Source organism: Bradyrhizobium sp. USDA 3397, from assembly GCF_054060965.1.
Window position 1 is genome coordinate 563,205 of the sequence record NZ_JBSSDS010000001.1, and the last position, 52,867, is coordinate 616,071.

61 protein-coding genes and 1 pseudogene (2 of these 62 only partly in view) are annotated in these 52,867 nt (G+C 63.3%); 29 read left to right on the forward strand and 33 right to left on the reverse strand.

All coding sequences use genetic code 11. The features are described from left to right. A protein-coding gene (locus tag ACVWYQ_RS02660; RefSeq protein WP_271546902.1) for a tyrosine-protein phosphatase crosses the window boundary here: on the reverse strand, positions 1-451 show its 5' portion. 308 nt of this gene lie to the left of the window's left edge; the window shows 451 of its 759 coding nt (coding positions 1-451); the start codon lies at positions 449-451; its stop codon lies beyond the left edge, outside the window. 71 nt (positions 452-522) lie between these two features. On the opposite strand from ACVWYQ_RS02660, the pseudogene ACVWYQ_RS02665 reads away from it, so the two are divergent. Next, positions 523-848, forward strand: a pseudogene (locus ACVWYQ_RS02665) (MliC family protein). 111 nt (positions 849-959) lie between these two features. On the opposite strand, the gene ACVWYQ_RS02670 reads toward ACVWYQ_RS02665, so the two are convergent. Beyond that, complete coding sequence (locus ACVWYQ_RS02670) at positions 960-1,163, reverse strand: DUF2735 domain-containing protein (RefSeq protein ID WP_036022780.1); 204 nt, start codon at positions 1,161-1,163, stop codon at positions 960-962. A gap of 540 nt (positions 1,164-1,703) precedes the next feature. Here ACVWYQ_RS02670 and ACVWYQ_RS02675 point away from each other — a divergent pair. From ACVWYQ_RS02675 to ACVWYQ_RS02685, 3 genes are all read left to right on the forward strand, one after another. Continuing rightward, entirely contained in the window at positions 1,704-2,738 is a 1,035-nt protein-coding gene (locus tag ACVWYQ_RS02675) for a glutamine synthetase beta-grasp domain-containing protein (RefSeq protein WP_157284640.1), read from the forward strand. 194 nt (positions 2,739-2,932) lie between these two features. Then, on the forward strand, positions 2,933-3,634 hold the full coding sequence (locus tag ACVWYQ_RS02680; RefSeq protein WP_271546897.1) for a GrlR family regulatory protein: 702 nt from the start codon (positions 2,933-2,935) through the stop codon (positions 3,632-3,634). Positions 3,635-3,703: 69 nt separating this feature from the next. Continuing rightward, positions 3,704-4,525, forward strand: a complete 822-nt coding sequence (locus tag ACVWYQ_RS02685) for a tetratricopeptide repeat protein (protein WP_036033915.1) — start codon at positions 3,704-3,706, stop codon at positions 4,523-4,525. A gap of 1 nt (position 4,526) precedes the next feature. Here ACVWYQ_RS02685 and ACVWYQ_RS02690 read toward each other — a convergent pair whose 3' ends face one another. Next, on the reverse strand, positions 4,527-4,979 hold the full coding sequence (locus tag ACVWYQ_RS02690; RefSeq protein ID WP_456725393.1) for a hypothetical protein: 453 nt from the start codon (positions 4,977-4,979) through the stop codon (positions 4,527-4,529). 301 nt (positions 4,980-5,280) lie between these two features. On the opposite strand from ACVWYQ_RS02690, the gene ACVWYQ_RS02695 reads away from it, so the two are divergent. Next, positions 5,281-5,985: a hypothetical protein gene (locus tag ACVWYQ_RS02695; protein WP_157284643.1), complete on the forward strand. Its 705-nt coding sequence runs from the start codon at positions 5,281-5,283 to the stop codon at positions 5,983-5,985. A gap of 60 nt (positions 5,986-6,045) precedes the next feature. On the opposite strand, the gene ACVWYQ_RS02700 is transcribed toward ACVWYQ_RS02695, so the two are convergent. Then, a complete protein-coding gene (locus tag ACVWYQ_RS02700) occupies positions 6,046-7,011 on the reverse strand; it encodes a dienelactone hydrolase family protein (RefSeq protein ID WP_456725394.1) in 966 nt (321 codons plus the stop codon). 336 nt (positions 7,012-7,347) lie between these two features. Here ACVWYQ_RS02700 and ACVWYQ_RS02705 point away from each other — a divergent pair, with 336 nt between their 5' ends. Further along, on the forward strand, positions 7,348-7,665 hold the full coding sequence (locus ACVWYQ_RS02705; RefSeq protein ID WP_404541484.1) for a DUF1648 domain-containing protein: 318 nt from the start codon (positions 7,348-7,350) through the stop codon (positions 7,663-7,665). A 66-nt stretch (positions 7,666-7,731) separates the two neighbouring features. Continuing rightward, the gene (locus ACVWYQ_RS02710; RefSeq protein ID WP_404541482.1) at positions 7,732-8,322 is read left to right on the forward strand and encodes a hypothetical protein; all 591 of its coding nucleotides are present in this window, start codon (positions 7,732-7,734) and stop codon (positions 8,320-8,322) included. Positions 8,323-8,616: 294 nt separating this feature from the next. On the opposite strand, the gene ACVWYQ_RS02715 is transcribed toward ACVWYQ_RS02710, so the two are convergent. The 7 genes from ACVWYQ_RS02715 to ACVWYQ_RS02745 all read right to left on the reverse strand — a co-directional run bounded on the left by ACVWYQ_RS02715 (position 8,617) and on the right by ACVWYQ_RS02745 (position 15,964). After that, the gene (locus tag ACVWYQ_RS02715; RefSeq protein ID WP_456725395.1) at positions 8,617-9,969 is read right to left on the reverse strand and encodes a transposase; all 1,353 of its coding nucleotides are present in this window, start codon (positions 9,967-9,969) and stop codon (positions 8,617-8,619) included. Positions 9,970-10,097: 128 nt separating this feature from the next. After that, positions 10,098-10,883, reverse strand: coding sequence for a methyltransferase domain-containing protein (locus ACVWYQ_RS02720; RefSeq protein ID WP_404541472.1), 786 nt, complete (start codon positions 10,881-10,883; stop codon positions 10,098-10,100). A gap of 768 nt (positions 10,884-11,651) precedes the next feature. Next, positions 11,652-12,131, reverse strand: a complete 480-nt coding sequence (locus tag ACVWYQ_RS02725) for a hypothetical protein (RefSeq protein ID WP_456725396.1) — start codon at positions 12,129-12,131, stop codon at positions 11,652-11,654. Positions 12,132-12,195: 64 nt separating this feature from the next. After that, positions 12,196-12,480: a hypothetical protein gene (locus ACVWYQ_RS02730; RefSeq protein WP_456725397.1), complete on the reverse strand. Its 285-nt coding sequence runs from the start codon at positions 12,478-12,480 to the stop codon at positions 12,196-12,198. 565 nt (positions 12,481-13,045) lie between these two features. Further along, complete coding sequence (locus tag ACVWYQ_RS02735; protein ID WP_404541468.1) at positions 13,046-13,918, reverse strand: tetratricopeptide repeat protein; 873 nt, start codon at positions 13,916-13,918, stop codon at positions 13,046-13,048. Positions 13,919-15,054: 1,136 nt separating this feature from the next. Continuing rightward, on the reverse strand, positions 15,055-15,723 hold the full coding sequence (locus ACVWYQ_RS02740) for a DUF3750 domain-containing protein (protein ID WP_456727121.1): 669 nt from the start codon (positions 15,721-15,723) through the stop codon (positions 15,055-15,057). After that, complete coding sequence (locus ACVWYQ_RS02745) at positions 15,647-15,964, reverse strand: hypothetical protein (RefSeq protein WP_456727238.1); 318 nt, start codon at positions 15,962-15,964, stop codon at positions 15,647-15,649. Before ACVWYQ_RS02745 ends, ACVWYQ_RS02740 begins: the two co-directional genes overlap by 77 nt. On the opposite strand from ACVWYQ_RS02745, the gene ACVWYQ_RS02750 reads away from it, so the two are divergent. Continuing rightward, positions 15,957-16,211: a hypothetical protein gene (locus tag ACVWYQ_RS02750; RefSeq protein WP_157284648.1), complete on the forward strand. Its 255-nt coding sequence runs from the start codon at positions 15,957-15,959 to the stop codon at positions 16,209-16,211. The two genes, ACVWYQ_RS02745 and ACVWYQ_RS02750, sit on opposite strands and share 8 nt — an antisense overlap. A gap of 456 nt (positions 16,212-16,667) precedes the next feature. Here ACVWYQ_RS02750 and ACVWYQ_RS02755 read toward each other — a convergent pair whose 3' ends face one another. Continuing rightward, complete coding sequence (locus ACVWYQ_RS02755) at positions 16,668-17,351, reverse strand: class I SAM-dependent methyltransferase (protein ID WP_404541466.1); 684 nt, start codon at positions 17,349-17,351, stop codon at positions 16,668-16,670. A 183-nt stretch (positions 17,352-17,534) separates the two neighbouring features. On the opposite strand from ACVWYQ_RS02755, the gene ACVWYQ_RS02760 reads away from it, so the two are divergent. Next, a complete protein-coding gene (locus ACVWYQ_RS02760; protein ID WP_157284650.1) occupies positions 17,535-17,993 on the forward strand; it encodes an Rrf2 family transcriptional regulator in 459 nt (152 codons plus the stop codon). Between the two features lie 74 nt (positions 17,994-18,067). Here the strand turns inward: ACVWYQ_RS02760 and ACVWYQ_RS02765 are convergent, their stop codons facing one another. The 5 genes from ACVWYQ_RS02765 to ACVWYQ_RS02785 all read right to left on the reverse strand — a co-directional run bounded on the left by ACVWYQ_RS02765 (position 18,068) and on the right by ACVWYQ_RS02785 (position 22,857). Further along, complete coding sequence (locus tag ACVWYQ_RS02765) at positions 18,068-18,238, reverse strand: hypothetical protein (RefSeq protein ID WP_271546878.1); 171 nt, start codon at positions 18,236-18,238, stop codon at positions 18,068-18,070. Next, positions 18,235-19,635, reverse strand: coding sequence for an amidase (locus tag ACVWYQ_RS02770; RefSeq protein ID WP_271546876.1), 1,401 nt, complete (start codon positions 19,633-19,635; stop codon positions 18,235-18,237). Before ACVWYQ_RS02770 ends, ACVWYQ_RS02765 begins: the two co-directional genes overlap by 4 nt. Before the next feature lie 31 nt (positions 19,636-19,666). Next, positions 19,667-21,016 carry a TRAP transporter large permease gene (locus ACVWYQ_RS02775; protein ID WP_271546874.1) on the reverse strand — a complete coding sequence of 450 codons (1,350 nt, stop codon included), beginning with the start codon at positions 21,014-21,016 and terminating at the stop codon, positions 19,667-19,669. Then, complete coding sequence (locus ACVWYQ_RS02780; protein ID WP_025035930.1) at positions 21,013-21,615, reverse strand: TRAP transporter small permease subunit; 603 nt, start codon at positions 21,613-21,615, stop codon at positions 21,013-21,015. The genes ACVWYQ_RS02775 and ACVWYQ_RS02780 overlap by 4 nt, the downstream gene beginning before the upstream one ends. 114 nt (positions 21,616-21,729) lie before the next feature. Next, positions 21,730-22,857 (reverse strand): TRAP transporter substrate-binding protein, encoded by a 1,128-nt coding sequence (locus ACVWYQ_RS02785; RefSeq protein WP_157284654.1) that lies wholly within the window; start codon positions 22,855-22,857, stop codon positions 21,730-21,732. Positions 22,858-23,187: 330 nt separating this feature from the next. Here ACVWYQ_RS02785 and ACVWYQ_RS02790 point away from each other — a divergent pair, with 330 nt between their 5' ends. Further along, positions 23,188-24,468 (forward strand): amidohydrolase/deacetylase family metallohydrolase, encoded by a 1,281-nt coding sequence (locus tag ACVWYQ_RS02790; protein WP_271546870.1) that lies wholly within the window; start codon positions 23,188-23,190, stop codon positions 24,466-24,468. 277 nt (positions 24,469-24,745) lie between these two features. Then, positions 24,746-26,368 carry an ABC-F family ATP-binding cassette domain-containing protein gene (locus ACVWYQ_RS02795; RefSeq protein WP_456725398.1) on the forward strand — a complete coding sequence of 541 codons (1,623 nt, stop codon included), beginning with the start codon at positions 24,746-24,748 and terminating at the stop codon, positions 26,366-26,368. Here ACVWYQ_RS02795 and ACVWYQ_RS02800 read toward each other — a convergent pair. After that, on the reverse strand, positions 26,365-27,348 hold the full coding sequence (locus ACVWYQ_RS02800) for a glycerophosphodiester phosphodiesterase family protein (protein WP_404541461.1): 984 nt from the start codon (positions 27,346-27,348) through the stop codon (positions 26,365-26,367). The two genes, ACVWYQ_RS02795 and ACVWYQ_RS02800, sit on opposite strands and share 4 nt — an antisense overlap. Positions 27,349-27,489: 141 nt before the next feature. Between ACVWYQ_RS02800 and ACVWYQ_RS02805 the strand changes: the two genes are divergently transcribed. Next, complete coding sequence (locus tag ACVWYQ_RS02805) at positions 27,490-28,365, forward strand: MBL fold metallo-hydrolase (RefSeq protein ID WP_404541459.1); 876 nt, start codon at positions 27,490-27,492, stop codon at positions 28,363-28,365. Between the two features lie 3 nt (positions 28,366-28,368). Here the strand turns inward: ACVWYQ_RS02805 and ACVWYQ_RS02810 are convergent, their stop codons facing one another. Further along, positions 28,369-29,421, reverse strand: a complete 1,053-nt coding sequence (locus ACVWYQ_RS02810; RefSeq protein WP_404541457.1) for a type II asparaginase — start codon at positions 29,419-29,421, stop codon at positions 28,369-28,371. A gap of 295 nt (positions 29,422-29,716) precedes the next feature. Further along, a complete protein-coding gene (locus ACVWYQ_RS02815) occupies positions 29,717-29,965 on the reverse strand; it encodes a hypothetical protein (RefSeq protein WP_271546860.1) in 249 nt (82 codons plus the stop codon). Positions 29,966-30,168: 203 nt separating this feature from the next. Between ACVWYQ_RS02815 and ACVWYQ_RS02820 the strand changes: the two genes are divergently transcribed. Continuing rightward, entirely contained in the window at positions 30,169-30,630 is a 462-nt protein-coding gene (locus tag ACVWYQ_RS02820; RefSeq protein WP_036000328.1) for a cupin domain-containing protein, read from the forward strand. 6 nt (positions 30,631-30,636) lie between these two features. On the opposite strand, the gene ACVWYQ_RS02825 is transcribed toward ACVWYQ_RS02820, so the two are convergent. Next, positions 30,637-31,599 carry an alpha/beta hydrolase gene (locus ACVWYQ_RS02825; RefSeq protein ID WP_157284660.1) on the reverse strand — a complete coding sequence of 321 codons (963 nt, stop codon included), beginning with the start codon at positions 31,597-31,599 and terminating at the stop codon, positions 30,637-30,639. 116 nt (positions 31,600-31,715) lie between these two features. Between ACVWYQ_RS02825 and ACVWYQ_RS02830 the strand changes: the two genes are divergently transcribed. Together ACVWYQ_RS02830 and ACVWYQ_RS02835 are read left to right on the forward strand one after the other, a co-directional pair. Beyond that, a complete protein-coding gene (locus ACVWYQ_RS02830; RefSeq protein ID WP_225114113.1) occupies positions 31,716-32,393 on the forward strand; it encodes a nitroreductase in 678 nt (225 codons plus the stop codon). A gap of 133 nt (positions 32,394-32,526) precedes the next feature. Beyond that, positions 32,527-32,730 (forward strand): hypothetical protein, encoded by a 204-nt coding sequence (locus tag ACVWYQ_RS02835; protein WP_036000317.1) that lies wholly within the window; start codon positions 32,527-32,529, stop codon positions 32,728-32,730. A 26-nt stretch (positions 32,731-32,756) separates the two neighbouring features. Here the strand turns inward: ACVWYQ_RS02835 and ACVWYQ_RS02840 are convergent, their stop codons facing one another. The 3 genes from ACVWYQ_RS02840 to ACVWYQ_RS02850 are packed head-to-tail and all read right to left on the reverse strand — an operon-like array spanning position 32,757 to position 35,364. Continuing rightward, positions 32,757-33,875: an HD-GYP domain-containing protein gene (locus tag ACVWYQ_RS02840; RefSeq protein ID WP_271547268.1), complete on the reverse strand. Its 1,119-nt coding sequence runs from the start codon at positions 33,873-33,875 to the stop codon at positions 32,757-32,759. 50 nt (positions 33,876-33,925) lie between these two features. After that, a complete protein-coding gene (locus tag ACVWYQ_RS02845; RefSeq protein WP_271546855.1) occupies positions 33,926-34,258 on the reverse strand; it encodes a PilZ domain-containing protein in 333 nt (110 codons plus the stop codon). Beyond that, positions 34,255-35,364: a DUF2336 domain-containing protein gene (locus ACVWYQ_RS02850; protein ID WP_404541454.1), complete on the reverse strand. Its 1,110-nt coding sequence runs from the start codon at positions 35,362-35,364 to the stop codon at positions 34,255-34,257. The genes ACVWYQ_RS02845 and ACVWYQ_RS02850 overlap by 4 nt, the downstream gene beginning before the upstream one ends. Positions 35,365-35,643: 279 nt before the next feature. Between ACVWYQ_RS02850 and ACVWYQ_RS02855 the strand changes: the two genes are divergently transcribed. After that, positions 35,644-36,591 (forward strand): AraC family transcriptional regulator, encoded by a 948-nt coding sequence (locus tag ACVWYQ_RS02855; RefSeq protein ID WP_404541452.1) that lies wholly within the window; start codon positions 35,644-35,646, stop codon positions 36,589-36,591. 50 nt (positions 36,592-36,641) lie between these two features. Then, positions 36,642-37,232 carry an NADPH-dependent FMN reductase gene (locus tag ACVWYQ_RS02860; RefSeq protein ID WP_271546851.1) on the forward strand — a complete coding sequence of 197 codons (591 nt, stop codon included), beginning with the start codon at positions 36,642-36,644 and terminating at the stop codon, positions 37,230-37,232. On the opposite strand, the gene ACVWYQ_RS02865 is transcribed toward ACVWYQ_RS02860, so the two are convergent. The 3 genes from ACVWYQ_RS02865 to ACVWYQ_RS02875 form a co-directional block, all read right to left on the reverse strand. Beyond that, positions 37,229-39,310: a methyl-accepting chemotaxis protein gene (locus ACVWYQ_RS02865; protein ID WP_404541450.1), complete on the reverse strand. Its 2,082-nt coding sequence runs from the start codon at positions 39,308-39,310 to the stop codon at positions 37,229-37,231. The two genes, ACVWYQ_RS02860 and ACVWYQ_RS02865, sit on opposite strands and share 4 nt — an antisense overlap. Before the next feature lie 85 nt (positions 39,311-39,395). Beyond that, positions 39,396-40,181 carry a 2-keto-4-pentenoate hydratase gene (locus ACVWYQ_RS02870; protein ID WP_404541448.1) on the reverse strand — a complete coding sequence of 262 codons (786 nt, stop codon included), beginning with the start codon at positions 40,179-40,181 and terminating at the stop codon, positions 39,396-39,398. A 14-nt stretch (positions 40,182-40,195) separates the two neighbouring features. Then, positions 40,196-40,783 (reverse strand): TetR/AcrR family transcriptional regulator, encoded by a 588-nt coding sequence (locus ACVWYQ_RS02875; RefSeq protein WP_404541446.1) that lies wholly within the window; start codon positions 40,781-40,783, stop codon positions 40,196-40,198. Positions 40,784-40,909: 126 nt separating this feature from the next. On the opposite strand from ACVWYQ_RS02875, the gene ACVWYQ_RS02880 reads away from it, so the two are divergent. Both ACVWYQ_RS02880 and ACVWYQ_RS02885 read left to right on the forward strand, forming a co-directional pair. Beyond that, complete coding sequence (locus tag ACVWYQ_RS02880) at positions 40,910-41,392, forward strand: tautomerase family protein (RefSeq protein ID WP_404541444.1); 483 nt, start codon at positions 40,910-40,912, stop codon at positions 41,390-41,392. A 34-nt stretch (positions 41,393-41,426) separates the two neighbouring features. Further along, complete coding sequence (locus tag ACVWYQ_RS02885; RefSeq protein ID WP_404541442.1) at positions 41,427-42,203, forward strand: crotonase/enoyl-CoA hydratase family protein; 777 nt, start codon at positions 41,427-41,429, stop codon at positions 42,201-42,203. A 10-nt stretch (positions 42,204-42,213) separates the two neighbouring features. Here the strand turns inward: ACVWYQ_RS02885 and ACVWYQ_RS02890 are convergent, their stop codons facing one another. Next, positions 42,214-42,654, reverse strand: a complete 441-nt coding sequence (locus ACVWYQ_RS02890) for a DUF1810 domain-containing protein (protein WP_275499253.1) — start codon at positions 42,652-42,654, stop codon at positions 42,214-42,216. Positions 42,655-42,860: 206 nt separating this feature from the next. Here ACVWYQ_RS02890 and ACVWYQ_RS02895 point away from each other — a divergent pair, with 206 nt between their 5' ends. The 8 genes from ACVWYQ_RS02895 to ACVWYQ_RS02930 all read left to right on the forward strand — a co-directional run bounded on the left by ACVWYQ_RS02895 (position 42,861) and on the right by ACVWYQ_RS02930 (position 48,451). After that, entirely contained in the window at positions 42,861-43,811 is a 951-nt protein-coding gene (locus ACVWYQ_RS02895) for a DUF2778 domain-containing protein (RefSeq protein WP_157287478.1), read from the forward strand. A gap of 66 nt (positions 43,812-43,877) precedes the next feature. After that, entirely contained in the window at positions 43,878-44,135 is a 258-nt protein-coding gene (locus ACVWYQ_RS02900) for a hypothetical protein (protein WP_024338019.1), read from the forward strand. 95 nt (positions 44,136-44,230) lie between these two features. After that, a complete protein-coding gene (locus tag ACVWYQ_RS02905; RefSeq protein ID WP_404541440.1) occupies positions 44,231-44,731 on the forward strand; it encodes an SMI1/KNR4 family protein in 501 nt (166 codons plus the stop codon). 186 nt (positions 44,732-44,917) lie between these two features. After that, on the forward strand, positions 44,918-46,009 hold the full coding sequence (locus ACVWYQ_RS02910; protein ID WP_157287464.1) for a TRAP transporter substrate-binding protein: 1,092 nt from the start codon (positions 44,918-44,920) through the stop codon (positions 46,007-46,009). A 258-nt stretch (positions 46,010-46,267) separates the two neighbouring features. Continuing rightward, positions 46,268-46,966 (forward strand): septum site-determining protein MinC, encoded by a 699-nt coding sequence (gene minC / locus ACVWYQ_RS02915; protein WP_275499248.1) that lies wholly within the window; start codon positions 46,268-46,270, stop codon positions 46,964-46,966. A gap of 21 nt (positions 46,967-46,987) precedes the next feature. Next, positions 46,988-47,803, forward strand: a complete 816-nt coding sequence (gene minD, locus ACVWYQ_RS02920; protein ID WP_036022837.1) for a septum site-determining protein MinD — start codon at positions 46,988-46,990, stop codon at positions 47,801-47,803. After that, a complete protein-coding gene (gene minE, locus ACVWYQ_RS02925) occupies positions 47,800-48,081 on the forward strand; it encodes a cell division topological specificity factor MinE (protein WP_157287460.1) in 282 nt (93 codons plus the stop codon). Before minD ends, minE begins: the two co-directional genes overlap by 4 nt. A 184-nt stretch (positions 48,082-48,265) precedes the next feature. Beyond that, a complete protein-coding gene (locus ACVWYQ_RS02930) occupies positions 48,266-48,451 on the forward strand; it encodes a hypothetical protein (protein ID WP_271546830.1) in 186 nt (61 codons plus the stop codon). Positions 48,452-48,469: 18 nt separating this feature from the next. Here the strand turns inward: ACVWYQ_RS02930 and ACVWYQ_RS02935 are convergent, their stop codons facing one another. Together ACVWYQ_RS02935 and ACVWYQ_RS02940 are read right to left on the reverse strand one after the other, a co-directional pair. Next, entirely contained in the window at positions 48,470-48,718 is a 249-nt protein-coding gene (locus ACVWYQ_RS02935) for a hypothetical protein (protein ID WP_404541438.1), read from the reverse strand. Positions 48,719-48,831: 113 nt separating this feature from the next. Beyond that, positions 48,832-49,224 carry a hypothetical protein gene (locus ACVWYQ_RS02940; protein ID WP_271546826.1) on the reverse strand — a complete coding sequence of 131 codons (393 nt, stop codon included), beginning with the start codon at positions 49,222-49,224 and terminating at the stop codon, positions 48,832-48,834. Positions 49,225-49,351: 127 nt separating this feature from the next. Here ACVWYQ_RS02940 and ACVWYQ_RS02945 point away from each other — a divergent pair, with 127 nt between their 5' ends. Then, positions 49,352-50,134, forward strand: a complete 783-nt coding sequence (locus ACVWYQ_RS02945; protein WP_271546824.1) for an SDR family NAD(P)-dependent oxidoreductase — start codon at positions 49,352-49,354, stop codon at positions 50,132-50,134. Between the two features lies 1 nt (position 50,135). On the opposite strand, the gene ACVWYQ_RS02950 is transcribed toward ACVWYQ_RS02945, so the two are convergent. Together ACVWYQ_RS02950 and ACVWYQ_RS02955 are read right to left on the reverse strand one after the other, a co-directional pair. Continuing rightward, a complete protein-coding gene (locus tag ACVWYQ_RS02950; RefSeq protein WP_025035960.1) occupies positions 50,136-50,366 on the reverse strand; it encodes a DUF6894 family protein in 231 nt (76 codons plus the stop codon). Positions 50,367-50,717: 351 nt separating this feature from the next. Continuing rightward, positions 50,718-51,788, reverse strand: a complete 1,071-nt coding sequence (locus ACVWYQ_RS02955; RefSeq protein ID WP_404541436.1) for a hypothetical protein — start codon at positions 51,786-51,788, stop codon at positions 50,718-50,720. A gap of 343 nt (positions 51,789-52,131) precedes the next feature. Between ACVWYQ_RS02955 and ACVWYQ_RS02960 the strand changes: the two genes are divergently transcribed. Further along, positions 52,132-52,728 carry a L,D-transpeptidase gene (locus ACVWYQ_RS02960; protein WP_404541434.1) on the forward strand — a complete coding sequence of 199 codons (597 nt, stop codon included), beginning with the start codon at positions 52,132-52,134 and terminating at the stop codon, positions 52,726-52,728. A 42-nt stretch (positions 52,729-52,770) separates the two neighbouring features. Here the strand turns inward: ACVWYQ_RS02960 and ACVWYQ_RS02965 are convergent, their stop codons facing one another. After that, positions 52,771-52,867 carry the final stretch of a COG4315 family predicted lipoprotein gene (locus tag ACVWYQ_RS02965; RefSeq protein ID WP_404541432.1) on the reverse strand. It continues 335 nt past the right edge of the window, so 97 of the gene's 432 nt are visible here — the last part of the coding sequence; its start codon lies off the right edge, out of view; the stop codon is at positions 52,771-52,773.

A 52,867-nucleotide genomic window follows, 5' to 3' on the forward strand; every position in this document is an offset into this window, starting at 1 on the left:
AGTGGATCACGAGCGGTGCGCGATCTTCCAGCAAATGACCGAACAGCGCGCGGAAGCTGTGCGTGTTGTGGCGCACATAATTGCGGTAGGACTCGCGCATGAGCTCGAGCGCGACGGCCGCGGTCAGCGTGCCCTTCGCGAGCTCGGCGCGCAGCCCGGCCACGACGGTCGGCTCGATCGGCAGCGAATGCACCGTGATCTCGTCCACGACGCAGATGCCGGTCGCGCGCTCCTCCAGGCCACGGAAATCGAAGGCGCTGCGCACGCCAAGCGCGCGGACGACCTCGATGTCGGCAGCCGTGAGCTGGCCGAGATGGTTGGAGCGGAAAATATGCCGCCAGCGTGTGGTGCGGCCATCAATGGTCGGGTAGCCGCCGAGGTCGCGGAAATTGCTCGCACCCTGCAGCGCGAGATGGCGGGCAGGGGAGTCCTTCGGGGAGGAGTCTTGCATGGTATCAGCTTGGGCTATGGTTCCACCGGATGCACGTTTGGCGTCCTTGCGGTCTATTACAGGGGGCGATCATGAGCCGGCACAAGGCCATTGTTTTGACGGTCAGTATGCTGGCGGGCGCAATGCTTGGTGCGCGGCAGGCCGATGCGCAGACCTTCCAAACCTACCGCTGCGCCGATGGTACGCAGTTCATCTGGGCATTTACGACCACGACAAGCGGGCCTTCGTCCAGATCGATGGCCAGCCGGTGACGCTCGCCAAGCGGCTGGCGGTTTCGGGGACGCGCTATTCGGGGGCGGGAGTCACGCTGAGGATTCCCAAGACCGGGCCCGCTACGGTCAAGCACCTGAAGCGGCCGGTTACGGCCTGCGCGGTGGTCGAAAAGCCCGGGATCTAGGCGCGGGCGCGCCTGGAATTAAAAAGAGCCGAAACGCCGTTGTTTCGACCCTTTTTCAAACTGCCGCGGGCCGCTTGGGAAAGCCCGGCACTGTCAGACCAGCAGCTGGCATCAGCGTTCCCATTTGGGCTTGGCTTCGTCGACCGCATCCTGGTGATACCAGCTGTCGCTGCAGATCGAGACGTTCGCGGGCAGCGACGCCTGATCGGCGGGAAGACGGGTCTCGCCGTAGCGGCGTCCGGCGAGGGCCGCACGGCCGCCGACGGGGAATTGGTAGATCTTTGCAGATCCGTGACTCAGACCATTGTTCATCATTGCGATTCTCCTTGGTCGAAGCGCCTTGGCCTCCATGGTGCGCCCGACTCGTTCGATTGTGGTTACTGGAATCCCCATATCGGCCGCTCATCCCCGATTGGAAAGTGCTGAAAAGGAAATCAGTTTCCGCTCAATTTGTAGGCAGGCAGCCTTCTGCATCCTCCAAGGCACACTGCCGCTGACCAACGCGTGGGCCATTCCGAACGTTGCTGGGGAGGGGTGGGGGAGTTTGCGAAAGTTACCGGACGTTGATGCGCGTTTCATCGGCAACGCGCAGGGCGGCGTCCGCTGCTTCTAAATCGGGCGTTTTCCGCCGGATTTTTGCAGCGCAGCTTCGGGCCAAGGTGCGCGGCTATGACGCACGGTGCCGTGGAGGGCTCGTCCGCGGTGAGGAGGAGCCGGAAGTGGTGGAAAACCGCCCGTACTGCGGCCTTTTGGCACGCGAAATGCTTGGGAAAGGCTGGCCGATGATGGCCGGGTACAAACGTGCGGGGGCCCGCCCGGGCCCCCAACCTTTCGCATCATCTACAGAGAGGCTCAATGACCAAGTACAAGCTCGAGTACATCTGGCTCGACGGATATACGCCGACTCCGAATTTGCGCGGCAAAACTCAGATCAAGGAATTCGCGTCGTTCCCGACGCTCGAGCAGCTTCCGCTCTGGGGCTTCGACGGCTCCTCCACCCAGCAGGCCGAAGGCCACAGCTCCGATTGCGTGCTGAAGCCGGTCGCGGTGTTCCCGGACGGTGCGCGCACCAACGGCGTGCTGGTGATGTGCGAAGTCATGATGCCCGATGGCAAGACCCCGCATCCGTCCAACAAGCGCGCCACCATCCTGGACGATTCCGGCGCCTGGTTCGGCTTCGAGCAGGAATACTTCTTCTACAAGAACGGCCGTCCGCTCGGCTTCCCCGAGTCCGGCTATCCGGCGCCGCAGGGCCCGTACTACACCGGCGTCGGCTACTCGAACGTCGGCGACGTCGCCCGCAAGATCGTCGAAGAGCATCTCGACCTGTGCTTGGCTGCCGGCATCAATCATGAAGGCATCAACGCGGAAGTCGCCAAGGGCCAGTGGGAATTCCAGATCTTCGGCAAGGGCTCCAAGACCGCTGCCGACCAGATGTGGATGGCCCGCTACCTGATGCTGCGCCTGACCGAGAAGTACGGCATCGACATCGAATTCCACTGCAAGCCGCTCGGCGACACCGACTGGAACGGCTCGGGCATGCACGCCAACTTCTCGACGGCCTATATGCGTGAAGTCGGCGGCAAGGAGTATTTCGAGGCGCTGATGGCCGCCTTCGAGAAGAACCTGATGGACCACATCGCCGTCTACGGCCCGGACAACGACAAGCGTCTGACCGGCAAGCACGAGACCGCGCCGTGGAACAAGTTCAGCTACGGCGTTGCCGACCGCGGCGCTTCGATCCGCGTTCCGCACTCCTTCGTCAACAACGGCTACAAGGGCTATCTGGAAGACCGCCGTCCGAACTCGCAAGGCGACCCCTACCAGATCGCTTCGCAGATCCTGAAGACGATCTCGTCCGTGCCGACCGACAAGAAGGCCGCGGCCTAAGATCCTCCCGGCCCGGGCTGGGGGGCTGGCCCGGGTTGGCATTCAATCCGCCGGAGCGAAGGCTCCGGCGGATTTTTGCATTTTGATGACAACCGTTCCTGTGCCTGCCGACCCGGGCGCCGCGAAACTTGTCCATCGCCGCCGAAAGCGGGATAGAGTGCATCCGGATGCGCGCAGGGCCGGGGACACGGCTGGTGATTGAAGGCTTCTACAAGGTGAGATTTCAGCTCGGCGATACCGTCGGCCGCAGCGTGATGCATGCCGGCGACGGCAAGATGCTCGGCGGCAATTCGGCCTTCGCCCATATCGGCACCTATGAGAAGACCGACAGCGGCGTCGACATCGTCATCAAGACCGTCCGCCATAATCCCGATCCGAGCTACCGCGCTATGGCGGGCACCGACGATGCGACCCTGATCGCGAAGGGCTGGGCCGACGGTGATCTCTATCGCTTCAAGGGCGAGCTCAAGGAGCTGCCAGGCGTGCCGTTTCAGTCGCTGATGACGCCGATCACGGACGAGGAGGTGCCGATCGCCGGCGGCGTCGGCGAAGCCGGCATCAGCGACGGTCTTTACTCCATCCATTTGCGCATGCTCGACGGCCTCGACGGCGGACTCACCGGGGTGATGCTGCTCAACCAGGGCCGCATCCTCGGCGGCGATGCGGCTTTCTACTACCTTGGCAGCTACACCGCCGCGAAGGGCCGGTGGAAGGGCCAGATCCTCAACCAGGAGCACACGCCGGCCAAGGACGATCCGATCTTCGGCGGCCACGAGGTCGGCATCGGCTTCTCCGGCAGCTATGACGCGGAGCAGGCGGTGCTGGAGGCAACCGCGCTGGCCGGCAAGCGGAGCTTGCGCCTGACCGCAGCGCTCAAGCTGATGCATCGCGCCTGAGCCACCCATCGCAGACGTGAACCGACTCGAGCCTTGAATTTGCCGGGCCACAGACGCAACGTGACGATCATGCGGACTTTCCTCCTTGCCATGCTCTTTGCGCTCGCCGCGCCCCTGACGGCGCAGGCGCAATCGGCTGATCTCGTGTTGTGCGACCGTCTCGCCGCCGATCCCAGCGATCCCGACAAGCCGGCTGACGTGAAGGGCGTCGCGGAGATCGCGTCCGCCGACATCGCAACTGCAGTCAAGTTCTGCAAGCAGGCGGCAAACGCCTCGCGCCGCGCGATGTTCGCGCTCGGGCGCGCTTACGCGGCGAACCGGCAGACCGCGGAGGCAATCGCGGCATGGCGCAAGGCGGCCGACAAGGGATCGAGTGCGGCGATGGTCGAGCTCGGTGTTACCTACGCCACCGGCTCGGGCGTCGCCAAGGACGAGGCGCAGGCGCGTAAGCTGTTCGAGAAGGCGGCGCAGGCCGGCAACCCCCGTGGCGTCAGCAATCTCGCAGCGCTCGGTGGCGCAGGTGGCGCCGCGCCGGCCGATCCCGCCCAGGCCCGTGCGCTGCTCGGCAAGGCCGCCGAGACCAATGCGGAAGCGCAGTACCAGCTCGGCCTGATGTTGTCCGAAGGCGATGGCGGCGCAAAGGACGATGTCGCGGCGCGCGCGCTGTTCGAGAAGGCGGCGGCGCAAAACCATCCCGGCGCGCTGGAGCGGATGGGCGCATTTGCGCAGGAAGGCCGCGGCGGTGCGAAGGACAAGGACGCGGCGAAAGCCTATTACGAGCGCGCCGCCGCGCTCGGTGACGAGGATGCCAAGAAGGCGCTGGAGCGCATTCGCTGTCCCTATGCGATCAAGGACAAGCAGGGCAGGCTGGTCACCACGCTGTGCTTCTAGTTCACCTCATGTAGTAGGCGAGATCGTTGCGGGCGTCGCGATAGGTGGTCTCGAGATAATGCGGATATTTCCGCGCGGCCTGTTTCACCGCGCGCGCCACGCAATCCTCGAAATCGCCGTTCCAGTCGAAGTGCTTGTTGTAGGCGTCTTCGAATTTGACCGCCGTGATGATGGCTTGCCGGATCGCCTCATCGTCGGCGCGCGGATGAGCGCGCTTCACATAGCCGAACATCGGCCCTTCATGGGCATGGGCGCGTTCATGGCGGTACTGGATGATGAATTGCTCCGGCGAGAAGGTGCGATTGACCCGCACCTCTTCGGCGGTCGGACGTCCCGCAGTCGTCTCCAGCCGGTAGCGTTGGCGCCAGAGCGCGTAGGCGGCATCGAGCAGCGGCTGCTTCGCGGCGCCGGCGATGATCGCGCTGAGCTCGTCCTCGGCTGATTGTGTGTCCATGCGCGATTGGTCGTGCGTCCGTGGGAGCTGGTTCGAGCCTGGCACCGATCGGCCGAGGAGCTTTTTTGGAGGCCGGCAAACAAACCCCCAAAATAACCCCATGCACAGTAGCCAAGTCTCTGAAATCATTGACTGCGGGTTTTACGAAGTGAAGTTTTGACCCGTCGGGCAAAACAGGAGCATAATGGCATCGTGGCGGGCGGCTCCCCCGGGGTGGCGATGCGCGCAAAAGCCGGTGGCTTCGCTGTGGCGTCGATGCTAGGTGGCCCGCAATTCATTTTCGATTTGCAGGTTCAGGACGTTGCTGGACGGGCTCTACAAGGTTGAATACGGCGTCAACGATGGCTTCGGCTGCAGCATCATGTGCCTGCATGACGGCAGGATGCTGGGCGGCAATTCGGGCTTTGCGCATCTCGGCACCTATGTCGAGCGCGACGGCGAGATCATCGCCCAGGTCATCACCGAGCGGCACAACCTCGACCCCAGCTACAAGCCGCTGATGGGCGCCGACGTCGCTTCGATCGGGGCGCGCGGCCGGCTCTACGGCAACCAGATCCGTCTCGAAGGCGGCGCGGACACCATGCCGGGCGCCAGGTTCTGGGCCAATCTCACGCGCCTCGACGACGAAGGCTTGCCGCCGAGCGGGACGGTCGGACCGGGCGGCATCGCCAACGGGCTCTATGGGATGGGCTTGCGCGCGCTCGACGGCGTCGACGCCGGACTGTCCGGCGTGATGCTGCTGATCGACGGGCGCATCCTCGGCGGCGATGCGTCCTTCTACTATCTCGGCGCCTATTCCTCGGCGGACGGCCGCTGGAAGGGTGAGATGCTGAACCAGGAGCACACGCCGGCGAAAGGCGAGAACCCGGTGTTCGGCGGTCTCGAGGTCGGCATCGGATTCTCCGGGACCTGCACGGAAGACAGCGGCGAGCTCGAAGGCATCGCGCTCGCGGGCAAGCGAAGCCTGCGGCTGAAGGCTTCGCTCAAGCTGATGCGAAGGGCGTAGGTTGCCGATAAATTCCGTCGCGTCTGCTCCGAAGCGACATTCAAGTGGCGCATCTGGATGTCAGCGGCCGGTGCCCCAGGTTTTTTCCAGAAAGGCGAAGATTCGTCGCTGAGCCTCGTGGGTTGCGCTTAGGTCGTATCGGTAGCTCACTTTAGTGCCACGAAAATCGATTTTTGAGAACCCGTTCAGGTGCTGACAGTCCCAACAATGCGTAGCATTCGGGAAGGTGTACCACTCAACGGGTGCACCTGCGTTCTTTGCCGCTTGAAGTTTGGGAATACATTCTTCAGGCGGCGTTTCGGTATCCTTATCGCCCATCAAGACCAGAGTAGGACGGTCAATCTTGGTCTGAACGATTTCATATGGAGGGCCTGCTTTGGGTTGGATTGAGAAGCACCCCGGATACACCGCCACAGCTGCTGTAAATGCTTCACTCCCTGGCGCAGCTGCTCGCCAATTGCTGCTGCTGCCCAGCAGCGCGACCATTGCACCCCAGGAAAACCCTACATGGGCGACTCGTTGCTTGTCGACGAATGGAAAGGCTCGTAGGTGATCAGCAGCCTGAAGAGCATCGCGGACGCCGCGCGGAAAGTTAACGCCCTTCTTCACTTCCAAACACACCATATCGACATCGCGAGGTCCCAAGGAATCTATCAAAAGGACTACGAAGCCTTGCTGAACCGCAGCTTGCGCCCAGGCGCCCATCGACCTGTTCGGGCCGCCTTTGGTGCGCAGACCGGCACATTGGTGGTGCAGGACCATAGCAGGAAACGGTCCCGCTCCCTTCGGTTTGAGCAAGATCATACGTGAACCGTCTGCTGGGCTAGCGGACGGCGAATCGGGAAACGTCAGATCCTTGGCGCCTGTAGCAGCAGCAAACAACCCCTGAGCGCTGGCATTATGTTGATTCAGCCCAACAACGGCAGCAACCACGCCGAGCCACTTGGCTAGCGTACGTACTCTCTTGGGGTGAGATTGAATGAAATAATTCATATTCGCTGAGATCAAAAATCTCCGCCGCCTCATGCCCATTTCCCCTGCTCGAACCGACATCATAGCGGGTCAGACTAGCGCTTCGATAGGGGCTGAAAGTGCACGCGCATTCAAGATTACGGCCCGGCCATGTCGGCCTTGGGTCGAAATGCGAAGAACTCAGGTTGAGCAAATCTTGTCCACTCTACCGCCATAAGCGGACCTCCGACAGATGTGTCGCAACTTCGCAGATGGGCCAGGAGCGGTCGTCGGGTCCAATCAATCTACCAGCAACCATAAGGAAGTAGACGCGAGCGGTTCCATCTAAACAAGAATGGATTGCTTCTCCATCTCTGGGTAGTCTCAGCTGGATCTTGAAAGGCGGAAAGCATGGTGCCAGCAGACTACGTCTTTGGCTTCGCTATCGCGTTGGTCATCGGGTCAAACCTGTATCTTGGCCCGCGTATCGCAAGCGAGCGTATTGCCATGCAGTGGGGTCCCAACGGCGAGCCGACTTGGTACGCCCCAAAATGGCTCGCAATGTGGGGGATGATTGCTTTCATGGTGGCCATCCGGCTCTTCATTTGGCTGGCTTCAACCTATGCGCCACAGCATGTGCACGGCGCCGAATTAGGAATAGTCATTGTCTCGCTGATCGCCCTCGGTTCTCATCTGTTCGTTTTGATGAAGGCGAGAGCGCCCCTCTGAACGTTCGCGCAGGTCGGCCGAGGATCAGAGGCTGACGGCCGCGACCGTCGCGGCTTTGAGCGTCTCATGAACGAAATGGAAATGCATGCCTATGGCACACTCGCGCAGGCTCTCGCCGAGAGAGCCTACCAGCTTGCTGAGAGCGATTCGTGGGCCAATGATTTGGCGTCCCAATTTCCCGACGCCCCGCGTCCAATCTTCGCTCATAACGATAGGTTCACATCGCTTGCGCTCGTTCTGTGGCGGCTCGGCATACTCAGACCGCTTAATCCATGGCCGACGGGATGGTCGAGTGTCTTTGCGTTTGAGTGCGGCACACAGGAGGCTGATCAAGTAGCCAAGCGCAATTGGAAAAATAGTGGCCTAAGCTTGCCCGAACTACTGGAAGCCTTCATCGACTTTTTTGATAGTTACGGAAAGGACTACTACGACTTTTCCAGCGCCATATACGTGCCGTTCGGGCGTAACGGCCTGATGACTGGGATTCTTGAGGCTCTGGTCCCGCTTGGTTATGTCGAGAAAACTGACGAAGGATATGTTTGGACGGACGCCGAGCCCGTAATGCGCATTTTGTACGGATTCAAGAGCCTCTCAGATCCAGACGCTTTTGAGCCCCGAGAGGCCGCTCTAGCCACTCCGGCTTTTGCAAACCAATGACCTGCACGCACAGTTCAACACATTCATTGCAAATAGCACCGGCGGTCTGCTGACCTTTTGCGCTCACGGATACGGCGTTGATCAAGGAAACGACTTCTTCCGGCTCCTTTCCACAAAAGGAGCAAACTAAGCCCGAGGTCGTCATCCTCTGATCCTTCTGCCAAGCAAGCAAGCCAAGGCAAACAGTATGACGTAGCTGGCATCCATCTGCTATGGGTCGATTCCGTTGAAAAAGGCCGGCAGTATTTTGTTGTAATAGCTCCGTCGCGACGTGACCGAACTGCTCCATCGACCCTATGCGAGCCTCGCGATGGGCATCGGGATGAGCTTGGCCATCTTTCGAAGGTTCTGGGCGGTGGCCGCGAGGATGAACTCATCGCGCGCGCCGTTCGGGCCTCGTAAACGCAAACGGTCGAGCTTGAGGATGCGCTTGAGGTGGGCGAACAACATCTCGATTTTCTTGCGAAGCCGGCGCGAGGTGCCTCCCTCCCACGATTTGGCGATCTGGCGCGCCATGTCGCGAGCGCCTTCGTAGATGGAGCGCGGCACCCTCCGTGATGCCTGCTTGGGGCAACACCGAGCCTTCAATGCGCATCGATCACAATCGCGCTTGCTGGCGAGGTAAAGCATGGTGGCACCATCATTCACCAACGTTCCGGTGGTGGTAAGAACTTTGCCACCAGGGCAACGATAGATGTCGCCAGCATGGTCATAGGTGAAGTCGTCGCGCGAGAAGATACCGTCTGTGCGGGCGGACTTATCGAAGACTGTAACGTGCGGTTCGATGCCGTGCTCATAGACCAGCCAAGCGAGCATCTCGGCCGAGCCATAGCCGCTGTCACCGAGTAGCCGGCTCGGATAGAGATCAAACCGCTCCAGCGATCGTTCAATCATGCGCTTGGCGGCCAATACCTCCGCCTGCCGGATCGCCGTCGTTGCCTCAACATCGACGATGATCGCGTTCTCGACGTCGACCAGGTAGTTCGTCGAATAAGCGAAAAACGCTTGGCCACCGTGCGCCCCCGTCCAGCGCGCCGCCGGGTCGGAGGGCGATACGAACTTCGGGGTAACCTCGGTCGCCGCTCCGAACGCGGCATCATCGAGGACAGCCAGATACTCATCGATTGCTCGGCCGGCAGCCTCCGGCGGAAGTCCCTTATCGCCTTCGATGCCCTTCTGCCGATTGGCATCGGCCTTGATTAGGCTCGCATCAACCGCAAATCCCTCACCGCCGACCAGTCGTTCCTCGATGCAGCGGCGCAGCACGCTCTCGAACACGCGACGGAAGAGGTCGCTCTGCCGGAAGCGGCCATGCCTGTTCTTGGAGAAGGTCGAATGATCCGGCACCGCCCCATCCAGACCGAGCCGGCAGAACCACCGGTAGGCCAAATTGAGGTGAACCTCATCGCACAGGCGCCGCTCCGACCGGATGCCGAAGCAGTAGCCGATCAGGAGCATCCGGATCATCAGCTCGGGATCGATCGAAGGTCGGCCGATGCTACTGTAGAAAGGTGCCAGCTCCCGCCTGATCTCTTGCAGGTCGACGAACCTGTCGACCGATCTCAAAAGATGGTCGGAGGGAATATGCTTCTCGAGCGAGAACTCATAGAACAACGCAGCCTGCTCGACTTGCTGATGCCCCATCATGATCTTCAGTCCTGCCAATTAGACAGACTGAATCACTGCTATCCTTGAGTCGCAACTGCCGCGTTTTTCAACAAAATCGGCCAGAAGCCGACTCGTCCGCGAAGGGCCCAGCCCCGGTGCTGTCACGCTTAGCGAGCGGGTTTGGACGCGAGGAAAATGTAACGATTGCTGCTGAAAAAATACCGACCGGTTTCATTCAGCCGGGCCAACTCGTCGTACCATTGGCTCAGCTCTTCGGCCGGAAGTTCGTTCTTGCGCCCCACGAAATCCCGGATGAAACCCGCTAGGCCGGTGCTGTAGGCGGTATCGACCCATTGGAGATTGAGAATTGGGAATACGACCGCTTCGTCGACTCGAAAACCTGCACTGACCAAACGAGCGCCTAGTGACCTAGGCAGACGCGGGTGGGCACAATGCGTTTCCCAAGACTTCAAGACCAGAGCCATGCGATCTGGCAAATCCGAAAACCATATAACACTATCCCAATCCGTCGCGACAAACACCGCTCGGCCACCTTCCGTTAGCACTCGGAACGCCTCGGTAAGCGCGCGGCTGACGTCCTGGATGTACTCCACGACTTGCGTGCAAACGACAGCATCAAAGGAAGTGGCGGGTTGAGCGAGTTGAGTGGCGTCTCCTACGGCATACGACAGCCATCTCGGCGGACTTCGCCGCCTGCATAATTCGATCAAATCACCCGAAATATCAATTCCGACAACTGCACCATCGCTGCCAACCAAACTAGAAATGCTTTCGCACAAAAAGCCAGGACCACAACCTACATCCAGCACGTGCTCACCTGACAAGGGAGCGAGAAGCCGAACAGTCTCTGCCCGTTGTTCGACCACATCCTTTGTCAGGTACAGGTGTTCCAGCCGTCGTGCGGCGTCTTCAGTGAATTCGAGCCCACTCATGGTAGCCTCAAGAATTCAATTTGCCTGGCGAAGTATAGCGTGAAATGAGGCTCCCGGTCGATGGCCGCGAGGTCGGCTTTGGGTCATTCGCGACGTTCTGGCCCAGCCCCGGTTAGGTCCGATCTACCTCTAACTCCGGACGTGTTTGCGGTTGCGAAGGGCCAGGAGCCGACCTCCGACTTGAGAGTGATCGACGGATTTCGCTCGAATTTCTAATCGGATGGACGAAGATTTGTGCACCAATCTTCTCTATCATTGAAAGCCGATTGGAGGATGTTGTCTCTCTATGCTTTCACTTGGCATCCTATGGGCGGTCCTCGCCTCCACGGCCGCGTGGGGATCATTTCACTTCGCCCGGCGTGATGCACGCTCGACATCTTGGATGAAAATCGCCGTTGCCGGGTCTTTGTTGCTCGTGACCGCAGCGGCACCTCTTTGGCTACGAGGTGACGTCATAGGAGAAGGCTTGACAGCTCACCTCCTGCTACTCGCATTCTGGGCAATGATCGGTGTTGGTGCGCCTCTGTGCCTTGGGTCCGTAGCGGGTACACTAGGTGCAATGTACAGGAACCGGCGACAATAATCGTTGAGTGCGGTCCTCCGCACCCCGGCGGCGCCGCTATGGTCCGCTTCGGGTCAAAATCCGCGGTCCGACCGTTCTGCTCGTCCGGTCCGGTTTCTCTGCGAGAGCAGGCTTCGCGGCGGTTCATGGGCCGTTCGGCTGAGGGCCAATGAGCTGACATTCGACGCAAACGCGCGCCATTTCGCTCACGGCGGCTGAAGTGCTCTTGCTATTGCTCCGACGACGTCGCGGTTAGCCGCCGGTCGATGGGATCGAACGAAAATGAAACGGGAGGCCACGGATATATCCGTTTCGGAGCGACCATCCTGGCCGATGAGTATCAATCCGGCGCCGCCATTTGCCACATTCAGAATGATCGGCTCGCCGCTCCATGTCTTGATCGGGTCCATTCCGATGATGAGAAATTCGCCGATAGGCTGGTCGAAATATTGAAGACGCAATTGTGGGCCGACTTCGGCCGCAGCGAGTTCGAGGCCGAACTGCTGGGCGCGTGCGTAAACGTTAGCCAAAGTCACGGTATCGGACGTGAATCCAAGCTGCGCAGGCGATAGATCGAGAAGCTCCACATATGTCTTCCGAGAGCTAACGGTGAACGTCGGCCTAGCAAGGATTTCAGCGGCCTGACCGCCGACATTGCAGCCCTTGCTATCGAGTTCGTTGCGCAAGGCAAGAGAGTCGGCGAAGGTCCCTATTGCGATCGTCTTCCATGTCGCAACGTCGCGCGCGGACTTAATAGGCTGTTGCGACGCCGGGGCCGAGCGCGAGCTTCAGCTTGTTTTGCAACACGTCGCGCGCCGCGCATTGAGCGGACGCGGCGCTCGCAAAGGAAATGACGCAGGCGGCCGAGAGTATGGAAGCCAAAACGTAGAGGAAAGGTCGGCTTGCTTGGTTATGACCTGCCGCGCACCGGGCTCGGCTTGAAAAAATACACATGGCAAATGACTTTTCAAAAACCTTTGGACTGGAAAATCCCGTTTCCGAGTCAGCGGAAGAACGGAGGGAAATGAGGTCCAATAAACATTTCACTGCCCGCTTTTTGAATGCGTCCGGAGGCGGGGCTCATGGCCAAGTATTGCAATTTCCAAAATGGCAGGCAGCCGGACGCTGCGCCACCGTTTCGAGGCGGTGCCCTTCTAATCGGGCTTCTTCCGACCGTACTCCGTTTAACCAAGGCAGCATGTGAACCAGCTCACAGCCTCCTTAGACGCGTGCAGTCGCCTGATTGCACCGTTTCGAACAAAGGCGACAACTATGTGTCAAGAACACGAATGGCACCGAACGCGTGAGCTGCGGGAATCCTGCTCAACCAAGCGATCAGCAGACATGCTCGTTTCAAGAAAGCGCAACACCGGGGGACGCCTGGATGTCGCCCTGCAGGAACTCTCGCAGACGCGTGAAGTACAGACAGAGCTTGCCCCTTGCGCGGCGTCGCAAGGGGCGGGCGGGACAGAGTCAATTCCCCTCGGCGTGCAACAAGTCACTCTGTTGAAACGCCTTCATTCAGCCGTTTTAATTTCCGCCTCGAGGCAAAGGCAGCCCTCGCAACCCGGAATGACCTGGATCAGGCGACCCTTGATCCTTACTTCGCGCGGAGCCTCTGCAGCCGCTTCACGGCTAATTCGTCGCCTGGATGTAGTCTTAAGACGGTCTCATAGTCGCGATACGCACGATCAAGCTCACTCGCCAGTTCATAGGCCAGGCCTCGGTATCTGAGGGCTGTAGTCGAATTGGGGTCGAGTTCGACAGCCTTATCCAAGCTTTCGATCGCGGCCTTCTCATTCTTCAGTTTGAGATGAGCGGCTCCGACACCCACGCGAAGTCGATAGGTATCGCTTAGCGTGAGATGTCCGAGCGCCAACGCCTTGTCGTAATCCTCCAGCGCGGTTTGCGGTCGGTCGGAACGATTGTAGGCCTCGGCCCTTCCGAGCATGAATAGACCTGATGTCGGCGCAAGCTTTATCGCTTCGTCAAACCGTTTGATCGCTTCGTCGAATTTGCCCTGCTCCATGAGCGCCAGCCCCTGACCGTTGGGGAAAGCCCCGTTATCCGGGAACAGCCTCCCCGCGGCGGTGTAGTCGGCTAGCGCAAGTTCGAAGTGACCTCGGTGGTGATAAAAAACGCCGCGGTCCAGATAAGCGCGCGGGTCGGTAGAGCCGACCATTTCGACGGCCGCGGTAAGGTCGGCTTCGGCTTGATCCCATCTTTTTGCAAGCTGAGCGGTTACACCCCTCATCCGCAGCAGCTCCGCCCGGTCCTTGAGGCTGATTTGCCGTTCGAGTCCTTTGGAGTAGATTTGAATGGCTCGGTCATAGTCCAGTTTGCTTACGGCAACGGCAGCCGCCGTCTGGTAAGTCTCGGCATCGGACGCAATTGCCGCAGAACAGAAGGGCCAGAGCACGGACAGGAAGGCAATCCCGCGCAGGACCCGCCGCAGCTCCAAGCCCACTTTCATTTGCTTCTCCGGCCTGAAAAAACGTTCTTGCCGATGGTAACTCAATCGGCAGCAAGGCCCATGGAACGCTGCAACGTTAACGCGGATTGCGGTTAAACAATCGTCAAGCGAGTAGAGGCCATTCGCCGTTGCCGTTCTCATCCGGAGGAGGCCGCCTCAAGCGGGCGTCTCGAAGGATGGCCGCAGCGAAAAGCTCTCAAATGCCAGTCCTCCGTTGGATCCAACCAGTTGCAATCGCATCCGCCCAAGTGCGCATTCCTTTGCTGAGGGCGAGTTCAGCCATAGGCGCGTTATCGTAAGGCACGTACCGGATGGTCGAGAGCCACCCTTTTCCTTGGTACTCCAAAATTGCGTAGCAAGCATGCGGCGTGCCGACTTCAACCACGTAAGGAACGGGCGTCCTTCCGTCGTAACCGGGCAATCCAACGCTGCCGGGATTCACGACAAGTCGTCCATCTCTCAAAGGAACGATTCTAGGAATGTGAGTGTGTCAGCAGGATAACCTGGGCGTCGATCCCGTCGGCTTCTGGCTCGATGGCCTCGATTGGACTGGGGCGCATATCACCTTCGCGACTTACGTAGTCCAACCAAAAGGCAGCATCGTTTCGTGGCGACGCATGGCACAAGAACACATGTTCTCTGTACGTCAGCGTCGGCGGCATGCTGGCCAACCAATCGAAATGCCGACGTTCGAGCTGTCGGAAAATCGCTGCGAGCCGATGTGCCAGTCTGCCAGAGCTCGACGAGGATTCGATCCTGATCGCCCCGCACGGACGGAAAGCCTCGCTCAATCAGGAGGTCCGCAGTTCCGGCCGCCTCCAATGGGCCGCTGACGTGATCACCGAGATTAACGACCTCCGTGCATTCAGCTCGTTGGTAGAGCGCCAGCGTCCCATCGCTGCCTCCAGATACGGGCGAAGCAGGATGGGTTTCGCAAGGGCTTCAACCCATCCTACGTGCTTGCCGATGTCAGCAGGTAATTCTCGTCGCCGATGCTGAGCAGCCGCAGGTCACAATGGAAGAGGGCCTGGCCGCGATGCGGCAGAACGAGGTTGAACTCGCCAGTCTATCTGCCCACCTGGGCGAGCATCGTCTCCTGATGACGAATGTCCGGCCAACCCAGCATTCGCTCTCTATCACGACAGGCCGGGGGTTACCCCAAGCCGACCGAGACCGGGGAGCTTGAGCGCCGGGCGTCGGATGTCGATGCCGAGCACGGCGCCGAACAAATTGATCTCCAGACCTTCGACCCAGCCGAGCGAGAAGCCGATGTATCCGGCAAGCGAGGCGTAGATGCCTGTGCCGGACGCCGTTACGCCGAACCATTTGCCGGTGTACGGGAAGTCCTTGCCGATCGCGGTCGGCGGCAGCACGGCGCGGAGTTCGGGGACGGAGTCGAGTGCGGCCTGCACGAAGGTGTTCGAATTGGGCCCAGGCCAGACGCTGTAATCTCCATAGGATCGAAACCTGTAGTTTTCGACCACATGCCTGATCTTCGGGATCAGCGCCTCCGCACGCTCGCCATCGACGGCCACGACGATTTCAGGCACAGCGCCGAACCATCGCCCGTCCGGAGCGAAGCCGTTGGTGCGGATCGGCTCGCCCCAGGCCGTGTAGTCGTACCTTGTGTACGTCGGCGCATCTTTCTCTTTGACGACGATCCAGGTGTGAATCGCGAAGATGCCGCGCCATCTCACCGTTCTTGCTCCGAACACCCGTATGACGGCCTCACGGTGATCGGCCGCGGCGGTCAATAGACCCGCGCTGGAGCGGTCGGCCGTTTGCCAGTTCTGGCCATCGCCCAGCCAAAAATATCTCGCCGCCGATGCGGCAAGCGGTGCGAAGACGAGGAACAGAAAGATGAGCAACGGCTTTTTCAAGGGAGCGGTGACGGCGGGGATCTTCGACAAGCATATAGTTCGCATCGATGTCGACGCCATAGCCGCCGCCCCGGTCGTCGGACGGGCCTGTCACCTCGGTCGGACGGGCACGAGATCGATCGAGTTGTTCCGCAACCGTCATCGGATGGAGCTTGCGCATGGACATGAAGGAAGCCGCGGCAATGACCGAAGCCTCCGGGCTGACGGACGATCAGGGCGGCATAGAGCGGACTTCAGGCCCGCGGCCGGGTTCCGGAGAGCAAGGAGGAGCTTTTGCTCCGCAGGCCCGCACGCCGTCGCCAGAGCCGGCGAAGCGATGGGCTGATCAGTTGCGCGAGGTGACGGTGAGGGCGCCGTTACGGTCCTTGCTCGTCGCTTTCCTGGCCGGAGCATGGATCGCTCGCCGCCGCTAGGAACTGTGACAAGGAAGCAAGCGGCTTCAGGCGCTGGCATAGGAAAGGGTGGAAGATGAGGGTTCTGGTTTTGACGGCGACTGTCCTTCTGGGCACCATCTCGTTTTCCATGGCGCAAAGCTCAGGAGGCGGTTCAGGCGGTGCTTCATCCGCTGGAGGGGCGGGCGCAACCGGGTCGGGCGGCACGGCTGGCTCGACGCTCTCGAACGGAACGACGCTGAGCGGAACCGGCGGTTCGCCGGGGCCCAACACGCTTAATGCAAAGGGCCAGGGAACGACGGGCCAGAGACTCGGCGTGACCCCGCCCGGTCAGGAGGGCGGCGGATCTCGACCGACTTACAACACGCCAGCCGCCGACGCCGCCATCCAGCAGCTTGGAAACACCAACACGGGTATCCTTAAGAAGTAGCGGTGATCAAGGCGGTCCGGAATCCCCCGCACAAAGGCGGTTGGTATTCATCGTTCAGCGACGCCAATGAGTGCGGTCGAGCTTATCGGCAGCACCGGACGACCATCGGCTCTGGCCCGCACCTCGGCAATCACCGCCGCCTTTTCGATGTCGTCCAGGCTGGTCCAGTCGGGCGACATGCCGAAGAGCGTGTCAGGCGCATCGAGCGCCGCGACGTCGAGCAGAAAATCGTGGGTCACCACGTCGATCCGGGGATTGCGATAGCCGCCAGTGACGAGCGCCTGGGCGAAATCGTCCGGATCGCTCAGGGCCTGAACGGCTTCAGGCGTTGCCATGCCCGGCCGATCAGGGAACAGCTTTTGCCGCACTTCGCCCAACAGGAGGAAGGTCGCCGCGCCCCGTTTCCGCCAGGTCGCGACCACGCCATGCCCCCCGGGTCGTGTCACCCGTCGCATCTCGGCCAAACCCTTGCGCCAATCGGGGAACATGATGACACCGAAGATCGAAAAGACGGCATCGAAATGCGCGTCGGGCAGATCGAGTGCCTGTCCGTCCATGACCCGCGCCTCCACATTGGGTAGACCAGCGGCGGCGATGCATTTGACCATGCCGGGCGAGAAGTCGGTCGCCAGGACTCGTGCGCCGGTGCGAGCGGCTGCGAGGGCGAGCGCGCCGGTGCCGGCTGCCACGTCGAGAACATGACTCTGAGGGGGCAGGGTTACGCGCGCCAACGCCGCCTCCGCAAACAGGGCGGTGAAAGGGTGCGCGGTCTCTCGATAATGCCTGGCTGCGCTGTCCCAGTGGTCTGGATGCTCAAACTGTCGCACGTCCGATACCTCACGAGTCATGTAACTTTATATGTATCATGACTGCGTGCCCTTGCCAATGATGGGATGCATGCGAAAGATCAGCCGATGCGAAACGACAGCCGCCTTTCCCGAATGCTGCATGTGCTGCTCCACATGGCGCGACATGACGGCCCCATGACGTCGGAGGCGATCGGCACGATGCTGGGGACCAATCCGGTCGTCGTTCGCCGCACATTGGCGGGGCTGCGCGATGCGGGCTATGTCCGGTCGGACAAAGGGCATGGCGGCGGCTGGGTCATCGCGTGCGACCTCGAGCGCGTGTCACTTCTCGATGTCTATCGTGCGGTCGGTGGTCCCCGGCTATTTGCGATCGGGAACGAGCATTCCAACCCGGACTGCGCAGTCGAGCAACTCGTCAACGCAGCGGTGGACGATGTCCTTCGCGATGCCGAAGCATTGCTGGTCGAGAGGCTGGGCGCGGTGAGCCTCGCAGACCTGAGCAAAGGTCTCGACGCGCGCTGCGCAGGCGATCCCAAGTGGCAGCTCGAACGGGTTGGCCGCTAAAGCTCTCTTCTTGTCGCAATTCCGGCTGCTCCGGCCAATGCCGAGAAGTGAAGCATCTTCTTGCCATGGGGCATTCAACGAGGCGCGCCGTTCGTCCGCAGGGATCGAACGAAATCGATCACTGCCAGCACCACGACGCAGACAACGATGACGATGAGCGGAATGGCCTTGATCCAGACCAGCAGGATTCCAAGAAATGCGATCATGAGCGCGAGGCCGATGAGTCCGGTGATCAGATTGGTCATCGCACTTTCCTTTTCTCGGCGCCGGGAGCGGAGTTCGATCCGGCGCTCGGGGCGTTGCGCCGACCGCTACCACGCGTGCGCCCGATGGTCTTGATCAGCCAGTGCGCCGTGCGCAAGAGGCGGGCGTCGTTGCCGCGGCGGCCGACGAGCTGGACGCCCAGCGGAAGGCCCGTTTCCGAGCGCATCAATGGCAGGCTGATGGCGGGTACGCCGAGATAGGTCCAGAGCGAGCAGAAAGCCGGGTTGCCGGTCGTTTCGATTCCGGGTGCCGCGCCCGGCGCTGCGGGCGTCAGGATGGCGTCGTATTCATCGAAAAGGTGGTCCAGGGCCTGGTTGAGCGGCGCAATTCCGGCCAGAGCGTTGCAATAATCCATCGCAAGATGCGCGCGGCCGCGCGCGATCGCCTCACGCAGGCGCGTGCTCAGCCTGTCGCCGCCGCGCTGGTCATCGCGCCGCAGATTGTGGGCCATATCAACTTCCATGATGATGCGGTGCATGTCGACGGCCCCGTCGAAGCTCGGCCCAAGCTCGACCTCGCTGCACGCTTCGCCCAAAGCGTCGACGAGCTCGGCAAAGGCTTCACGCATCTCCGGCTCGGCCTGATCCCAGACCGGAGAGCGCACGAAGGCAAATCGCGGCGGCAACGGCGGCTCGCTCGCCGCGATCACAGAGAATGGCGGGCGCGCAACTGGCCGGGTGTCCGGATCCTCCGGGTCGAAGTCGACCATGACCTCCGCCAGCAGGGCCGCGTCCTCGACGCTGCGCCCGAACACGCCGACATGGTCGAGCGTGCGCGACAGCTGGAGCGCGCCGCTGCGTGGAATGAGGCCATGCGTGGGCTTGAAGCCGACCACGCCGCAGAAGGCGGCAGGACGGATCACCGAACCGTTGGTCTGCGAGCCGATGGCACCCGGCACCATCAGCGCCGCGACGGCCGCGGCGGAGCCCGAGGACGATCCGCCGGGGGTGTGATTTGGGTTGTGCGGATTTCGGGTCTTGCCTGGATTGTAGTACGCGTACTCGGTGGTCACCGTCTTGCCGAGGATCACCGCGCCTGCGGCCCGCAGACGCGCCACGGCCGCCGCATCGCGCCGCGGCGTGCGTCCGGCCCACAGCTCCGATCCGAATTCCGTCGGCATGTCGCCGGTGTCGAAGATATCCTTGATGCCCACGGGCACGCCATGCAGCGGGCCTGTGGCCTTGCCGTGCTTGCGATGATCGTCGGCCGCCTCGGCCTGCCGCATCGCGTGGTCGCGATCGAGAAACGCCCACGCCTGGATATCGCGATCGACCTCATCGATGCGCCTGAGGCAGTCGCCGACGAGCTCCACCGAGCTGAGCCGGCCGTCGCGGATGCCGGCCGCAGCCTCCGCGAGACCGAGCGCGTTGAGACTCATGCGCAGCCTCTCGTCGGTTTGCCGGGTCCGCTCATCGCGCCCCATAGAGATAGCTCGGCAGCCACAATGCGATCCCCGGGAAGATGTAGACCAGTGCCATGGTGAGGAAGACCAGGCCGACGAACGGAAGCGCGCCGGAGAAGATGTCGGTCAGCTTCACCTCAGGCGGCGCCACGCCCTTCAGATAGAAGGCCGCCATCGCGACCGGCGGCGTGTTGAAGGCCGTCTGCGTGTTCAGTGCCACCAGAATGCCGAAGAAGATCGGATCGATGCCGTACTGGGGAAGCAGCGGCAGGAAGATCGGCACGAAGATGATGATGATCTCGGTCCATTCCAGCGGCCAGCCGAGCAGAAAGATGATGAGCTGGGTCAGCAGCAGGAACTGGATCGGCGAAAGGTTCATCGACGTGAAGAACTGCTCCACCACCGATTGTCCGCCAAGTACGGCAAATACCGCCGAAAACGTCCAGGAGCCGATGAACAGGTAGCAGACCATCGCCGTGGCGCGCACGGTCAGATACACGGATTCGCGTATCATCTCGTAATTCAGCGAACGATAGGCGGCCGCCAGCACGATGCTCATGAGGGCTCCAATCGCGGCCGCCTCGGATGGCGTCGCCAGGCCGAACAGGATCGCGCCGAGCACCGAAACGATCAGCAACGCAAGCGGCAGGAACGACGTGGCGAGCGCCCAGATGACCTTCGAGGTCGGCACGTCGGTCTGCTCGCGCGGCAGCTTCGGCGCGAGCGCGGGATTGATGATCGCGCGCGTCATGGCATAGAGGACATACAAGCCGGCCAGCATGAACCCGGGAAAGAACGCGGCCGCGTAAAGCTTGACCGCCGAGACGCCGGCGGTCGCGGCATAGACGATCAGGAGAATGCTCGGCGGAATCAGGATGCCGAGGCAGCCACCGGCGCAGACGACGCCCGCCGACAGCTTGGCGTCATAGCCGGCTCGCAGCATCGCCGGCAATGCCAGCAGCCCCATCAGCGTGACGACGGCGCCGACGATGCCGGTGGCGGTGGCGAACATCGCGCATGTGATGAGGGTGGCCACGGCAAGCGCGCCCGGCACGTTCTTCATCGACAGCTGCAGCGAGTAGAACAGGCGGTCGAGGATGTTTGCGCGCTCGATCAAATAACCCATGAACAGGAATAGCGGAACCGCCACCAGCACGTCGCTGGATGTGACCTCGAACGTCTTCTGCACCAGAAGCGTGAAGATGCGGTTCTGGAAGAAGTCCTGACCGGGGGTGTAGTAGGCATAGTAGCCGAAGGAGACGCCCATCGCCATCAGCGTGAAGGCGATCGGGAAGCCGAGCATGATGATGAAGATGAAGAGGCCCAGCATCAGCATGCCGAGTTGAGGATCGGTCATGCGCCTGGTCCCTTTTCGCTCTGCGGCTCAGCCGCGTGCTGCTGATGTTCGCGGATGACGAGGCTCTCGGTCTCCTCCACGTCGTGCAGGCGTTGCGGCCATCGGCCGGTGCGGATGCACAGCACGCAGCGGATGATTTCGGCGACCCCTTGCAGGAACAGAAGGAAACCGGTGAGCGGGATCAGCGCCTTCAGTGGAAACACCGGCACGCCGGCCGGACTGAAGATGCTGACTTCGCGGAAGCGCACCGACATCTGGGCGTAGTTCCAGCCCGAATACATCAAGGCCGCGATCGCCGGCAGGAAGAACAGGATATAGAGGACGAGGTCCATCGTCGCCTGGGTGCGCGGCGACCAGAGGCGGTAGACCACGTCGGCGCGAACATGGCCGTTTCGCGAGAGCGTGTACGCGCCGGCCATCAGGAACATCGCCCCATAGGTGATGTAGCTGATGTCGAAAGCCCAGGTGGTCGGCGCACGCAGCACGTAGCGCACGAATACCTCGTAGCTGACACCCAGGGTGAGGACGAGGATCAGCCAGGCGAACGCCTTGCCCACCCACGTGCTGAGCTCGTCGATGAAGAACAGGAATTTCGTCATGCGAGCTGAACTCGCTGCGAGCAGTCCATCCGGATGTCCCCCTCCAAATCGTGGGCGGCGCTTCAATTGCGCCGCCCCTCACGATACCGCCCATGCGGTGCGCTGCGACAGCCGTCAGACCTTGAGCACGCCCGGGAAGTGATGCTCGAAGGCACCGCGGTAGTCCGTCGCGTTGTTCATGTTGTAGTAAACCACGCGGCGCACCCATTCCTTCTGCGAATCCATCACCTTCTTCATGAACGGGTCCGAGCCGAGCTGGGCGATCAGACCGTCCCAGGCCTTGATCTGCGCGTCGAACACCGACTTCGGTGTCCGCTGGACGTTGACCTTGTCCTTGTTGATCAGCTCCTGGAGGTCCTTCGAATAATAATCCATGGCCTTCCATTCGTTGGCGGAGGACACGGCTTCGGCGGCGTATTGCAGGATCGCCTGCTGTTCCTTCGGCAGCGCGTTGAATTTCGTCCGGTTGAACATGATCTCGAAATATTCCGTCGCCTGATGATGGCTGCCCATCATGTAGTTCTTGGCGACGTCCTGCGCGCCGAAGCGGCGGTCCGAGGTCGGATTGTTGAACTCGAACCCGTCGATCACGCCGCGCTCCATCGCGGGCACGATCTCGCCGCCGGGCAGCTGCGCGACGGATGCACCCATCGCCTGGAAGAGATCGGCGGCCAGACCCACCGTGCGATATTTCAAGCCCTTGAGATCGGCGTCGCTAGTGATCGGCTTCTTGAACCAGCCGAGCGGCTGGGTCGGCATCGGCATCGCGAAGAAGCTCTTGATGTTGACGTTCATGATCTTGGTCTGGAGCTCCTCGAATAGCTCCTTGCCGCCGCCGTTGTGGATCCAGCCGAGGCCTTCGTTGGCGTTGAAGCCGAACACCGGGCCGGTGCCGAACAGCGAGGCGGCCTTGTGCTTGCCGTACCAGTAGACCGTCACCGTGTGTGCCGCGTCGATCTGGCCGCCATGAACGCCGTCGAAGACCTGGAACGGATGCACGACCGAGCCGCCGACCAGATAGTCGATGCGCAGCCGGCCTCCCGCCATCTCGTTGACGCGCTTCACATAATCTTCGGCCATCTCGTTGAAGACGTCGGCCTTGCCCCACGAGCCCTGCATCTTCAGGGTCGCTGTCTGCGCCCGGCTGATTTGCGGCATGGCGATGGTGGCAGCGCCGGCCGCGCCGGCGGTCAGCAGGAATTTGCGACGAGTTGTTCTGGTCTTTTCAGACTTTGCAGTCATTGACGTCCTCCCTGGCGGCCTGGTTATTCGAACGCGCTTCAGTGCGCTTGCCGTTGTTAACCGCTGGAGGTATGCCGCATTCCAGCGACTTTGATCACAGTTTGGACGCATTGCCGGCATCCGACAAGCCCCGGTGTCGCATTATTGGTCTTAGACGTTCGACTCCAGGCAGTCCGACATTCACGCGCCTGTCGCGGCGCAGCATAGGATTGGATCATCCGGGCTTCATTTCCAATCCCGTTCGTTGTGAACTCGACTGTGGCGGCGGAAGCGGATCTGGTCATCCAGCCCGGCCGTCGCCATCAACAAAAGCACAGAGGGGGGATCATCATGCCTGCATTGTCACGCCGCGATTTCCTGGCACTCTCGACGTCGGCGGCAGCCGTCGGCCTCGCCGCGCCCGCGCGCGGGGCGATGGGGCCGAACGACAAGTACGATCTGGTGATCCGGGGCGGCGAGGTGCTCGATCCCAGCCAGTCGCTGCGCGCCAGGCGCGATATCGGCATCCGCTGGGGCACGATCGAGGCGGTCCAGGAGACGATCCCGGCCGAGCGCGCGCAAAAGAGCATCGACGCCGCGGGCAAGCTGGTGATGCCCGGCCTGATCGATCTGCATTGTCACGTCTATCCCTACGGCTCGGCCATCGGCATTCCCGCCGACGAGCTGGTGCAGTTCCAGGGCACGACGACCGTCGTGTCGGCGGGCGATGCCGGCGTTAACAATCTGGCGGCGTTGCGCCGCTTCATCGTGGCCCAGACGCGGGCGCGGATGTACGCCTTCGTCCACATCGCCAATAACGGCCTGTCGGCGTTCCCGGTCGCCGAGCTCCACAACATCGACACCGCGCAGACCGAAGCCTGCGCCATGGCACTGGCCGAGAATTCGGACTTCCTGCTCGGGGTCAAGGTACGCATGTCGGAAAACGTCATCTTCAAGCACGGGCTCGAGCCGCTCAAGCGCGGCATCCAGGCGTGCGAGATGTGCGGATGGCCGGCGAAGATGATGGTGCATATCGGCGGGGTCGAATCCAAGGAGCTGATGTCTGAGATCCTCGACCTGATGCGCCCCGGCGACGTGCTGACGCATGCCTATTCGGGCGCCCCGAACATGTCGAGCGTCTTCACGAATATCGTTCAGGACGGCAAGCTGCTGCCTGCGGCTCTCGCGGCCAAGCAGCGCGGCGTCATGTTCGACGTCGGGCATGGCGGCGGCAGCTTCGATTTCACCGTGGCGGACGTGGCGATCCCCGGCGGATGCGCTCCTGATACCATCTCTTCCGACATCCACGTCTTCTCCGGCAATTCGCCGGGCATACCCTTCCTGCCCAACGTGATGAGCAAGTTCATGACGCTCGGTTTCACGCTGGAGCAGGTGGTCGCAATGGCAACGACCGCGCCGGCCAAAATCATCAACCGTGCGCCGAAGATCGGCACGCTTCAGGTCGGTGCGCCCGCCGACGTCGCGATCATGGAGCTGGTCGAGGGACCCGTCAGCTTCGTTGATACGCGCAACAACAAAAGGGAAGGGAAAGCCCACCTCAAGCCGGTCCAGACCGTCATCAACGGCGTGCCGTTCGGGCGGCCCTATCAGGCTCCTTTCTCAGTGAGATAGAGAGCCGATCTCAAGCCTTTTTGAGATTTCGGCGAAAAGTTCTTACAGGCCGGGCGTGACCCCGAAGCGGCCGAGGCCGGGCAGCTTGAGCGCCGGGCGTCGGATGTCGCCTGTGCCGGACGCAATTGGCCCGAGCCATTTGTCCGTAGGCCCCAAAGCCGAACGGTCATGGGCCGAATGGGCCGAATGGGCCGGATCCCGGCCTGTCCCGGGCTTCCCCTTGCAGCCCGCATGCCGTATGACGCTGCAACGCAAAAATGCCCCGAAAAATGTCCTCATGATCCGCCTCGACAACGTCAGCAAGCAAGCCGGCCATCAGATCCTGTTCATCGAAGCCTCCGCGGCCCTCAACAAGGGGGAGAAGATCGGTCTCGTCGGGCCGAACGGCGCCGGAAAGAGCACGCTGTTCCGGATGATCGCCGGTGAGGAACTGCCCGACGAGGGTCAGGTCTCGACCGATCGCGGCATCACCATCGGCTATTTCAACCAGGACGTCGGCGAGATGAGTGGCCGCAGCGCGGTGGCCGAGGTGATGGATGGCGCCGGTCCCGTCAGCGAGGTCGCGGCCGAATTGCGCGAGCTTGAGGCCGCCATGGCCGACCCCGACAAGGCCGACCAGATGGACGAGATCATCGCCCGCTACGGCGAGGTGCAGCACCGGTTCGAGGAGCTCGACGGCTATGCGCTCGACGGCCGCGCGCGCGAGGCGCTGGCGGGGCTCGGCTTCAGCCAGGAGATGATGGACGGCGACGTCGGAAAACTCTCCGGCGGCTGGAAGATGCGCGTGGCGCTGGCGCGTATTCTCCTGATGCGTCCCGACGTGATGCTGCTCGACGAGCCGAGCAACCATCTCGATCTCGAAAGCCTGATCTGGCTGGAAAAATTCCTGCACGATTACGAGGGCACGCTGCTGATGACCTCGCACGACCGCGAGTTCATCAACCGCGTGATCTCCAAGGTGATCGAGATCGATTCCGGCTCGCTCACCACCTACACCGGCGATTACGAATTCTACGAGCAGCAGCGGGCGCAGAACGAGAAGCAGCAGCAGGCGCAGTTCGAGCGCCAGCAGGCCATGCTCGCCAAGGAGATCAAGTTCATCGAGCGCTTCAAGGCGCGCGCCTCGCATGCGGCGCAGGTGCAGAGCCGGGTCAAGAAGCTCGACAAGATCGAGCGGGTCGAGCCGCCGCGGCGCCGCCAGAGCGTCGCGTTCGACTTCCTGCCGGCGCCGCGCTCGGGCGAGGACGTCGTGGCGCTCAAGAACGTGCACAAGGGCTATGGCTCAAAGCGCATCTATGACGGGCTGGACTTCATGATCCGGCGCAAGGAGCGCTGGTGCGTGATGGGCGTCAACGGCGCCGGCAAATCGACGCTGCTCAAGCTGGTTGCCGGCGCGAGCGAGCCCGACGAGGGCACCGTGGCACTCGGCGGCAGCGTCAAAATGGGCTATTTCGCCCAGCACGCGATGGATCTGCTCGACGGCGAGCGCACCGTGTTCCAATCGCTGGAGGACGCGTTTCCGACCGCGGGGCAGGGCTCCTTGCGCGCGCTCGCCGGCTGCTTCGGCTTCTCCGGCGACGACGTCGAGAAGCGCTGCCGCGTGCTCTCGGGCGGCGAGAAGGCGCGCCTCGTGATGGCCAAGATGCTGTTCGACCCGCCGAACTTCCTGGTGCTGGACGAGCCCACCAACCATCTCGACCTCGCCACCAAGGAAATGCTGATCAATGCGCTGTCGGATTTCGAGGGCACCATGCTGTTCGTCTCGCACGACCGGCATTTCTTGGCGACGCTGTCGAACCGCGTGCTGGAGCTGACGCCCGAAGGCATCCACCAATATGGCGGCGGCTACACCGAATATGTCGCGCGCACCGGCCAGGAGGCGCCGGGGTTGCGGAGCTAATCTCTGCTGTTGCCGGTGAGCCTGGCGATCGCCTCGATCTCGTTGGTCCAGATGCCGCCGGAATAGCTTTGCGGCAGCCGCGCAAGCAATTCCGGCGTATCGATGCCGGTGGAGAACTCGCCGCCGCTGTAGGGGCCGAGCGCGAACACAGCGCTGTTGACGGCGTTCATGCGCGCGAGAAAGCGATCGGGCCAGCCCCATAGCCAGGGGGCGACGTTGATTGGCACCAGCACCATCGCGTTGCGGCAGGCCTCTGGGACGAGACCGGTCCAGCCGTATCCGATATAGCGTGCCAGGCAGCTTTTGATAGACTTCCGCGAGATCGTGCGGACATCCGGGGCGAGGCGACGGATCACGTCGATGGGCTCGTCGCCGCCATAGACCATGATGGTGCTACGCCGCCCGGCCGACAACGTGGTCAGCACGCCGGCAAGTTTCTCGCCTTCGTCCGGGTCCCGGCTCTTCACGTTGATGAGCAACTGCTTGTCGGGGAAGGCGGCGAACACCTCCGACAAGGTCGGCATCATGCCGACGCCCTTGCCGCGGAACGGGAAGGTCTTGCCGCCGTCCGCGGTGTAGCCGTAGCCGATATCGAGCGTCTTCAGCTTTGCCACGCTCTGCGCGCGGGTGACGCCGAGGCCGTCGGTCCGGCAGTCGAGTGTCCAGTCATGGAAGACGGCGAACTCGCCGTCACTGGTTGGGTGCACGTCGAGCTCGACCACGTCGGCACCGGCCTCGAAGCTCGCGCGCATCGAGCGCAGCGTGTTTTCGAGATAGTCGTGCACCGGCGGCAGCATCCGCGCGGCGGTGCAGGTATCGTTCTTCAGGTCGCGTTCATCGAACCGCTGCGCCATGCCGCGATGGGCGAGCAGCACCGGCTTGCCATCCCGATGTGGCGCCAGAAGGCTTGTGTTGTTGACGTAGATTGCAGCTGCGACGGCGATCGTGATCGCCGCGGTCACTTTCAGTTTCCTGCCCACCAGCCATTCCTCATTCCATGATCATCATCCTCATTGTTTGAGGTCGATTTGCGGCACCCCGCGCATGACGTCCCGGTACGGTCGGCGTCTTGAATGCCCCCCGTCTGTTCGTTACGCTTCGCAAAATGGGAGCGAACAACCATGAAGCAGCTGCGGATCGGCGACATCACCATCGATGCGGTGATCGAGCGGGAGGGGCCGTGGCGCCGGCCGCAGGATTTCTTCCCGGCCTATGACGAAGACGTGTTCGAGCGCCATCTGCCGACAATGGAGCCGGAGGTGTTCGACGCCGCGCGCGGCATGATGGTGATCACCTATCAGACCTTCGTGGTCCGCACGCCGCGTTACACCATCCTTGTCGACACCTGCACCGGCGAGGACAAGGGCCATCCGCCGCCGTTCGATTTTCCCGGCAAGGCGCGCTGGCGCAACGAATTGTTCGCGCTCGGCATCGGCTTCGAGCAGATCGATTACGTGTTCTGCACGCATCTGCACATCGACCATACCGGCTGGAACACGACCTTGCGCGACGGACGCTGGGTGCCGACGTTTCCCAACGCGAAATATGTCTTCCACAAGGGCGAGTATGCGGCCTGGGAGGCCGAGCATGCCAAGGGCAACAATCCGCCCGGCACCGTCTTTCGCGACAATTGCCTGCCGATCGTCGAGGCCGGGCAGGCGCTGCTGGTCGACGACGACTACGCGCTCGACGATACCGTGACGCTGACCCCGACGCCGGGGCATTCGCCTTGTCATTGCTGCGTGAACATTTCTTCGAACGGCCAGCGCGCCGTGGTCGCGGGCGACCTCATGCATCACCAGATCCAGTGCCGCGAGCCGGGCTGGTCGGCGAAGCCGGATTGGGATGCGAAGCAGTCGGCGATGTCGCGACTAAAGTTCTTCGCCTCTGTTGCCGACACGGACACGCTGATCCTGCCGATCCATTTTCCGGCGCCGACGGCCGGGCTGATCAAGCCGTTCGGCGCCGCTTTCGATTACCGTTTCAAGCGCAAGTAGCCTCTAATAGGCGTAGAACATCCGCTGAATGTCCTTGGTGTCGGTCGTCTTGGTCAACGCCAGCATCAGCAAGATGCGCGCCTTCTGGGGATTGAGCGTATCCGAGACGACGAAGTCGTGCTCATCGTCCTTGGCCTCGCCATTGCGCGCGACGATGCCGTTGCCGACACGGCTGCTGCGAACGATCAGCACGCCTTTCTTGCGGGCATCGTCGAGCGCCGGCTCGACCGCCGGGCGGGCCAGGCTGCCGTCACCCACGCCGGCATGCACGACCCCCTTGGCGCCGGCAGCGACAAAGGCGTCGATCGCGACCCGGTTCATGTTGGCGTAGCCGTAGACGATGTCGACCTGCGGCAGGACATCGAGCTTGGACACGTCAAATTCGGAATCCGCCGTGTGCCGGCGGGTCGTTTGGCGATAGAAATACGGCTTGTTGCCCTGCATGTAGCCGAGAAAGCCGAGTTCGGGCGTGCGAAAGGTGTCTGCCGTGGTCGTGTTGTTCTTGGTGACGTCGCGCGCGGCGTTGATCTGATCGTTGAGGGCGACGAGCACGCCCTTGCCGACGGCTTCTTCACTGCCTGCGAGGATCACCGCATTGAAGAGATTGATCGGGCCGTCCGCGCTGATCGCGGTCGATGGACGCATCGCACCGACGACGACCACAGGCTTCTTGCTCTTGACGACCAGATTCAGGAAATAGCTGGTTTCCTCGATCGTATCGGTCCCGTGCGTGATCACGATCCCGTCCACGTCGTCCTGCGCGAGGAGCGTATTGACGCGCTTGGCGAGCTTCAGCCAATAATCATCGTTCATATTCTCGCTGGCGATCTGGAAGACCTGCTCGCCCTTGACGTTGGCCACGGTTTTCAACTCGGGGACGGCGTTCAAGAGGGTCTCGATGCCCACCGTGGCCGCGGTATACCCGATGACGGTGGTGCTGCTCGCCCCGCTGCCGGCGATCGTGCCGCCGGTTGCGAGAACCATGACGTTGGGCAGGCCGGGGCCTCTCGCGTTGGCAACGTCAACGATCATAAGCAGCGTAAAGAGCACGCTCATTATCGCCACCAAGTGATCACGCACGCGGAACTGCAACATCTCGTCCATCCTTTGCTGGAAGCCTCGTTGATGCGCCCCGGTTCGCTCAGCGCCGCATCATCTGTCAGCCGCTGCGTTCTGTCTAGGGTCGCGGCGCGTTTGCTTTACGCGCTCGGCGCGTGTCGGAAACTGGCGGCGGGGAGGCACAAAAAGCAAATGGCCGGGACATTCTCGCGCGAAGACGCGCTTCTGCCCGGCCATGACGGCATTTCGCCTGTGATGGCTTTGCTGAAAAAGCCGGGAACGGACTGCGCGTTTACGCGCTGGTCTCGCACTTCTTCATGAAGCTGTTCTTGGCGGCGCCGGCGAGCGGCTTGCCGTCGGCGCTGACGGCCTTGGGCGCGCAGGCGTCTTCCTTGCATTTCTTCAGGAACGAGGTCTTGGCGGCGCCGGCCAGCGGCTTGCCGTCCTTGCCGACGGCCTTGCTCTCGCAGGTTTCTTGCGCAAGGGCCGAACCCGCTGCGAAGGTGGCAACGATCGCAGCGACGAAAATCCGCTTCATCATGGGGGTCTCCTGAACCAGAAATGGCCGGCAGATTGGAGCCGGGAATCGTGGCGCAATCAAGCAGGATGAGCACTGGGCCGCCCGGTCGCCCGCTGATTTTTGCGCTTCAAGCGCGGGAGATGTCGCCTCTGTTGCAGTGCTCGCTGACCGCATCGGGCGATCCTGCTAGCGTTGGTCCCTTGAGATGGAGAGGAAGCATCGTGATGGACGCCGCGATCCCGCACGACCAGGCAGCCGATCGGCATTCCCACCTGGTTCGCCCCCAAGACATGGATTGGCAGAAGACGCGCTTTCCGGGCTGCGAGGCCAAGACGCTGCTGTTCGATCGGCGGACGGGGCTGATGACCGCCTTGATGCGTTTTGCGCCAGGATCGGTGCTGCCCGATCACGAGCATGTCGGCATCGAGCAGAGCTGGGTCATCGAAGGCGCGCTCGTCGACAAGGAGGGGCCGGCCAAGGGCATTGCCTGCAAGGCCGGCGAATTCATCTGGCGCGAGGCGGGCAGCCGGCACGCCGCCTGGTGCCCGGACGGCGCGTTGATCCTGGCGATCTTCCAGGTGCCGAACAAGTTTTTCGAGGCCGACGGCCGCGTGGTCGATGCCGCTGGCCAGGATTGGGACGAGACCTGGGGGCACACAGCGGCGCAGCGGGCGCAGAGCGCCTGATCGCCTTCACGCGCCGCGCATCAGCAGCGCCTTGAAGTCGGCCCGCGCGCGCTGCGCTTCGGCGCGTGCGACGTCGGAGGCGTCGCCCATGCCGAAATAGCCATGGATCAGGCCGGGACCCTCATGGTGCTTGACGCGAACGCCGGCGGCCTCCAGCGCCCGCGCATAGGCGGCGCCTTCGTCGCGCAGGGGATCAAACCAGGCGGTGGTTACGACCGCGGGCGCGACGCCGGCCAAGGAGGCAGCCCGCAGCGGCGAGACGCGCCAGTCGCCGGCGTGTGCGGGATCGGCGAGATAATGGCCGCAGAACCATTCCATCGTCGCCCGCGTGAGGAAGTAGCCCTCGGCGTTCTCGCTGCGCGAGGGATAGCGCGCGTTCTCGCGCGCATCGGCATAAGCGCCGACGACGTCGGTGACCGGATAGACCAGCAGTTGCGCGGCGAGCTTGATGCCGGCCTCTCGACAGGCGATCGCGCTCGTCGCTGCGAGATTGCCGCCGGCGCTGTCGCCGGCAACACCGAAGCGCTTTGCGTCACCGCCAAATTCCGCGACGCGGCCAAACACGTCGCTGACCGCGGCGAAAGCATCCTCGAAGGCGCCGGGAAAGCGCGTCTCGGGTGGGCGGCGGTAGTCGACGGAGACGACGACCGCGCCGGTCTCGATCGCAAGGTTGCGCGCCTGCCGGTCGTGGGTTTCGAGATCGCCCGCAACCCAGCCGCCGCCGTGGAAGAACACCACCGTCGGTGCCGGCGCGGCGCCGACCCGATAGACCCGTGCGGGAAGCAGACTGGCGCCGCCTTTCACCCTGATATCCTCGACGCTATCGACCGGCGGCGGCGGAATGGCGGCACGCGAGGCAGCCAGTGCGCGCAAGGAATCGCGGGCGCTCTGTGGCGTCATGACCGTGGGATCGCGCATCGGCATGAGCGGAATGATCTGGGCGATGACGGGATCGAGCGGTGCGGCCATGGGCGTATCCTCACAGGGTTCTTGGTCTTGCTTGGTCATTAGCATAGGTTTTACGGGCCGCATCGGCAACCGGCGTGCGTCACAGGGCCGGACGAACGGGCAGGGAGGTTCACGAGGTGGAATTCGAGACGCTGGTCCAGTCGCGCCGCAGCGTGCGTGGCTTCAAGAACGAGCCGGTGCCGCGCGCGGTGATCGAGGCGATCATCGAGAGCGCCAAGCGCGCGCCCTCGTCGATGAACACCCAGCCCTGGCATGTCCATGTGCTCACGGGTCATCCGCTGGAGGAGGTGCGTCGCCGCAACATGTCGGAGATGGCCGGCGGCGCCAAGGTCAAGCGCGACATCGTCAGCCATGGCGAATACCAGGGCGTGCATCGCACCCGGCAGGTCGACATCGCCAAGAAGCTGTTCGGCGCGATGGGAATCGCGCGCGACGACAAGCCGATGCGGCAGGACTGGGTGCTGCGCGGCTTCCGCCAGTTCGACGCGCCGGTCTCGCTGGTGCTGACCTATGACCGCGTGCTCGATCCCGGCGCGGTCTGCCACTTCGATCTCGGCGCGCTCTGCTACGGCATCGTGCTCGCGGCGTGGGACCGCGGGCTCGGCTCGGTCATCAACGGGCAGGGCATCATGCGCTCCGACATCGTGCGCGAGGTCGCCGAGATTCCGGAAGACGAGGTCATCATGACCTGTGTCGCGATGGGCTATCCCGACGACGGCTTTGCCGCGAACGCCGTACGCTCGGACCGCGAGCACAACCACCAGTTCGTGCGTTACGTGGGTTTTGCCGATTAGCACGAGCAAGAGGAGATTATTCTCTGGCGGAAAATATTTGGTGCGGTGTCGCGAGTGGCCTCTTGCAATCTCGAAGTCGCGGGAGGAACAATATGCGGACTGAGAGGTTTGTTGCTGGCGCGAGGGAATTGATATGCGGCGGCTGGCTAGCCTGGTTCGGCGGTTCTTCGGTCCGCGACTGCGGCCTAAGATCGATGATGATCCAAGTCTTCCTTTCACACCCGAAGAGTTCGGCCGGCTGATTCGCAGCGGCCGGCACGAGGACATGAAGCTGCTGGCCGACGGGCTGGCCTGCCGCTCCATCCCGCGCCGCGCCAGCCATCGTGCGACGCATTAGGCTGCGCTCGAGACGGGTCACAGCGCTCACCGCGTGAGCGCGACCTGCTTGAACGCGCGGACCAGCGCCTTCTCCAGCTTGCCTGTCATCTCGCACAGAACGTCGTAGGCCTCTGCGCGCGGCATGGTCGGCTTGTAGTGCCGGTGCTCGATCAGGGCTGCGAAGATGTCCGAGATCGTTAGAATCCTGACGATATCGCCAATGCTCTCGGCGCAGAGCGCATCGGGATAGCCGCTCCCGTCGAGGTACTCGTGATGATGGCGGACGGCATCGAGAATCTCCGGCGAGATCCCGTCATGGTCCTTGAGAAACGTATGGCCGGCGGCGGGATGCGTTTCGATCAGCGCGCGCTCGGCGGCATCGAGGCGGCCCGGCTTGTCGAGGATGGCGAGCGGAATCTGCGCCTTGCCGATGTCATGGAACATGGCCGCCGAGTAGAGACGTTCCAGGTCGGCCCTGCCGACGCCGAGGCTCAGTCCGAAGTCGATGGCGACACCGGTCACCAGCAGGCAATGCTGATAGGTTCCTTCGTGGTGCCGCCGCACCGTCATGAGCCACTCCGTCAGGCCATGCCGGGTGATGCGATCGGCGATCTGGCGACCGGCTTCCTTGGTGGCGTTTACGTCGAGCGGCTGGCCCAGGGTGACGGAGGTGAACATGGATGCGATCGCGGTCGCGGCGGTCTCGACGGCAGTGTCGGCCTGCGCGCTCGCGCGCGACGCAGCCGAGAGCGGATCAGGCGGATCAGACAGCGCCGCCAGCAGCTTCGCCCGGTTGATCGCGCCCGGCAGGACCAGGGTCGCTCCAAGCGCATAGGCCTGCGAAACGGAGACATGCGAGGTGTGCTCCAGCAGGAAAATCCGTTTCTTCGCTTTTGCGAGCTTGCCCGCCCGTTTCTTGATCGCCGCGATGTTGTCGACATCGCGAAGCTCGGCGCGAATGACGATGGCGGACGGCACCTCTGACAGCTTGGCCTCAGCGTCCAGCCGCTCGCCCGCGACGGCAAAGCGTTGCTCGAGGATCGAGCACACACCGGCCAGCTTGTCGGACGTGTCGGCCAGCACATGCACGAACGGGCGCGGCGCTCCAGCGACGGCGGTGCCGTCGAGGCTGGTGGGTTTGAGTGTGGTTTGCGCGTTCTGCACGGACATGACCCGGAATATCGCGGGCTCCCATCGAGGGGTCGAATTCTCGTCTACTTGGCCTGAGCGGCGGCCTGCGTTGCGGCAGCCGGCGTACTCGCCTGCTTCTTCTTGCTTTGCGAGGTGACGAAGTGGATGCCGGCCGTGGTGCCGTCGATCCAGACCAGCTCGCAGCGTCGGTAGGCCAGGCCCGTCGACGACAGCAGCATGAAGAATTCCTTGGCCTGGAGCACGTCCAGCGTGCCCTCGACCTCGACCTTCGCGCCCGTCTGCGAGACGTCGAGCAGGACGCAGCTGCGCCGCCAGGTGCCGTCGGAGCCCATCAGATTGACGGGCTGCCGGTGGTCCATTCGCACGCGCGCCGCCTTGCGGCCATCGAACTTCATTGCTTGTCTCCCACTCGTGCGGCGCGATGCGTCCCATCGCTTGGCTTGGCGCTTGCGGCGATTTGCCCCCAGCGCACCGTCCATTGGCTCGTGGACAGCAACTGCGTCTCGAAGATCCGTTGGGCTCGTTCGCGCTGGGCAAAGGAAAGACGCGCGCCGCTGCGATTGCTCAGGATGGCGAGCGTGGTCTGCCAGTTGAGCCGTGACGCGCGGCAGGCCATGACCAGACCCTCGCAATCCTCGTCGGCCATGACGTGCTCGACGATGTCGAGAGGCGCCCCCGAAAGCACCGACAGCGCCGTGAACAGATTGGCGGTCTCTCCACGGATCGCAAAGCGGTTCACGGCGGAATCGTTGAGCTTGCCGATGCGATTGAGGGCGACGATCTCCGGCCGCGCGCTTGCATAGGCGGCCGCGCAGGGCAGCTTGGCGATGTTTGGCGCGGCCGCTGCGGCTCGAGGCGACACGGCGGCCTTCTGCCCTGTGCCGGATTTCGGCGCTGCCGAGGTCGACAGCAACTCCCGCACGACCGTGTCGGGCGTATCCGGCCGGAGCGTCAGTGCCTTCGTGAGTTCACCATCCGTCAGGCATCTCTCAACGAGCGCAGCGTAAGCGGCATCAGAGAAACGTGCCTCTGTATTGCCGATCAGCGCAATACACGCGCTGCGGGCGCCGCCCTTGATCAGCGTCTCGATCACCGGCGGATCGATAGGCGCGCGGGCGGCGATCGCACATTGCTGCCGTTCGCCGGTCGCGGCCGCGATCGAGTTGAGATCGGCCGCGGACAGTGACTGCGAGCTGAGCAAGACAGGGCACGCCACCTGTGGATCGCGGTGGGAGGCGAGGCGTCGCACGGTCTTCGGCGGAGCCACCTTGAGCTCCGCGAGTGCCGTGCTGAGATCGATCAGCGCACCGGCCCCCACCCGCTCCGTCAACCGCAGCAGAACGCCGTCGGTCACATTGGCGAGCAATTCCTGAGGCCGGTCGCGGCTGCTGGTGAGCAGCTGCAAGATGCCGGAGAGGATGCGGGTGCAGCGGTCCAGCGGACACGTTGCGACTGCGTCTTCCAACTCGACCAGAGTATCAGCAGGCGAACTTGCCATCATTGGCGGGAGCCTGAGTTGAAAAAACTTGACTATACAACGTTCGTTATTGCATCTTACATTCGTTAATTTTTGATTTTAAAAATTAAATGTTGGGGTATTAATGCACCGCCAAATTCCAGGAAATACTATCGAAATTTGGTGGGACACGGCGCCACGGCCTGTCTTTAATCTTCAATGGTCTAGGACAAGTTTGATTGTTTCGGCGTAACCGAAAGCCGAAAGGGGGAGCGGCACGCGGCCGGACGGACTTCAAACACGACACTGCGTTTTTTTATTGCTATGAACAAAATTGATGATGTGCCCGGGGTGGCGCTCAGAACATTTCACTTTTCAGATGCCGACGAATTTCGAAGCGCCATTCGCGGGCTGAATTTCGAATTCACGTCCCTTGTACCGAAGATTTCGGCCGAGCAGACAATCCTGTCGTTGCCCGGCTGCGACGTGAACTTGACGCGCGCGTTTCCGCGGGTGGTTGACGCACAGCTCGTCGAGAATTGCACGGCGATCGGCTTCACGATGGACGACCTCGACGTACCAATTCGCTTCAACGGCTCGCAACGGGCGCGGCCCGTTGTGGTCATTGGCAACGGCGGGGCGGCCTACACCACCGTCGAGGAGGTGCAGCGGCAAATCGCCTCGGTCGTTTTCAGGCCGGAGGTGAGGGATCGTGGCTGGCCGCCCACGCTCTCGAGCTTCAAGATCTTTGAGGTTTCCGCGACTGGCTTGCAGCGGCTGCGCGGCGTGGTTCGTGGGGTGCTGGCCGAGGCGTCCGGGCCGGTCCCGCCACCGGAGCTCTTGTTGAAGAGCGCCGCGATGAAGGAGTCCCTGCTCGCAGCCGTCGACGAGGTCTTTGAATCGATCGTTCCGGTCCGCTGGACCCTGGGTCCCAACGACGGACGGAATTTCAGGATCTTCCAGGATATCCGCGCGCTGCTGTCCGACGACCTGTCGCAGCCGATCTATAGCGACGAGATCGCCCGCAAGCTCGGGCTGTCGGTTCGCACCATGCACGACGTCGTCCGCCGCTATCGCGGCATGAGCCTGCACCGCTATTTGCGTCTGCACCGGCTGTGGCTGGTGCGACGGCGCCTTCTCGCCGGGGCCGATAGCGTCAAGGCGGTGGCCCTGGCGTACGGCTTCTGGCACCTCAGCGATTTCTCCAGAAGCTACCGCGACCAGTTCGGCGAGACGCCGTCGCAAACGCTGGAGCATGGTCGCGGACGGTAATGCGACAAATCGAGTAGGGCTGGGCGCCGGTTTCGTGCTACCGTCGAGCCATGAGCAATCGCATTCTCGTTCTCTACGGTTCTTACCGTTCCGACCGCATGGGCATCCGCCTTGCGAATTTCGTCATCAACCGGCTGCGCGGCCGCGGCGAGGACGTCGAATTCATCGACGCCAAGGCGATCGGGCTGCCGATGCTGGACCGCATGTACAAGGAACATCCCAAGGGCTCGGCGCCGGAGGCGCTCGAGAAGCTGGCCGGGCAGATCCGCGGGGCCGACGGATTCGTCTTCGTCACCGGCGAGTATAATTGGGGCATGCAGCCTGGGCTGAAGAACCTCACCGACCATTTCCTGGAGGAATGGTTCTGGCGCCCGGCCGCGATCGTGAGCTATTCGGCCGGCCGGCTGTCCGGAGCACGCGCGGCGACCGCCTGGCACGGCACGCTCTCGGAGATGGGCATGGTGGTGGTATCGAGCACCATCGGTGTCGGCCCGATCGCGCAGACGCTGTCGGAAGCCGGCGAGCCGATCGGCGATGGCGGCAAGGCCCTGGAGCGCTCGTTTCCGCGCTTCGCCGACGATCTGACGTGGTGGATCGAGGCGGCGAAAGCGCAGCGCGCGCGCAAGGCGCCACCTTACTAGGCCGCCCGGACCTCACCGAGGAAGCGCTCGAACTGGCCGGCGAGATCGCGCGACTGGATCGAGAGCTGCTCGGCCGCGCCCAGCACCTCTCTGGCCGCGGCGCCGGTGTCGTCGGCGGCGCACTGCACGCCGGAGATGTTGCTGTTGACCTCCTGGGTGCCGCGGGCGGCCTCCTGAACGCTGCGGGCGATCTCCTTGGTCGCCGAGCCCTGCTCCTCGATCGCCGCCGCGATCGCGGTGCCGATCTGGTCGATCTCGGCGATGACGTCGGCGACGTTGCGGATCGCCGCCACCGTCTCGTCGCTCGCGGTCTGGATCGCGGTGATCTGCTCGGAGATCTCCGTCGTGGCCTTGGCGGTCTGGCCGGCCAGCGACTTCACTTCGGAGGCGACCACGGCAAAGCCGCGGCCGGCCTCGCCGGCACGGGCGGCTTCGATGGTCGCATTTAGCGCAAGCAGGTTGGTCTGCTCGGCGATGCTCTGGATCAGCGTCACGACGTCGCCGATCTTCTGCGCGCCCTCGGCGAGCGTGCGCGCGGTGTCGCCGGTGCGGCGGGCATAGTCGACGGCACGTGCCGCGATCTCGGTGCTCTGGGCGACCTGACGCCCGATCTCCGCGATCGAGGAGGTCAGCTCTTCAGTGGCGCTCGCGACCGTCTGCACGTTGGTCGAGGTCTGTTCGGAGGCGGCGGCGACCACGGCGGCCTGGCTGTTGGTCTGCGCCGCCGTCGAGGTCATCGACTGCGCGGTGCTTTCCATTGCAGCAGAGGCCCGCGACAGGCCGCCGACCAGCTCGGTCACCTTGGCCTCGAAGGCGCGGGTGAGATCGTCGAGCGCCTGGGCGCGGCGCATCTTGCCGTCGTTCTCGGCCTGCTTCTCGGCCGCGAGCCGATCGGCGCGGATCATGTTGTCCTTGAACACCTGAACGGCCGCGGCCATCGCGCCGATCTCGTCGGAGCGCTCGGCGCCCCGAATGGTCTCCGCAACCTCGCCGTCGGCGAGCCGCGACATGCGCGTCGTCAGGCCGACGATCGGCGCGCAGACGCGGCGGCGAACCGTCACGATGAGGCCGGCGCTGGCGATCAGCACGGCGACAAGGCCGACGAGCGCGATCGTGAAGCTGGTGTGCGCGGCCGACGAAGCGCCGGCGAGAATCTGCTCGGCGTTGTCGTAGAAGGCGTCGCGGACGCCGATGATGGTGCCGAGGCCGCGCTGCGTGGCGGCGTAATAGGTATCCATGTCGTGTTCGTATTTGCCGGTGATCGCGCCGTCCTTCACCAGCTTGAGCTCGCGGCCGAACTCTTCGACATAGATCGCGTTGAACTTCTCCAGGGCCTCCGCGACGTTCGCCGGGGTTGTTGGATTGCCGCGCAATTCCTGCAGCGACATCACGATCTGATCGTTGCGACCCTGCGAGCGGGCAATGTCGGCCTTCTCGGCGTCGGTCGCCGGCTTCTTTCCGCCGAGGAGATTCTTGTGCAGGCTGGAGTTGAAGCCGCCGACGTCGCGCAGCGTCATCGCGACATTGGCGTAGCTGGCCTGCCGGTAGGCGTCACCGTTCAGGATCGCCATGCGGCGGACCTGCTCGTTGAGCAGCGCAGTCACGCCGCCGTTGAGCACGGCATTGTCGACGACGATCTTCTTGGCGGCGTCCTTGCGCGCATCGGCGGGGCCCGCCAGCGCCTTGTCGATGGCCTCGCGCAAGCCAGTGAACTTCGCGTTGATGCCGTCGATGTTGCTGCCGATCGTGGTGCCGTCGTCGAACGGGCCGGGCAGCTCCTTGCGCAGTGCATTCATCTTGTCGCGGGCGCGGTCGGTCTGCTTGCGCAGCTTGTCCTGCTCGGCCAGCAGCGCAGGGTCGATGGCCGCAGGTCCATAGAGGATGTTGGTGGAAAAGCCGCGCTCCGGATTAAGATAGCGCGGGATGTCGCTGACCGCGCGGACGATCGCGAGGCGGCCTTGCGCCTCGCTGATCAGTTCCATGGTCTGATATTTCGTCACGGCGACGTAGACGGCGAGGCCGCCGCCGACGGTCGAGAGCGAGACGATGGCGCTGGTCAGGAGCGTACCGATTTTCATGATCTGTCCGGCAAATAACGGAGAATTATTTCGCCCGGACGATAGGGCGGCCATGTTAATCTGCGGTTTACGCTCTTTTGCCGTCTCAGCTGTAGGTCGCGCTGACCGATCCCAGCGGGCCAAAATCGGCAACGTAGGTTTCGCCAGCCTTGGGCCGGAGCATACCGGTCAGCGTTCCCGTGCTGATCGTCTGGCCGGCCTTGAGACCGATGCCGGTCCGCGACAGCTCGTTGGCAAGCCAGGCCAGCGGCACCAGCGGATGGTCAATCGCCTCTGCAGCGGAGCCGCGGCGTCTCTCAATGCCGTTGCAATTGAGGACGACATCCTGAGTGGCGACGTCGCGGCTGCGCCAGTCGGCGATGGGCTCTCCGAGCACGATCGTTCCTGATCCGGAGCCGTCGGCCATAATCGCTGGCATCGGCGGAAACGCCGCGTCGTGAATGAAGCGGCACTCGGCGAGCTCGATGCCGGGATGCAATGAGGCGACGGCGTCGCCGACCTCGTCCACCCTATAGGGCTTCGCGCGCGGCGGCAGATCGGCGCCGAGACGCGCCTGGAACTCGACTTCGGGGATCGGGCTGCATTGTCTGGCATGCTCGACGCTGGCGGGCGAACTCTTGATCAGGGGCGCGAACACCCGCCCATAGATCGGCGCGGAGATGCGAAGCTGACGCTGGAGCCCGGACTTCATGCCCGCGATCTTCCAGCCGACGACATCCCAGCCGAGTTCTTCTTCCACCATCTGCGCGACTTGGTACGCCGTGTCCGCATCCGGTGGGACCAGCCGTTCGTCGAGGCCGCTCTGTTGCCGGCCCTCGCGACGCAAATCGGCGAGCTGACGGGCGAGTTCGCGTTGCCGGGATAAGTCCATTGCGCGTCTCCAATCTATTTTTTTGTACAGGCGAGGGTGGTTGCGAGGACGATCTCCAGTTCCTCCTGAACCTGATCGAGCGCGTCGGCGCTGCGGCTGGCGCGGCACATCGCGACCGTGCCTTCGATCGAGGCGACGACGAGGGTTGCAAGCCGCTCGGCGCGCTCGGCAGCCAGTCCTTCGCGCAACAAGGCTGCTTGCATGATCCGCCGCCAATCGGCGAACACGCCGTCGGCGAGGTCGAGCAGGTGCTGCTGCGCGGCCGCGTCGTCCTTGTCACTGGGCTCACCGACATAGCGATCGACCGCCACGGCGAGCACGGGGCAGCCGGCCTCGAAGCCGGTTGCCTCCAACTGACGGCGCCATGATGCGACAAAAGCCTTGAGGCCGCCGATCACGCCGCGTTCGTTCATGGCTTTCTCCAGAGGAATGGATACCTGCCGTCCGGCGAAGGTCACGGCTTCGGCGATCAATTGCGGCTTACCGTCGGGGAAGTGGTGGCTGATCGAGCCGCGCGGCGTCGCTGTGTGGCGGACCACGTCGCGCATGCTGGTGGCGTTGACGCCGCGGCGGCTCATCAGGTCGGCGGCGCCGGCGATCATCCTGTCGCGTGTGGTGGCAGTCATCGGGAATCCTGCAATTGGCCATCTCCATCTAGACTATGACACTTGACATAAGCAAGCCGCGCTGAAATATGTCGAGTGTCATATTCGTGGAGAGATGCTAATTTGACCATCATCACCGTCACCGCACCGGCCGGACGGCTCGGCCTGCCGCAGCGTCGGCAGCTTGCGGAAAGCCTGACCGACGCCGTGCTCGAGCCGGAGGTCGGCCAGAAGGCGCCGGCGGCCCGAATGGGGTTCCAGGTGCATTTCCACGACCTGCCGCCCGACAGCATGGCGATCGGCGGCCGGTTGCTGTGCGATCAGGACAAGCCGCGCGACATCATCACCGTCAACATCGCCGTCATGAACGCGGCCTGGCCGCCGGAGGTGCGCGCCGAGGTGATCCGCAACGTGCTGGCGCGACTTGCGGAGGCCTGCAGCATGCCGGCGCCGTCGCCGACCTGGTGGGTCAATTTCGAGATCATCGATGAGGGAAGCTGGGGATCGCGCGGCGGGGTGCTCTCGATCCTTCAGCTGTTGGATTCCGGCGTGTTCACGCCGGCCCGGATCGAGGCGATCCGCGCGGCGCTTCAGCAGCCGGCCTGACTTGCTGCCAACACCACAATCGGGAGACGAGCACATGAGCGAAGGTCAGATCCGCACCGAGGTGCACGGCCACGTCCTCAAGATCATCATCGCCAACGCCGCGAAGAAGAACGCGTTCACGCCTGCGATGATGGAGCAATTGTCCGATGCACTCACCGAACTGCACGACAACGATGCCTATCGCGTCGGCGTGGTCTGCGCCGAGGGCGGGGATTTCACTGCAGGTCTCGATATGCCCAAATTCTTCGGTCCCACCGCGGAGAAGCGCAACACCAAGGACGGCAATGTCGACCCGTTCGGGCTCAACAAGCGCTGCCGCAAGCCGATCGTGACGGCCGTGCAGGGTATCGTCTACACCATCGGCATCGAGTTGATGCTCGCCGGTGACATCGTGGTTGCAGCCGATGACTCACGCTTCTGCCAGATGGAGGCGAGGCGCGGCATCGCACCGCTGGGCGGCGCGCATTTTCGCTTCCTGTCGCGGGCCGGCTGGGGCGATGCGATGTATCATCTGTTCCTCTGCGACGAGTTTTCGGCGCAGCGCGCGCATGCGATCGGTCTCGTCCAGGAGGTCGTGCCTGCAGGCGAGCAGATCGAGCGGGCGATGACGCTCGCCGCCATGATCGCGCGCAATGCGCCACTCGGCATTCAGGTGACCAAGGAAGCGGCGGCGAACTATGTCGAAGCTGGCGAAGCGGCCGCGATTGCCTACATCCCGAAAATTCGCGATCGCGTGCTCGGCAGTGCCGACGCCAAGGAAGGCATCCAATCCTTCATCGAGCGTCGAGCGGCCGTCTTCCAGGGGCGCTGATCGGCGCCGACTAGCGCGGCGCCTGATCGAGCTTTGCGAGGATCTCCAGCGTGGCGCCGTCGCGTTCGCCTGCGAAATATCGGGCGAGCGCCTGATCGAAGACGGGCTCGTCGGAGACCGCGCCGAACAGCGTCATCGACGAGCGGAATTTGGCGTCATCCGGCGCGCCGAGGATCGCGTTGATAGTCCGGCCATCGACCGCGAGCACCAGCCTGGTGCATTCGATCAGGCGACCGCCGAGGATGGGGTGGGCGAGATAAGCCTCGGCCTCCGCGCGGGAGCCGATGGCATAGCGCTGCGACATGGCGCTGAACCCGAGACCTGCGACCTGGGGGAAGATGAACCACATCCAGTGAGTCTGCTTCCGGCCCCTAGCCAGCTCGCCCAAGATGTCGCCGTAGACCGGGTCTTGGGCCCGGACAAAGCGATCGAGATCGAACGGATCGGTCATTGGATACCTTAGGGGATACCTTTGGAGGGCCTTGGCGGCCCCGATTATGCCTAACTTTTGGCTCCCAATGTGGTAGCTGGTATAGAGTCTCTCCGGGTGGGGGTGGGTAAGCCCCCGGGGGTCGATTTGGGGATCTGATGGTTTCCGACGCAGCACACGCCGAGAGGCTGTTGTCGCGCCGCCGTGTCGGGCGGGCTGAAACGATTCTGCTGTCTGTGGCCGCGATGGCGCTGGCGCTCGGCGCCGCCGCGTGGGTCGCCGATATCAGCGATTCGACCCCGCTGGTCTCCGCGGCGTTGCCGCCGGCCAATGCCCCCTCATTCGAGGACCGTTTCGCCTCGGCCTCGGCCGGCCCGTCGCCGCGCGAGCTTGGTCTGCGGGTGCTGGAGCGCTCCGCGGTGAATGCGGCCCAGCTCAAGCTGCGGGATGCCAAGGCGATGCTGGCCCAGAAGCTCCAAGGCGACGACTGGCGCTCGATCCTGACCGAGGACGACCGGTACATGACCGAGGAGGCGAGGCGCTCGCAGCGCGCCGACGCCATCCCCATGCCGCGCGCGCGTCCGGTCCAGGCGGACTTCTCCGCTCAGATCGCCTCCAGCCAGGCCTATGCGGACACCAATCTCAGGGTCGACAACCGCAATTTCTTCGAAAAATTCACCGACAAGATCAAGCTGGCCTCGCTGACGCCCGGCGACGGCCTGCTCGGCAGGGGGCCGGACCTCGCCGCTCTCGGCTACGATTCGCGCACCGCGGTCTACGACATCTCGGCCAAGGCGGTTTACCTGCCGAGCGGCGTGGCGCTGGAAGCCCATTCCGGCCTGGGCGCGCTGATGGACAATCCTGACCATGTCGATCGGCGGATGGTCGGCGCGACGCCGCCGGCGATCTACGATCTGAAGCCGCGCGAAAAGCCATTCCACGGCGTCCGTGCGCTGCGCATGACCCCGGTCGAAGGCACCAGCGCGCTCGGCCGCGTCGGGCTGCTCACGCACAATTACTTGCTCGGGCCGCGCGGCGATTCCAACGGCTGCGTCTCGATCAAGGACTATGATCGGTTCATCAAGGCCTACGACAATGGCGAGTTCAACCGCCTCGTCGTGGTGCCGAGCCTGCGCGGAGCGACGACCGCCTCGCAGCGCGCGAGCACCGATTCCTGATATTCGCCTGCGACGGCGGGGCTGCCGTTTCCCCTTCGTTAAGCCGTCCTCGTCCAGAAGCAGCCCATGAGTGATCCATCCAGTTCCGAGACCCCGCTGCGTACGACGTTCAAGATCAAGCTGAACGGCGACACGTTGGCGATCGCGACCGTCGGTCAGGCCTATCAATTCCTGACCAACTTCAAGTCGGTCGAGTGGATGGAATTTCGCTCGCTGCATGAGGACGCCGTCGCGGCCCTGGAAGGCGCCGCCGGTAACGCCATGCTGGCAGTGCAGGCAACCAACGCCGTGCGCGCGCTGTTCGTCAGCGCGAAGCTGCTCTGAGAGAATCTCTCCCTCTGGCCTGATCCGTCGTCCTCGAACCCACTGCAAGGCGGGTGCGACGAAGGCTTGCGCGTCCCGCGCCAGGGAGAGGGAATATGAAATTGGCAGAATTCATTGCAGGCATCGACGTTGGCGCGGAGCAACCAACCGAAGCCGCGCTCACCGCCTTCGAGACGTCCATCGGCTGTCGCTTGCCGGACGACTATCGCCGCTTCCTGCTGGCCTGCGCCGGCGGCTATCATCAGGGGGGCGCCGACTTCAACTGGCCGCATGGGGACTGGGCGGGTTCGGTGCAGGAGGTGCTGGGATTGCGGACCGACGAGTGCTCGCTGGTGCAGACGCGCCAGACGCCGCAATGGCCGACCGTCGATGAGCTGCTGTGGATCATGAGCGATCACGGCGGCAACCCGATCTGCATGACGATCGACAAGGCCCATTTCGGCAAGATCTGGTTCATGGACCACGAGATGGCCGAATACGAAAAGCCCTGGACACTGGCGCAGGCGATGTCCGATCAATGGGGCTATGTCCTGCCGCTAGCACCGACGTTTAGCGATTTCATCGCCGGCCTGTACGAGGAAGCAGCGGCCGCCTGAGGCGAGGCCGGGCCGAGCGGGCGGGTCCGCCGCGACATGCTGGGTCCAGCTGGTCCACGGTATCCGGTGCAACGCCCGACCTGTCTTTTCCGTCGCTTGAACTCCGCTCCCGGAACGGGCAAACGGTTCGACAAGAAACCGTGGCCCAAGCCATCCATTCGACGCTGAGTTCAAGGGAGACCCATCATGAAACGCCGTACATTCCTCCAAGGTGGTGCGGTCGCCGGCGCGACCACGCTGGTTGCGGCCCCTGCGATCGCGCAGAGCATGCCCGAGATTAAATGGCGCCTGACGTCGAGCTTCCCGAAATCGCTCGATACCATCTTCGGCACGGCGCAGACCTTTGCGAAATACGTTGCCGAGGCCACCGACAACAAATTCCAGATCCAGACTTTTGCGGCCGGCGAGATCGTTCCCGGCCTGCAGGCGCTCGATGCGGTCAGCACGGCATCGGTCGAGATGGCGCAGACCCCGCTCTATTTCTACATCGGCAAGGAGCCAGCGCTGGCCTATGCCACCGGCGCGCCGTTCGGCATGAACCATCGCCACCAGGAATCGTGGTGGCATTTCGGCGGCGGCGCAGACCTCACCAACGAGGCGCTCAAACCGTTCAAGGCGCACGCCATCCTCTGCGGCAATTCCGGCACCCAGATGGGCGGCTGGTTCCGCAAGGAGATCAAGACCGTCGACGACCTCAAGGGTCTCAAATTCCGCATCGCAGGCATGGGCGGCCACGTGCTGGCAAAGCTCGGCGTCGTGCCGCAGCAGATCGCCGGTGGCGACGTCTATCCAGCCCTCGAGAAGGGCACGATCGATGCCGCCGAGTTCGTCGGTCCCTATGACGACGAGAAGCTCGGTTTCCAGAAAGTCGCCAAGTACTATTACTTCCCCGGCTGGTGGGAAGGCGGCGCCATGCTGCACATGATCGTCAACGACGAGAAATGGGCTTCGCTGCCCAAGCAATATCAGGCGATCGTCAACCAGGCGGGCGCGGCGGCCGGCGCCTGGATGCTGGAAAAATACGACAGCGTGAATCCGGCGGCGCTCAAGCGCCTGATCGCAGGCGGCGCGGAGCTGAAGGCGTTCCCGCAACCGGTGCTGGAGGCCTGCTACAACGCGACCCAGGAGCACCTGAACGAGCTCGCTGCCAAGAGCGACCTGTTCAAGCGGACCAAGGAGAGCCACGACGCGTATATGAAGGAGGTGCTGTTCTATACGCAGATCGCGGAGAATTTCTACGACAACTATCTGCTCAGCAAGACGCGCAGCAAGACCTGAGCGGAAGAGACGAGGGGGCGGTGTTTACGCCGCGCCCAGCTTCGTAGCCCGGATGAAGCGCAGCGCAATCCGGGAGAGTGCCGGGTGAGGCGCGAGACCCGGATTGCGCCAACGGGCGGCGCGTCGCGCCGACCGTTGGCTCCATCCAGGGTACAGGACTTTGCATCCGCTCACGTAACCGCACGGAGGCATTAACCAGCCATTAACCATATCGGCCGCATCGTTAACCATTCAATAACAGGGAACGAGTCGGCCGCCATGGAGGCTGCAGCAAAGGTCCAACGTCAGATGGTGCGCCTGCGCGGGCGCTCCTATGTGGCTTTCGTGTTCACGCCGACGGTTCCGGTGCAGGACTGGCTGCACGAGATCGACGCCACGATTGCGCGCTCGCCCGGCTTTTTCGCCGGCCGGCCGGTGGTGATCGACCTGTCCTCGGTCGATCTCAGCCAGGCCGGCATCGGCCATCTGCTCACCAGCCTGCAGGACCGCAACATCCGCGTGCTCGGCATTGAGGGTGTGGAGGAGGGAAGGCTGACGCCGATGATGCCGCCGCTGCTGTCGGGCGGACGCAGCTGCGTGGTCGAGCCGAGCGCGTCGAAGAAGGCCGAAGCGAAGGTCGAGACCAAGCCGACGTCGCTGCTGCTCGAATCCCCGGTGCGCTCGGGCCAGACCGTGATCTTCCCAGAAGGCGACGTCACCATTCTCGGCTCGGTCGGCTCGGGCGCCGAGATCGTCGCCGGCGGCTCCATCCACGTCTACGGCGCGCTGCGCGGCCGCGCTATGGCGGGCGTCAACGGTCACACCAGCGCGCGCATCTATTGCCAGAAGATCGAGGCCGAACTGCTTGCAATCGACGGGTTTTATCAAACCGCCGAGGACATCGACGAGGCCCTGCGCGGCAAGCCGGCGCAGGCCTGGCTGCAGGGGAATACCATGCGAATTACAGCACTGAACTGACCAGCAAAGGAGACATTTCAAATGAGTAAGGTACTGGTCGTGACATCAGGGAAGGGCGGGGTCGGCAAGACCACGACCACCGCCGCGCTGGGAGCGGCGCTCGCGCAGCGCGGCGACAAGGTCGTTGTCGTCGATTTCGACGTCGGCCTGCGCAACCTCGACCTCGTGATGGGCGCCGAACGCCGCGTCGTGTTCGATCTCATCAACGTGGTGCAGGGCGTCGCCAAACTCCCGCAGGCGCTGATCAAGGACAAGCGGCTGGAGAATTTGTGGCTGCTGCCGGCGTCCCAAACCCGCGACAAGGACGCGCTGACGGAGGAGGGCGTCGGCAAGGTCATCGCCGAGTTGCGCAGCCGGTTCGACTGGGTGATCTGCGACAGCCCCGCCGGCATCGAACGCGGTGCCTCCATGGCCATGCGCTTTGCCGACGAGGCCGTGATCGTCACCAATCCGGAAGTCTCCTCGGTGCGCGATTCCGACCGCATCATCGGCATGCTCGATTCCAAGACGGTGCGGGCCGAGAAGGGTGAACGCGTCGAGAAGCACATCCTGATCACCCGCTACGATCCCTCGCGCGCCGCGCGCGGCGAGATGCTGACCATCGATGACATCCTGGAGATCCTTGCCACGCCCTTGCTCGGCATCATCCCCGAGAGCCAGGACGTGTTGAAGGCCTCCAACGTCGGCACGCCTGTGACTCTGTCGAATGCCGATGGAGCGCCGGCACGAGCCTATATGGACGCCGCCAAGCGCCTCTGCGGCGAGAACGTGACGATGCACGTTCCTGCCGAGCGCAGAGGATTTATGGACCGCCTGCTGCGACGGAGGGCTGCATGAGCATGGGTCTGCTTCGACTTCTCCGCGGCAAGAAGGCCACAGCGCCGGTCGCACGCGAACGGCTGCAGATCCTGCTTGCCCATGAGCGTGGAATACGCGGCCAGCCCGATCTGCTCGGTGTGCTGCGTGAGGAAATTCTCGCTGTCGTGTCCAAGCATGTGACGCTGGACCCGACCAAGGTCATCGTCCGGCTCGAACGCGGCGACGAGGTCTCGACCCTCGAGGTCGACATCGAGGTGCCCAACGACTTCGAGCGCAAGAAGGTGGCGGTCGCGTAGAGCGCAGCTTCACGTTTTGGGGTGGGTGAAAAGGCGGTCCGCCGGGCATGGCGGGCCGCCTTTGTCTTTGCCGCTCACATCGACGTCTTGGACCTGACATCGACGGAACGCGCCCCACGCCTCGATCGTTGTGAGCGACCCCCCGGCGGCGTTGCGCCGTCTTTGGTCACACGGGAGAGCGCCCATGATGTCCGAGGTCCAGGTCCATACACTTGCCCGGCAAATGCTCGAACAGCACGGCTTTGCTGCGATCGCGAAGGCCGCTGAGCAGGCCCAGGCCTGCGAGGGCCGCGGCGAAGTCGACGAGGCCAGGGAATGGCGTCACATTGTGGACGCCATGAAGATCATGCGCGGCCCGCATCACAGCTGACATTCGAACGCGCGAGTTTCAACGCTCCCCGCGATCGGCGCCTTGCTGCGGCGTGCGATTCTGTGTCTGGGGCTGCCCGCGCTCGCCGGCTTCCTTGCAGGGCAGCGGTTCCCACGAGCCGTCCGGCGCCTGCTGATAGGCACTGCAGGATGGCGAGGTGGACTTTTCCCCGCCCTTCTGGGCGTCGGAGTTTCTCGCCAATGCGGGCGCAGTCAGCACCGCGGCGGCTGCGATCGCGCCGGCGAAAACGAAATGGATACTCCGCATGAGGACCTCCTGTTCGAATCCGAAAAGAGGCCGCATGCTTTCGAGGATTGTGACGATTTTGGGCCGCGGCGGAGATTCCGTCGCGGCGTGCTTAACGCGGTGAAGCCGGCGCGCTAGCCACCCTTGCTGCGGATCAGGCCGGCGAGATTGGTCTTCTGGGCTTCGCACCAGCCGGACATGCCGAGGCGGCGCTGGTCCAGGTCGGTCGCCTTGGTCGCGATCGCGACCTCCGCCATCAGGTCATCGTCCTGCTTCTCGCCCATCTTGCCGCCGGTGTGCATCCAGGCGATCGCTTTGCGCACCTTCTCGGTGGTGCCGTCGGGTAGCTGCATCTGCTGCGCCCTCTGCACGAGGTCCTGATAGGCGAGATCGGTGTTGGGACACTCGACCTTGGCGGCGAAGGCCTGCAAGACCATCGTCACATAGGTCGATCGCGGCGGCGCATCGCCAGCGAGGGCCGGGGCGGCCAACAGCAACAGGCCCGTCATCAGAAAACCGGTTCGCATCCTTGGGACCTCCTCCATTTTCTCGAGAGGCTAGCGTCCGCCGCGCTGCTCGGCAATGGGATCGGGACACAATTGTCGCCGCTCGGCCGAGTAGGCTAACCTGCGCTCCCCAGCATCGGAGCGCGACATGAGCCTGTTCAGCACGCCGTTCGATCCCACCCGCGACACCGCGCTCGTCACCGGCGCGGGCAACGGCATCGGCCGCGCGATCGCGCTCGGCCTGGTCGGCGAGGGCATCCGTACCGTGTTCGCGGATGTCAGCGCGGAGCGGGTGCGCGCCGCGATCGGCGCGAGCGAGAGGCCAGATCTCGCCGTGCCCTGGGTCGGCAATCTTGCCAGCCTCGAGGCCTGCGATGAGCTGCTGACATCAGCACATTCCGCGCTGGGCGAGGTCACGCATTTCGTCCACAGCGCCTCGCCGCCGCGGCGCGAGGCGGATCACTTGCTCGCAGTCGATCGCAACATCTGGCAGGAGATGCATGCCGTCAATCTCGATGCCGGCTTTCACCTGGCGCGCGGGCTCGCCAAAGGTCTGATCGCGGCGAAGCGGCCGGGCTCGTTCCTGTTTCTGACCTCGCTACATGCGGGCACGCCGCGCAACCTGGCGCATTACTCGACGGCAAAGGCCGCCATGGCGATGCTGGTGAAGGAGCTGGCCAAGACGCTCGGACGCTACGACATCCGCGTCAACGCTCTAGTTCCCGGCGCGATCGCAGCCGGCGGGTTCGTCGCCGATCCCGCGCTGGCGCGGCACATTCCGCTCGGACGCCTCGGTGAGGCCGGGGATCTCGCACCGATGGCGCTCACGGTGCTGTCGAACAAGCTGTCCGCTTACGTCACCGGCGCGGCCTTCGTCGTCGACGGCGGATTGTCGCTGACGAACTGGTTCGAAGCACCAGTGCTGGATTAGCCTAGCGCTGCCAGGCCGGCACCGGATCGAGCGGCGTGCGATAGAGCTCGTTGTGATCGCGATCGGTGACGCGCACCGCGCAACCCTTCTGCTGCAGCTCCGGCTTCACCTGCGACAGCTCGCAGGCCAATTGATCAGCGCGATCGGAGGCAACCTCGATGTCCTCGAGGATGATTCCACCCTGGTTCTTGAACTCTTCACCAACCACGAGATCGAAATAATAGTAGGGCATCCGAATTCCCCGGTGTGACGATCTGAGCTTCAGTGCAAGTCTCAACACATGTCGGATGGTACCACTGAGTCGACCTCTATCGAATGAACAGAGCGCGCAATCTCTGGGCTTATGGCGCAGAAATGATGTGCAGCGTGCGGGCTCGTTAAGAATTTATTAAATATGCCTGCGCGATCATTAAGGCATGGAATTGCAGCAGAACCGGGCTCCGGGAACCGGCAGCTGCAAGAGAAGGCCGCCGGCATAGATCCCGACGGCCTTTTCTCTTGAGCGAGACGTCGCTCACCGTAATCGCCCGGAGTTAACGCTTCACATCGACTCGGACAGCGTGCGCGGGACGTCGGCGTTATTCTAACGCAGCGGCATCGGCGGACGAACGATAGGTCCGTCGTCATCGGCAACGGCTTGCGTCGTCGTGGTCGGCGCAGCCGGCGGCGCGGCGGCGGCCTGCGTTGACGGCGGCGGAGGTGCGAGCGGTGCGGGCGAAGAAGCCGGCATGTAGGTCCGCGTTACAGGCGGCTTGGGCTTGCGAACCGGCGGCGCCGCGGGCTGCGACGGGACCGCGGCTGCGCGTGCGCGCGGATCAACCGGCGGCCGCGCTTCGGTGACCGGCTTCGCTGCGGGTGGCCTCGCCATCTCGCGCGCCATCTGCTCCTGTCCGGCCTTCAACTCGGCGATGTTGGCCTTGAGCTGCTCGATCTGCTGCGCCATGGCGGCGAGATCGCGTGTCATCGATTGCACCGACTGCGCCGCGTCGACGGGCTGTGGTGCCGCGGGCGGAGCCGCAGCAAGCTGAGCTGCGGGCGGCGCAGCAGCTTGATCCACCGTTTGGTTGGGCGCGGCTTCCGCTGCGGTCGGCGCAGCCTGGGCGGCGGCGACCGGCGCGCTTTGCTGCGGTGTCGCAGACAGCAACGAGGTCGTCGGCAGCAGCGAGGTCAGCGCCGGGGTCCATTCGGCCAGCAACTGCTTTGCTGTGTCGCCGTGCTTCTCCCAGGCGATGCTGGCGGCCACGCTGGCGCCGGCGAGCAGGAACGTGACGAACGCCCCGCGCAGCCACTTGCCGACGGAGGACCGCTTCTTCATCACGGGACCATCGCTGGACGTGACGCGGACAGCGGTGTCGATCGACGGTGCCGCAGTGGATTTTCCGTAGACGACGTTGATGCTGGGCTCGGGCGCGCGCGCCGGCTCCAGAGTGAACTTCGGCGCGACCTTGGGCTGCGGGGCAAACTTGGGTTCCGGGGCAAACCTGGGCTCCGGACGCGGCGCGATCTCCGGCGCCAGCTCAGGCGACACGCTGGCGGGGCGCGAGGCCCGCACGATCTCGGGCGAGATCTGGACCGCGTCGTGAGGATCGTTGTCCTTGACCGTGTCTTTCACGATCTCATCGACGATTTGCTTGGCGTTCAGCGTCGCGAGCATCGCAGCTCCTTTGAAGCCCAGTGTTCGAGGTTAAGGCATCCGCATTGGCGCGGGGCTGATCCGAGGTGAGCCCATCCCCGGTCCCCATGCCGCACGAGTCCAGCCGGGTTTGACCAAAGCAAGGCGAGGGGATGGAGATGATGCGACACTCTTCCGCCCTTTGTGGTGATGGAACCCGATTTGCCGAACACGCGCATGTGTTCCTGCACCGCCTTGTTTTCAGCACGATTTTGGCAATATCTGACGACGTTGGGGGCGTTGTTATTCCGCTATTGGGGGGCCGGCGGTGCCAAGATCTCTACTCGTTTTGTTCGTCGCAGCCCTGTTGCCGCTCGGCGGCTGCATGCAGACGACACTTTCGCCATCGACGGATGCGAGCATGACGCCGCGCGACCGTCAGTTGCTCGCGCACGCGCCTTACGCGAAGGCGAACGTGCCCCAGCAATATCTGCGTCACATCGTCGATTATCATCGCAAGGAGCTGCCGGGCACGATCCTGGTCGATACCGACGCGCGCTACCTCTATTACGTGCTGCCCGAGGGCAAGGCGATCCGCTACGGCGTTGCGGTCGGCGAGGAAGCCATGGCGTTCTCCGGCGTCGCGCGAGTCGGCCGTTTGGCGGAATGGCCGGACTGGGTCCCGACCGCGGATATTCAGGCGCGACTCGGTCCCTATCCCGCGCGCGTTCCCGGCGGTCCCGCCAATCCGCTGGGCGCGCGGGGCATCTATCTCTATGTCGGCAACAAGGACACGCTCTATCGCATCCACGGCACCAACCAGCCCGAATATATCGGGCAAGCGATCTCGTCCGGCTGCATCCGGATGCGCAATGAGGACGTCATCGATCTCTACGACCGGGTGAAGCTCAATTCGATGGTCGTGGTGCTGCCGCCGGGGCAGAGCGCGCAGGCCGCGGCGGGCGGGCGCTGGCGCGGCTGAGGTCTGCGCCGGTCAGTTCGAGTTTTGGTGCGTTGTCACGCTCTAGTTCTCAGGCCGGGCGACCCGCCATTGCAGCGTCGTGGCGTTGCCGTTGGCGTCGCCCGGCGCCTTGTCGGCGGGCGAGGTGTAGAGCGGGCGA

What these genes read in the sequence shown, in the direction of transcription:
- ACVWYQ_RS02890 (WP_275499253.1), bottom strand. Translation starts at nt 42,654, where the DNA reads ATGACCGATCCGTTCGATCTCGATCGCTTTGTCCGGGCCCAAGACCCG.
- ACVWYQ_RS02775 (WP_271546874.1), bottom strand. Translation starts at nt 21,016, where the DNA reads ATGACCGATCCTCAACTCGGCATGCTGATGCTGGGCCTCTTCATCTTC.
- ACVWYQ_RS02750 (WP_157284648.1), top strand. Translation starts at nt 15,957, where the DNA reads ATGGACATGAAGGAAGCCGCGGCAATGACCGAAGCCTCCGGGCTGACG.
- ACVWYQ_RS02850 (WP_404541454.1), bottom strand. Translation starts at nt 35,364, where the DNA reads ATGATGGCAAGTTCGCCTGCTGATACTCTGGTCGAGTTGGAAGACGCA.
- ACVWYQ_RS02870 (WP_404541448.1), bottom strand. Translation starts at nt 40,181, where the DNA reads ATGGACTTATCCCGGCAACGCGAACTCGCCCGTCAGCTCGCCGATTTG.
- ACVWYQ_RS02845 (WP_271546855.1), bottom strand. Translation starts at nt 34,258, where the DNA reads ATGAAGTTCGATGGCCGCAAGGCGGCGCGCGTGCGAATGGACCACCGG.
- ACVWYQ_RS02795 (WP_456725398.1), top strand. Translation starts at nt 24,746, where the DNA reads ATGATCCGCCTCGACAACGTCAGCAAGCAAGCCGGCCATCAGATCCTG.
- ACVWYQ_RS02765 (WP_271546878.1), bottom strand. Translation starts at nt 18,238, where the DNA reads ATGACCAATCTGATCACCGGACTCATCGGCCTCGCGCTCATGATCGCA.
- ACVWYQ_RS02865 (WP_404541450.1), bottom strand. Translation starts at nt 39,310, where the DNA reads ATGAAAATCGGTACGCTCCTGACCAGCGCCATCGTCTCGCTCTCGACC.
- ACVWYQ_RS02705 (WP_404541484.1), top strand. Translation starts at nt 7,348, where the DNA reads ATGGTGCCAGCAGACTACGTCTTTGGCTTCGCTATCGCGTTGGTCATC.
- ACVWYQ_RS02960 (WP_404541434.1), top strand. Translation starts at nt 52,132, where the DNA reads ATGCAGACGACACTTTCGCCATCGACGGATGCGAGCATGACGCCGCGC.
- ACVWYQ_RS02950 (WP_025035960.1), bottom strand. Translation starts at nt 50,366, where the DNA reads ATGCCCTACTATTATTTCGATCTCGTGGTTGGTGAAGAGTTCAAGAAC.
- ACVWYQ_RS02735 (WP_404541468.1), bottom strand. Translation starts at nt 13,918, where the DNA reads ATGAAAGTGGGCTTGGAGCTGCGGCGGGTCCTGCGCGGGATTGCCTTC.
- ACVWYQ_RS02770 (WP_271546876.1), bottom strand. Translation starts at nt 19,635, where the DNA reads ATGAGTCTCAACGCGCTCGGTCTCGCGGAGGCTGCGGCCGGCATCCGC.
- ACVWYQ_RS02825 (WP_157284660.1), bottom strand. Translation starts at nt 31,599, where the DNA reads ATGGCCGCACCGCTCGATCCCGTCATCGCCCAGATCATTCCGCTCATG.
- ACVWYQ_RS02945 (WP_271546824.1), top strand. Translation starts at nt 49,352, where the DNA reads ATGAGCCTGTTCAGCACGCCGTTCGATCCCACCCGCGACACCGCGCTC.
- ACVWYQ_RS02745 (WP_456727238.1), bottom strand. Translation starts at nt 15,964, where the DNA reads ATGTCCATGCGCAAGCTCCATCCGATGACGGTTGCGGAACAACTCGAT.
- ACVWYQ_RS02685 (WP_036033915.1), top strand. Translation starts at nt 3,704, where the DNA reads ATGCGGACTTTCCTCCTTGCCATGCTCTTTGCGCTCGCCGCGCCCCTG.
- ACVWYQ_RS02790 (WP_271546870.1), top strand. Translation starts at nt 23,188, where the DNA reads ATGCCTGCATTGTCACGCCGCGATTTCCTGGCACTCTCGACGTCGGCG.
- ACVWYQ_RS02670 (WP_036022780.1), bottom strand. Translation starts at nt 1,163, where the DNA reads ATGATGAACAATGGTCTGAGTCACGGATCTGCAAAGATCTACCAATTC.
- ACVWYQ_RS02805 (WP_404541459.1), top strand. Translation starts at nt 27,490, where the DNA reads ATGAAGCAGCTGCGGATCGGCGACATCACCATCGATGCGGTGATCGAG.
- ACVWYQ_RS02930 (WP_271546830.1), top strand. Translation starts at nt 48,266, where the DNA reads ATGATGTCCGAGGTCCAGGTCCATACACTTGCCCGGCAAATGCTCGAA.
- ACVWYQ_RS02690 (WP_456725393.1), bottom strand. Translation starts at nt 4,979, where the DNA reads ATGGACACACAATCAGCCGAGGACGAGCTCAGCGCGATCATCGCCGGC.
- minC (WP_275499248.1), top strand. Translation starts at nt 46,268, where the DNA reads ATGGAGGCTGCAGCAAAGGTCCAACGTCAGATGGTGCGCCTGCGCGGG.
- ACVWYQ_RS02820 (WP_036000328.1), top strand. Translation starts at nt 30,169, where the DNA reads ATGGACGCCGCGATCCCGCACGACCAGGCAGCCGATCGGCATTCCCAC.
- ACVWYQ_RS02710 (WP_404541482.1), top strand. Translation starts at nt 7,732, where the DNA reads ATGAACGAAATGGAAATGCATGCCTATGGCACACTCGCGCAGGCTCTC.
- ACVWYQ_RS02860 (WP_271546851.1), top strand. Translation starts at nt 36,642, where the DNA reads ATGAGCAATCGCATTCTCGTTCTCTACGGTTCTTACCGTTCCGACCGC.
- ACVWYQ_RS02720 (WP_404541472.1), bottom strand. Translation starts at nt 10,883, where the DNA reads ATGAGTGGGCTCGAATTCACTGAAGACGCCGCACGACGGCTGGAACAC.
- ACVWYQ_RS02785 (WP_157284654.1), bottom strand. Translation starts at nt 22,857, where the DNA reads ATGACTGCAAAGTCTGAAAAGACCAGAACAACTCGTCGCAAATTCCTG.
- minE (WP_157287460.1), top strand. Translation starts at nt 47,800, where the DNA reads ATGAGCATGGGTCTGCTTCGACTTCTCCGCGGCAAGAAGGCCACAGCG.
- ACVWYQ_RS02815 (WP_271546860.1), bottom strand. Translation starts at nt 29,965, where the DNA reads ATGATGAAGCGGATTTTCGTCGCTGCGATCGTTGCCACCTTCGCAGCG.
- ACVWYQ_RS02715 (WP_456725395.1), bottom strand. Translation starts at nt 9,969, where the DNA reads ATGATGGGGCATCAGCAAGTCGAGCAGGCTGCGTTGTTCTATGAGTTC.
- minD (WP_036022837.1), top strand. Translation starts at nt 46,988, where the DNA reads ATGAGTAAGGTACTGGTCGTGACATCAGGGAAGGGCGGGGTCGGCAAG.
- ACVWYQ_RS02855 (WP_404541452.1), top strand. Translation starts at nt 35,644, where the DNA reads ATGAACAAAATTGATGATGTGCCCGGGGTGGCGCTCAGAACATTTCAC.
- ACVWYQ_RS02910 (WP_157287464.1), top strand. Translation starts at nt 44,918, where the DNA reads ATGAAACGCCGTACATTCCTCCAAGGTGGTGCGGTCGCCGGCGCGACC.
- ACVWYQ_RS02675 (WP_157284640.1), top strand. Translation starts at nt 1,704, where the DNA reads ATGACCAAGTACAAGCTCGAGTACATCTGGCTCGACGGATATACGCCG.
- ACVWYQ_RS02835 (WP_036000317.1), top strand. Translation starts at nt 32,527, where the DNA reads ATGCGGCGGCTGGCTAGCCTGGTTCGGCGGTTCTTCGGTCCGCGACTG.
- ACVWYQ_RS02955 (WP_404541436.1), bottom strand. Translation starts at nt 51,788, where the DNA reads ATGCTCGCGACGCTGAACGCCAAGCAAATCGTCGATGAGATCGTGAAA.
- ACVWYQ_RS02760 (WP_157284650.1), top strand. Translation starts at nt 17,535, where the DNA reads ATGCGAAACGACAGCCGCCTTTCCCGAATGCTGCATGTGCTGCTCCAC.
- ACVWYQ_RS02935 (WP_404541438.1), bottom strand. Translation starts at nt 48,718, where the DNA reads ATGCGGAGTATCCATTTCGTTTTCGCCGGCGCGATCGCAGCCGCCGCG.
- ACVWYQ_RS02875 (WP_404541446.1), bottom strand. Translation starts at nt 40,783, where the DNA reads ATGATCGCCGGCGCCGCCGACCTGATGAGCCGCCGCGGCGTCAACGCC.
- ACVWYQ_RS02900 (WP_024338019.1), top strand. Translation starts at nt 43,878, where the DNA reads ATGAGTGATCCATCCAGTTCCGAGACCCCGCTGCGTACGACGTTCAAG.
- ACVWYQ_RS02940 (WP_271546826.1), bottom strand. Translation starts at nt 49,224, where the DNA reads ATGCGAACCGGTTTTCTGATGACGGGCCTGTTGCTGTTGGCCGCCCCG.
- ACVWYQ_RS02810 (WP_404541457.1), bottom strand. Translation starts at nt 29,421, where the DNA reads ATGAGCGTGCTCTTTACGCTGCTTATGATCGTTGACGTTGCCAACGCG.
- ACVWYQ_RS02885 (WP_404541442.1), top strand. Translation starts at nt 41,427, where the DNA reads ATGAGCGAAGGTCAGATCCGCACCGAGGTGCACGGCCACGTCCTCAAG.
- ACVWYQ_RS02905 (WP_404541440.1), top strand. Translation starts at nt 44,231, where the DNA reads ATGAAATTGGCAGAATTCATTGCAGGCATCGACGTTGGCGCGGAGCAA.
- ACVWYQ_RS02700 (WP_456725394.1), bottom strand. Translation starts at nt 7,011, where the DNA reads ATGAGGCGGCGGAGATTTTTGATCTCAGCGAATATGAATTATTTCATT.
- ACVWYQ_RS02780 (WP_025035930.1), bottom strand. Translation starts at nt 21,615, where the DNA reads ATGACGAAATTCCTGTTCTTCATCGACGAGCTCAGCACGTGGGTGGGC.